This is a genomic window from Parabacteroides acidifaciens (assembly GCF_003363715.1).
GTDB lineage: Bacteria > Bacteroidota > Bacteroidia > Bacteroidales > Tannerellaceae > Parabacteroides > Parabacteroides acidifaciens.
Map to the genome: position 1 here is coordinate 1 of NZ_QREV01000001.1, position 57,671 is coordinate 57,671.

At 45.3% G+C, this 57,671-nt stretch carries 43 protein-coding genes and 3 tRNA genes; 17 read left to right on the top strand and 29 right to left on the bottom strand.

What is annotated here, in order from left to right:
- Positions 1-130: 130 nt before the first annotated feature.
- The 6 genes from DWU89_RS00005 to DWU89_RS00030 form a co-directional block, all read right to left on the bottom strand.
- Positions 131-204, bottom strand: a tRNA-Arg gene (locus DWU89_RS00005).
- Between the two features lie 33 nt (positions 205-237).
- A tRNA-Arg gene (locus tag DWU89_RS00010) sits at positions 238-314 on the bottom strand.
- A gap of 33 nt (positions 315-347) precedes the next feature.
- Positions 348-424 (bottom strand) — tRNA-Arg (locus DWU89_RS00015).
- A 75-nt stretch (positions 425-499) separates the two neighbouring features.
- Positions 500-2,815: a patatin-like phospholipase family protein gene (locus DWU89_RS00020; RefSeq protein WP_115497652.1), complete on the bottom strand. Its 2,316-nt coding sequence runs from the start codon at positions 2,813-2,815 to the stop codon at positions 500-502.
- 123 nt (positions 2,816-2,938) lie between these two features.
- On the bottom strand, positions 2,939-3,697 hold the full coding sequence (locus DWU89_RS00025) for a LytR/AlgR family response regulator transcription factor (protein WP_244205820.1): 759 nt from the start codon (positions 3,695-3,697) through the stop codon (positions 2,939-2,941).
- Positions 3,694-5,394 carry a tetratricopeptide repeat-containing sensor histidine kinase gene (locus DWU89_RS00030; protein ID WP_115497654.1) on the bottom strand — a complete coding sequence of 567 codons (1,701 nt, stop codon included), beginning with the start codon at positions 5,392-5,394 and terminating at the stop codon, positions 3,694-3,696. The genes DWU89_RS00025 and DWU89_RS00030 overlap by 4 nt, the downstream gene beginning before the upstream one ends.
- A 147-nt stretch (positions 5,395-5,541) precedes the next feature.
- Between DWU89_RS00030 and DWU89_RS00035 the strand changes: the two genes are divergently transcribed.
- Positions 5,542-6,675, top strand: a complete 1,134-nt coding sequence (locus DWU89_RS00035) for a vWA domain-containing protein (RefSeq protein WP_115497655.1) — start codon at positions 5,542-5,544, stop codon at positions 6,673-6,675.
- A gap of 65 nt (positions 6,676-6,740) precedes the next feature.
- Here the strand turns inward: DWU89_RS00035 and htpG are convergent, their stop codons facing one another.
- Together htpG and DWU89_RS00045 are read right to left on the bottom strand one after the other, a co-directional pair.
- Entirely contained in the window at positions 6,741-8,792 is a 2,052-nt protein-coding gene (gene htpG, locus DWU89_RS00040) for a molecular chaperone HtpG (protein ID WP_115497656.1), read from the bottom strand.
- A gap of 405 nt (positions 8,793-9,197) precedes the next feature.
- Positions 9,198-11,813: an ATP-dependent Clp protease ATP-binding subunit gene (locus tag DWU89_RS00045; RefSeq protein ID WP_115497801.1), complete on the bottom strand. Its 2,616-nt coding sequence runs from the start codon at positions 11,811-11,813 to the stop codon at positions 9,198-9,200.
- A gap of 204 nt (positions 11,814-12,017) precedes the next feature.
- Between DWU89_RS00045 and gyrA the strand changes: the two genes are divergently transcribed.
- The 3 genes from gyrA to aldA all read left to right on the top strand — a co-directional run bounded on the left by gyrA (position 12,018) and on the right by aldA (position 17,835).
- Positions 12,018-14,624 carry a DNA gyrase subunit A gene (gyrA, locus tag DWU89_RS00050; protein ID WP_115497657.1) on the top strand — a complete coding sequence of 869 codons (2,607 nt, stop codon included), beginning with the start codon at positions 12,018-12,020 and terminating at the stop codon, positions 14,622-14,624.
- 41 nt (positions 14,625-14,665) lie between these two features.
- Complete coding sequence (locus DWU89_RS00055) at positions 14,666-15,889, top strand: tetratricopeptide repeat protein (RefSeq protein WP_115497658.1); 1,224 nt, start codon at positions 14,666-14,668, stop codon at positions 15,887-15,889.
- A 509-nt stretch (positions 15,890-16,398) separates the two neighbouring features.
- Positions 16,399-17,835 carry an aldehyde dehydrogenase gene (gene aldA, locus DWU89_RS00060; protein ID WP_115497659.1) on the top strand — a complete coding sequence of 479 codons (1,437 nt, stop codon included), beginning with the start codon at positions 16,399-16,401 and terminating at the stop codon, positions 17,833-17,835.
- A gap of 108 nt (positions 17,836-17,943) precedes the next feature.
- On the opposite strand, the gene DWU89_RS00065 is transcribed toward aldA, so the two are convergent.
- The 18 genes from DWU89_RS00065 to hypF form a co-directional block, all read right to left on the bottom strand.
- Positions 17,944-18,435 (bottom strand): NADH-quinone oxidoreductase subunit NuoE family protein, encoded by a 492-nt coding sequence (locus DWU89_RS00065; RefSeq protein ID WP_115497660.1) that lies wholly within the window; start codon positions 18,433-18,435, stop codon positions 17,944-17,946.
- Between the two features lie 3 nt (positions 18,436-18,438).
- On the bottom strand, positions 18,439-20,229 hold the full coding sequence (locus DWU89_RS00070; protein ID WP_115497661.1) for an NADH-dependent [FeFe] hydrogenase, group A6: 1,791 nt from the start codon (positions 20,227-20,229) through the stop codon (positions 18,439-18,441).
- Positions 20,230-20,249: 20 nt separating this feature from the next.
- Entirely contained in the window at positions 20,250-22,043 is a 1,794-nt protein-coding gene (locus tag DWU89_RS00075; RefSeq protein WP_115497662.1) for an NADH-ubiquinone oxidoreductase-F iron-sulfur binding region domain-containing protein, read from the bottom strand.
- Positions 22,044-22,074: 31 nt separating this feature from the next.
- Positions 22,075-22,473, bottom strand: coding sequence for a (2Fe-2S) ferredoxin domain-containing protein (locus tag DWU89_RS00080; protein WP_115497663.1), 399 nt, complete (start codon positions 22,471-22,473; stop codon positions 22,075-22,077).
- A gap of 84 nt (positions 22,474-22,557) precedes the next feature.
- Complete coding sequence (locus DWU89_RS00085) at positions 22,558-23,445, bottom strand: serine O-acetyltransferase (RefSeq protein WP_115497664.1); 888 nt, start codon at positions 23,443-23,445, stop codon at positions 22,558-22,560.
- A gap of 7 nt (positions 23,446-23,452) precedes the next feature.
- Positions 23,453-25,651, bottom strand: coding sequence for a Kelch repeat-containing protein (locus tag DWU89_RS00090; RefSeq protein WP_115497665.1), 2,199 nt, complete (start codon positions 25,649-25,651; stop codon positions 23,453-23,455).
- Between the two features lie 11 nt (positions 25,652-25,662).
- The gene (locus tag DWU89_RS00095; protein ID WP_115497666.1) at positions 25,663-26,610 is read right to left on the bottom strand and encodes a hypothetical protein; all 948 of its coding nucleotides are present in this window, start codon (positions 26,608-26,610) and stop codon (positions 25,663-25,665) included.
- A 7-nt stretch (positions 26,611-26,617) separates the two neighbouring features.
- Positions 26,618-28,435 (bottom strand): serine/threonine-protein kinase, encoded by a 1,818-nt coding sequence (locus DWU89_RS00100; RefSeq protein ID WP_115497667.1) that lies wholly within the window; start codon positions 28,433-28,435, stop codon positions 26,618-26,620.
- Between the two features lie 43 nt (positions 28,436-28,478).
- Positions 28,479-29,282 carry a PP2C family protein-serine/threonine phosphatase gene (locus DWU89_RS00105; protein WP_115497668.1) on the bottom strand — a complete coding sequence of 268 codons (804 nt, stop codon included), beginning with the start codon at positions 29,280-29,282 and terminating at the stop codon, positions 28,479-28,481.
- 14 nt (positions 29,283-29,296) lie between these two features.
- Positions 29,297-29,812, bottom strand: a complete 516-nt coding sequence (locus DWU89_RS00110; RefSeq protein ID WP_115497669.1) for an FHA domain-containing protein — start codon at positions 29,810-29,812, stop codon at positions 29,297-29,299.
- Positions 29,809-30,048 (bottom strand): hypothetical protein, encoded by a 240-nt coding sequence (locus DWU89_RS00115; RefSeq protein ID WP_115497670.1) that lies wholly within the window; start codon positions 30,046-30,048, stop codon positions 29,809-29,811. Before DWU89_RS00115 ends, DWU89_RS00110 begins: the two co-directional genes overlap by 4 nt.
- Before the next feature lie 132 nt (positions 30,049-30,180).
- Positions 30,181-30,837: an FHA domain-containing protein gene (locus tag DWU89_RS00120; RefSeq protein WP_115497671.1), complete on the bottom strand. Its 657-nt coding sequence runs from the start codon at positions 30,835-30,837 to the stop codon at positions 30,181-30,183.
- Positions 30,834-31,226, bottom strand: a complete 393-nt coding sequence (locus DWU89_RS00125) for a LytTR family DNA-binding domain-containing protein (protein WP_115497672.1) — start codon at positions 31,224-31,226, stop codon at positions 30,834-30,836. Before DWU89_RS00125 ends, DWU89_RS00120 begins: the two co-directional genes overlap by 4 nt.
- A 227-nt stretch (positions 31,227-31,453) precedes the next feature.
- A complete protein-coding gene (gene ppdK, locus DWU89_RS00130; RefSeq protein WP_115497673.1) occupies positions 31,454-34,174 on the bottom strand; it encodes a pyruvate, phosphate dikinase in 2,721 nt (906 codons plus the stop codon).
- Between the two features lie 265 nt (positions 34,175-34,439).
- Complete coding sequence (locus tag DWU89_RS00135) at positions 34,440-36,500, bottom strand: acetate--CoA ligase family protein (RefSeq protein ID WP_115497674.1); 2,061 nt, start codon at positions 36,498-36,500, stop codon at positions 34,440-34,442.
- Between the two features lie 79 nt (positions 36,501-36,579).
- Positions 36,580-37,347: a hydrogenase nickel incorporation protein HypB gene (gene hypB / locus DWU89_RS00140; RefSeq protein ID WP_115497675.1), complete on the bottom strand. Its 768-nt coding sequence runs from the start codon at positions 37,345-37,347 to the stop codon at positions 36,580-36,582.
- Positions 37,348-37,358: 11 nt separating this feature from the next.
- On the bottom strand, positions 37,359-37,700 hold the full coding sequence (gene hypA / locus DWU89_RS00145) for a hydrogenase maturation nickel metallochaperone HypA (protein WP_115497802.1): 342 nt from the start codon (positions 37,698-37,700) through the stop codon (positions 37,359-37,361).
- A 34-nt stretch (positions 37,701-37,734) separates the two neighbouring features.
- A complete protein-coding gene (gene hypF, locus DWU89_RS00150) occupies positions 37,735-40,017 on the bottom strand; it encodes a carbamoyltransferase HypF (RefSeq protein WP_115497676.1) in 2,283 nt (760 codons plus the stop codon).
- 192 nt (positions 40,018-40,209) lie between these two features.
- On the opposite strand from hypF, the gene DWU89_RS00155 reads away from it, so the two are divergent.
- Genes DWU89_RS00155 through DWU89_RS00185 form a run of 7 tightly spaced genes read left to right on the top strand, consistent with a single transcriptional unit; the run spans position 40,210 to position 46,693 of the window.
- Positions 40,210-40,437: a HypC/HybG/HupF family hydrogenase formation chaperone gene (locus tag DWU89_RS00155; protein ID WP_115497677.1), complete on the top strand. Its 228-nt coding sequence runs from the start codon at positions 40,210-40,212 to the stop codon at positions 40,435-40,437.
- Entirely contained in the window at positions 40,434-41,537 is a 1,104-nt protein-coding gene (gene hypD, locus DWU89_RS00160; RefSeq protein ID WP_115497678.1) for a hydrogenase formation protein HypD, read from the top strand. The genes DWU89_RS00155 and hypD overlap by 4 nt, the downstream gene beginning before the upstream one ends.
- A gap of 11 nt (positions 41,538-41,548) precedes the next feature.
- Entirely contained in the window at positions 41,549-42,589 is a 1,041-nt protein-coding gene (gene hypE / locus DWU89_RS00165; RefSeq protein ID WP_115497679.1) for a hydrogenase expression/formation protein HypE, read from the top strand.
- A gap of 36 nt (positions 42,590-42,625) precedes the next feature.
- Positions 42,626-43,723, top strand: a complete 1,098-nt coding sequence (locus DWU89_RS00170; RefSeq protein ID WP_115497803.1) for a hydrogenase small subunit — start codon at positions 42,626-42,628, stop codon at positions 43,721-43,723.
- A gap of 47 nt (positions 43,724-43,770) precedes the next feature.
- Positions 43,771-45,492 (top strand): nickel-dependent hydrogenase large subunit, encoded by a 1,722-nt coding sequence (locus tag DWU89_RS00175; protein ID WP_115497680.1) that lies wholly within the window; start codon positions 43,771-43,773, stop codon positions 45,490-45,492.
- Positions 45,493-45,504: 12 nt separating this feature from the next.
- Entirely contained in the window at positions 45,505-46,245 is a 741-nt protein-coding gene (gene cybH, locus DWU89_RS00180) for a Ni/Fe-hydrogenase, b-type cytochrome subunit (RefSeq protein ID WP_115497681.1), read from the top strand.
- Positions 46,238-46,693: a HyaD/HybD family hydrogenase maturation endopeptidase gene (locus DWU89_RS00185; protein WP_115497682.1), complete on the top strand. Its 456-nt coding sequence runs from the start codon at positions 46,238-46,240 to the stop codon at positions 46,691-46,693. The genes cybH and DWU89_RS00185 overlap by 8 nt, the downstream gene beginning before the upstream one ends.
- Here DWU89_RS00185 and DWU89_RS00190 read toward each other — a convergent pair.
- The 3 genes from DWU89_RS00190 to DWU89_RS00200 form a co-directional block, all read right to left on the bottom strand.
- Complete coding sequence (locus DWU89_RS00190) at positions 46,665-47,903, bottom strand: serpin family protein (protein ID WP_115497683.1); 1,239 nt, start codon at positions 47,901-47,903, stop codon at positions 46,665-46,667. The genes DWU89_RS00185 and DWU89_RS00190 overlap by 29 nt on opposite strands.
- Before the next feature lie 152 nt (positions 47,904-48,055).
- Positions 48,056-49,306 carry an efflux RND transporter periplasmic adaptor subunit gene (locus tag DWU89_RS00195; RefSeq protein ID WP_115497684.1) on the bottom strand — a complete coding sequence of 417 codons (1,251 nt, stop codon included), beginning with the start codon at positions 49,304-49,306 and terminating at the stop codon, positions 48,056-48,058.
- 40 nt (positions 49,307-49,346) lie between these two features.
- Positions 49,347-50,684: a TolC family protein gene (locus tag DWU89_RS00200; protein WP_115497685.1), complete on the bottom strand. Its 1,338-nt coding sequence runs from the start codon at positions 50,682-50,684 to the stop codon at positions 49,347-49,349.
- A 938-nt stretch (positions 50,685-51,622) separates the two neighbouring features.
- Between DWU89_RS00200 and DWU89_RS00205 the strand changes: the two genes are divergently transcribed.
- The 6 genes from DWU89_RS00205 to DWU89_RS00230 all read left to right on the top strand — a co-directional run bounded on the left by DWU89_RS00205 (position 51,623) and on the right by DWU89_RS00230 (position 57,176).
- On the top strand, positions 51,623-52,213 hold the full coding sequence (locus DWU89_RS00205) for a nitroreductase family protein (RefSeq protein ID WP_115497686.1): 591 nt from the start codon (positions 51,623-51,625) through the stop codon (positions 52,211-52,213).
- A gap of 61 nt (positions 52,214-52,274) precedes the next feature.
- Complete coding sequence (locus DWU89_RS00210; protein WP_115497687.1) at positions 52,275-52,532, top strand: type II toxin-antitoxin system HicA family toxin; 258 nt, start codon at positions 52,275-52,277, stop codon at positions 52,530-52,532.
- A 15-nt stretch (positions 52,533-52,547) separates the two neighbouring features.
- The gene (locus DWU89_RS00215) at positions 52,548-52,886 is read left to right on the top strand and encodes a type II toxin-antitoxin system HicB family antitoxin (RefSeq protein ID WP_115497688.1); all 339 of its coding nucleotides are present in this window, start codon (positions 52,548-52,550) and stop codon (positions 52,884-52,886) included.
- Between the two features lie 25 nt (positions 52,887-52,911).
- The gene (locus DWU89_RS00220) at positions 52,912-54,267 is read left to right on the top strand and encodes a sigma-54-dependent transcriptional regulator (protein ID WP_115497689.1); all 1,356 of its coding nucleotides are present in this window, start codon (positions 52,912-52,914) and stop codon (positions 54,265-54,267) included.
- Entirely contained in the window at positions 54,267-55,583 is a 1,317-nt protein-coding gene (locus DWU89_RS00225) for a sensor histidine kinase (protein WP_115497690.1), read from the top strand. The genes DWU89_RS00220 and DWU89_RS00225 overlap by 1 nt, the downstream gene beginning before the upstream one ends.
- A 339-nt stretch (positions 55,584-55,922) precedes the next feature.
- The gene (locus DWU89_RS00230; RefSeq protein ID WP_115497691.1) at positions 55,923-57,176 is read left to right on the top strand and encodes an Nramp family divalent metal transporter; all 1,254 of its coding nucleotides are present in this window, start codon (positions 55,923-55,925) and stop codon (positions 57,174-57,176) included.
- Positions 57,177-57,671 lie beyond the last annotated feature (495 nt).

Genomic DNA, 57,671 nt, shown 5'->3' on the forward strand with positions numbered 1-57,671 from the left:
GTGAACAATATATCATACTTTTTATTTAGACTCAAAAATATATATGCATAGCTCCACTATTTTTCGGGGTGATCCCTCCTGATTTTCCACAAAAAAAGAGAATACTAATTAGATAGTATTCTCTTTTTTGTGACCGCGACAGGATTCAAACCTGTAACCGGCTGATCCGTAGTCAGCTACTCTATTCAGTTGAGCTACGCGGCCAATCTTTATATTTTTGTTTAAACTTCTTCTGAATGGTGACCGCGACAGGATTCAAACCTGTAACCGGCTGATCCGTAGTCAGCTACTCTATTCAGTTGAGCTACGCGGCCAATCTTCATTTTTGTTTAAACTTCATCTTGAAATGGTGACCGCGACAGGATTCAAACCTGTAACCGGCTGATCCGTAGTCAGCTACTCTATTCAGTTGAGCTACGCGGCCATTATTTCTTGATTGCGAGTGCAAAGGTAGTATTTTCTTTTTTATATGCAAACCTTTCCGTTGTCTTTTTTTTAACTAATCCAGCATCTTCGGGTTAAATATCAGATAACCAATATTCAAACCGAAATTGAAATTTTTCGATGGATAGCTATAGCCATTCGCATACAGGCTGATGTTGGCAAATGGCAGTTGCAAAACAAGGGCTGCCTCTCCCATATATTTGAACGAATGGAGAAATTTTCCATAATAGGGGATAGCAGAATAAGTATTGTTATTCCATATCTCTTCTTTCTTAATTTCATACAACGGGGCAAAACCATACATATCCAGACGAAAATGGAGCAATTTGCTGAACTTCCAGATAGGAGAGAGCCCGAACGCTACATACTGGTTGGCCCGGAAAGCCTCGTTAAAGACTATCTGGCTATGAGGAGTCGGTGTAAACGCCGGTGCCTGCAAAACAGAAGCCGTATAGTTGTTCATCAAATTCTTGCTGGAAATGACAAGCTCACTTGTAAAACCAAGATTAAAGTGTGAACTAAGTGTCCTATATTGTTCCCATTCGCCTTTCATCTGTAACCAGCTGTGTATTTTCCTGTCAAAAGCTCCCATATCGGTAAGAGGAGAAGGGCGGTAATTTTCCTTGCCTGTCACATATTGCGCAACAAGAAACTGCTTCCGGCCGGAAATAGGATATTGTTTGTAATCCAAGGAGTTTCGTTCGATGCTAAGGGAGCCGGCAAACAAATCATACCAACTGTGATCAGATGTTGCATTCGGGAAGGTCATATTGGATGTCTGGAAATAGTAATCATTGAGCCGCCCGTAGGCAAAACCGATCTCCGCCTTGGCGCGGTTCAGGAACGGAAAACCAAGTTTGACTTTCGTATATAACTCTTTCTGGCGGATAAAAGCCGGCAGAACATCTTCGTAGAACAATGACTGGCTTTCCGAATATTTTTTTTCCGAGAATACACCTTGCCAGTTCAGATAGGTCGGTATCCTTGTCTGTAAATAAATACGCCCGCTCAGCATCACTCCGCTAAAGGAGTTACCCACTTGGAAATTGGAATTAACATCAGCGGCAAACCGTCCTAAGTATTGGTATCCCAATCCTAAGAATAACTGGTTAGCCTGATAGGAAGATACGTTTCCTCCGAACCCGACTGTGATCTCTTCCTTCATCTTGACATCCAGATAAAGGTCAAACTTTTTCTCCTTCCGGTTATAAACGGCATGCGGCAATATCTCCTTAATTTTGGAGTAAGTCAGCATCTTGAAGTATGCACGCTTAAATTCTTCCATCGAAAACTCGTGGTTGATGTCGCGATGCAGTTGGGCTTCGATATATTTCCGTTGCGATTCGCTCACGCCTGTAACATATATATTCTGGAAGATTAAAGGAGGCAGACTTTGCTTGTAGGCCTCACGGCGTTTGTTCACTTCGTCCAGGTCAACCCGCCGGGAGACACGTGCCTTGATCGAATCCATCATCGCCATCGTCCGTTTATAGCCGATATCCATCAATTCCCGTGATTTCTGGAAATCAAGAAGAGAGACGGTCGGGAAGCTGAATTTGATCATCATGCCTTCTTCCTCGGGTACGTCGTATTCCGTTTTCTGCATAATCATCGTCTCAAGCTGGTTATAAGGATTGGAAGAAGGCTTGTTATTGCTGCCTGCCACTGTCGAGCCAAAGATAAATTCCGGATGAAACGCCTCTTTCATCGGGCCAACCGGGAAGTTATCGTATATACCGCCGTCGAAAATAGGCACACTGTCTTTCCATATCGGCTGGAAAAAGAACGGGAAAGTCATGGAAGCCCGGACAGCATCGCCCAAGTCCCCGTTTTTGAAGATAATGGCTTTTTTGCTGTAGATATCCGATGCTACGCAGCGGAAAGGCACAAAAAGGTTGTCAAAATTCCATCCGGCTTTAGCTGTCGCCTGCGAAAACAAAGCCATAAAAGCCTGGTTCATCTGGATCGGATTGATCAGGCTTTGAGGGAAAAAATTGGCTTTAACTTGTAATGAATCAGTCATGTCGATCGAGAAATGGCCGAATTCAGGTGTCGGGTCCGGACGTTTGAAATAGTATTTATATTCGTTTTCCACTGTCCCGGTCTGCCAGTAACTGAACTCTTCGGACAACATTAAATTAACCATCTCTTCCGGCGTATATCCCATTGCATAAAGGCTGCCGACAATTGCGCCGGCGGATGTTCCCGTTATATAATCGATCGGTATTCCATTTTCTTCCAGTGCCTTGATGACTCCGATGTGGGCAGCTCCTTTCGCACCGCCACCACTCAGAACCAATCCCACCTTCTGGGCGTATCCCATCTGTAAGGCCATAAATAACAAGGCTGTCAGTACAGCTATCTTTTTCATACTTGTAACTTCTCTACTTAATGATTTCAAAAGTAGTCGTTATTTCCCAGACTGCAAGAATTTGAGATGCATAAAATACAACATAAAATTGGTCTGTTTTGTTAATTGGTCACACAGGTAAGATCATTTGAACAGCTGTAGAAAGTTTTCCTTATAACTGGGAGAAACTTCTATTTCCGTTTCATCTTCCAGTACGACATATCCTCCCGAACCTTTATGGTAAGACTTGATACAATTAAAATTTATAATATGCGACTTATGTATGCGAACAAAAGGGAACGGCAATATTTCACTGAAATGTTTCAGGAAACGGCAGACCATCTTTTTACTTTTGTCCGTGAGATAAATATCTGTAAAATTACCATTTCCCTGCAAACGAACGATCTGTTCCATCTTGACAACCTCGAAACCTTCCAAAGTCGGCAGAATGACTTGCTGCTTTTCCGGTTTGGATTCCCGTAAGTTTTCTACCAGAATTTTATTGCGGTTGAAAACTTCGCGATTGGAGATGTGTTGCTGGACTTTGTTGACCGCCAATATAAGTTCCTCTATACTGACCGGTTTAAGCAGATAATAAGCCGCACTTTGATTCAACGCACGCAGTGAATATTCGGAATAAGCCGTAACGAAGATCGTCTCAAAATATATATCCCGGCATCCTTCCAGTACATCGAATGCATTTCCAAAAGGCATTTCGACATCCAGGAAAACCAGTTGCGGCTCCAGTTCATGTAGCAGAGGAATGGCCGACTTACAGTCAATGGCTTCTCCGACTACTTCCACGGAAGGACAATATTTAGCCAAATAATTTTTCAAAGCCTCGCGTGCGGCTTGTTCGTCTTCTACGATCACACTCTTTATCTTAGATAATGTCTCCATCATTTTTTATGTTGTATGGGAAAGTGAAAGGTGACGATTACTCCGCTTTCATTCCCGGTTTTTTCTGTTATGTCTATTGTTATGTGGCAATTATACAAACTGTTCAGTAAATGGATACGTTCGTATGTATTGGTAAGGCCACGCGAATGGTGCTCCCGCTGATGTTTGGTTTTCAACTCCCGGCTTTTGGTCAGCCCGATGCCGTTATCTTCTATGACAACGGATAGGGAAGAAGCCTTCTTTCGGATTGTCAAAGTGAGCAGTCCGGAATTTTCCTTGTAACGGAGTCCGTGCCAGATCGCATTTTCCAATTGTGGCTGGATAAGCATATTGGGAATAAGGATTGCCTCCATGTCGAACGATTCGTCAATCTGAATCTGATAGGTGAATTTATCCTGAAAACGCATATGTTCCAGTTCTAAATACTCCTTTAGTTGCTCAAGCTCGGTTGCAAGCGGAGTAAAGTCCTTGTTGGAGTTTTCCAATGTGTTGCGCATCAGGCGGGAATAGGAAGAGAGGTATTTATTGGCTGCCAGTTCGTCATTCCGGGCAATAAACTGATTCACGCTGTTCAGACTGTTAAATATGAAATGCGGATTCATCTCACGCCGTAACGACTGTAATGCGATCTTTTTATTCTTGCGCCTGATAGAATACCAAGCCCGAAGAATAAAGGCCATGCATATCAGGATCAAAACGATCGAGCCCAAGAGGAAGCTATTGAATTTATTCTGTTTCCGGATCAGTTCATCCTTCAATACGCGCTCTTTTTCCAACTGGGCAATGCGTTTCTCGTGCACTTCAAAAAAACGGGAATCGATCAACGTACTGTCTGCCTTAACCATCGGTTCCAGCTGACTCATAAAATCTTTATATAGATCCAGGGCCTTCTGGGGCTTATTCATTTTCTGATATTGCGCGGCAAGCTGTTCCAGGCTTTTCTTCGCTTCAATCGTGTGCCCTTCCTTCAAAGCCAATTCGTATGACTGGAGAAGTGACGCGGCAGCAGCCTCCATTTTCTTGTCGGCGGCATAAGCAGTAGCGATTTCCCGTTTGACTTTAATCGTTTCGACCGGCTTGTCTTTTACATCTTCCAATGCGGATTCCAAATTGGAAATGGCAGCTTGCTGATTATTCATCTTCATATTTACTTCCGCCATCTGCTGATAGGCGACAGCCCGTTCCTCCTTGTCTTCGTCAGCATTCAGGATATCGATATTCCGTTGTATATAAGTTGCCTGTACGACAGGGTTCGATTTATTCTTCAGACGTTTAACGTCATTTATATTCAGTTCTTGCACCTGTTTGTTCTGTGACAGCTTTACTGCTTCACTATAATTCGAGATTGCGTCGCGCAGTTTGTTTTGTGCTTCCTTCACTTTGGCAAGTTCCCGATTTACGTAGGCCAATTGTTCTTTGTCGTTCAGCTTCTGATAGAGTTTGGAGGCGTTGTTCAGATACAACTCCGCTTTTACATATTCGCCTTGTTTCATTAACTCCTTCGCCAAAATCAGATAATCGAATGCGATTTTCCTGTCGGAACTGTCTTTCTCTAAAGAGGTCGACAGTTTCATGGCTGCGCTCCGGGTATTACCGGAATACTTTATAGTCGGAATCGTATCTTCCTGCGACCAGGCAATTGTCGCCGGCAGTAACATGAATATAAGAAGGGACAAGTATTTCATCGCTTTTTCCGTCATATGTTTTTACATGTGTAAAGTAAATGCTTCTAATACATTTATCTGTTATGTTTCACCAAGTCAAATTCCCCGTTCACCCATTCTGGCAAAAACTTTAATATTTAACATTCTATATTTGAACCATAAACCTATAAAAAATATCCGAATATGAAAAGAATTATCCTATTTAGCTTCCTGTTTGCAGCCATCTTTGCTACTGCAATGGGCAACATGGTGTCTGAAACGGCAAAGAAAGAGAACCAGACGAAAATACAAGTCGCCATCCTTCTCGATACATCGGGCAGCATGCAGGGATTGATCGAACAGGCAAAGTCCCGGCTCTGGAATATCGTCAATACGCTGACAACGCTCAAATATAACGGAAAAACGCCGAAAATAGAGATTTCCCTCTATGAATACGGCAGTTACTATCGTTATAAAGGAGATTATATCCGGCAGATCACTCCTTTGACCACCGACCTGGACCGAATCTCGCAGGAACTTTTCGCCCTGACAACCGGAGGCAGCGAAGAGTATTGCGGAACCGTTATCCACAAAGCAGCCGACGAGCTGGAATGGGGAAACAACGAGGCTGATATGAAGTTGATTTACATTGCCGGAAACGAGATATTCGACCAAGGGGAAATCCGGTACAAAGATGCCATTGCAGATGCTGTCAAAAAAGGGATTTCCGTCAACACCATCCATTGCGGCGACAGGACAACAGGAATACATGATTACTGGCAAGATGCGGCAGTAAGGGGAAACGGCAAGTTTTTCAATATCGACTCGGACGAACGTATCCGTTATATCGAAACACCTTTCGACGCCCAAATCGTTCTTTGTAATGACCGGTTGAACAGAACATATGTCGGTTATGGACATGCCGGCACTGCACGCAAAGCCAATCAAGTAATGCAGGATCAGAACGCCATGTCCATTTCTTCTGCCAACTATGCAGAACGGGCTGTCAGTAAGACAAAGGAAGTCTATGACAACACCTCATGGGACTTGGTAGATCGCCTGAAACAAGATAAAGATGCGCTCGCCAAAATCTCCCGGAATGATTTGCCGGCCGATTTGCAGCAATTATCTCATGACCGATTACAGGCATATGCAGACAGTCTGGCCAAAGAGCGGGCTGCCATTCAAAGAGAAATAGCCAGGTTGGATGCTAAACGCAAACAATATATGGAGGAACAGGCCAAAGAAGGAACCGGAGAGAAGAAAGAGGATTTGGGAAAAGCCATAACTTCCTCTATCCTGGAATTTGCAAAAGCAAAAGGGTACACGGTTGAATAAATAAAAAAGGCTTTAGTCAAACCTCCTTGACTAAAGCCTTTCCAATATATTATTTATCTGCCTTATTATCCGATCATCTGAACACTGCGCTTGATGAACTGGCTCAACGCTTCACCTTTCAGCATACCGTTTGCTAACAGTGCGAGGTCGATCAGCTGGCTGACCAGCTTGTTGCCGGCGGCGTATTCGGACAGAATGCCGTTGCGCTGTGCAACCAGTTCGTCTATCTTTTTGTTCGTGTTCGTCATATCTTCTTTCTCTTCGGAAGTGATTTCTTCTTCCTTCTTTTTGTTTTGGGCTTCACGTAAATCGCTTTGACGCGCCTGCCAGCCTTTCAGGTCGGCAAGGATCGGGTTCAGCTTTTCCGCGCAGGCCGTTTCTTCATCGGAAAGAACTTTCTTTACTAACTCGTGGTCTGTGTTCAACACCAGGTTGTAGCTGTCGGGCAATTCGCCGTAGAACGACATACCGGGCTGCATGGCAGACATTTCACGCATACGGCGTATATACTCGCTCTGTGTCAGCATGACCGGATTGGAGTTTTCACCCAATGCTTCGAAAGTAACGATGAAATCGGTCTTTTCGATCTTCGGAAGCTGGCTCTTGAACATTTCCTGCAAAGCGTTCTTCTGGTTTTCATCCAGCGTAACTTTGCCGGCGTCTTCCTTGCGGATCAGGTTGTCGACCGTATCGCTGTCCACACGGACGAAACGAGTCTTCTCGAACTTCTGTTCCAACTGGCTGATCGCGTGTACATCCAACTGGCCGTCCATAATCAACACACTGTATGCCTTGTCCTTAGCAGCCTGGATATAGCTGTACTGGTCATTGACATTGGTCGTGTAGAGATAGATCAGATTGCCCTCCTTGTCTGTCTGGTTAGCTTCTGTCAGAGCCTTGTATTCTTCAAACGTATAATATTTGCCGTCCACATCCTTCAGCAGGGCGAATTTAGCCGCACGGTCGTAGAACTTCTCTTCGCTCAGCATACCGTATTGGATGAAGAGTTTCAGGCTGTCCCACTTTTCCTCGAATTGAGGGCGGTCGTTCTTGAACATTTCTTCCAGGCGGTCTGCCACCTTCTTGGTGATATGGTTGGAGATCTTCTTTACATTCTGGTCGCTCTGCAGATAAGAACGGGAAACGTTCAACGGGATATCCGGTGAATCCAGTACGCCATGCAACAATGTCAGGAATTCAGGTACTATACCTTCAACCGAGTCGGTAACGAATACCTGGTTGCTATACAGCTGTATCTTGTTGCGATGCAGGTCGATATTGCTCTTGATGCGAGGGAAATACAAGATACCTGTCAAGTGGAACGGATAATCCACGTTCAGATGAATCCAGAACAAAGGTTCGTCCGACATCGGATACAAGTCCTGGTAGAACTTCTTGTAGTCTTCGTCCGTCATATCGCTCGGCTTGCGGACCCACGCCGGCTGAATGTCATTGATGATATTGTCCTGGTCCGTATCGACATACTTACCGTCTTTCCATTCCTGCTTTTTACCGAAAGCGATAGGCACCGGCAAGTAGCGGCAATATTTGGTCAACAGGCTGTTAATCTTATCTTTATTCAGAAAATCTTTGTTTTCGTCATCGATATACAGGATGATATCCGTACCGCGATCCTCTTTTTCTGTTTCTTCCAGTGTGTATTCGGGCGTGCCGTCGCAGCTCCATTTCATAGGAACGGCTCCTTCCTTATACGATTTGGTTACGATTTCCACCTTCTTGGAAACCATGAAGGAAGAGTAGAAGCCAAGTCCGAAATGACCGATGATGGCGGCTGCGTCGTTCTTATATTTTTCAACAAACTCTTCGGCTCCGGAGAATGCGATCTGGTTGATGTATTTGTCGATCTCTTCGGCTGTCATACCGATACCGCGATCGGATATCTTGATCGTATCGTTGTCGAAGCTGACATGGATAGTCAAGTCACCCAGTTCACCCTTAAACTCGCCGACCGAAGCCAGCGTTTTCAACTTCTGCGTCGCATCAACCGCGTTAGACACTAACTCACGAAGGAAGATTTCGTGGTCACTATACAAAAACTTCTTGATGATAGGGAAGATGTTCTCACTTGTAACACCTATGTTTCCTTGTTTTGCCATAATACGATATATATTTTAATATTATACTTATTGTTTCTGCTTTATAACCATAATTGCTTACGTGATGTTTATTAACAAAAACAATGCCAATGTACAAAATGGCATTTCAGACTGACAAGTTATCAGAGATGGCAAGCGGCAGAAGTTTCCAAGTGGTGAAACTTTTGTTCCATGCCGAGGAAACTTTAGTTTCTTGCAGGAGAAACTTTTGTTCCATGGGCATGAAACTTTAGTTTCAAGCATTGAAACAGGTGAAACTATTTAAGACTTTTTAAAGAAATAGGAGAGGAAAGGTGAAATAGTGGTAGCAGCGGTATCACTAAAAGATGCTGCCACCACTTCTATAGGACTTATAAATCAAAGCGCTATAGCCAGTGGTGGCAGCAATATGAAATAAAACAATTATCAGATAGATGTCTCAGGAAGAGACTCGCCTGTTGTCGGCTCGCTCTTTTTTACGCTTGTAACGATCTCCTGCTTGTCTTTGTCGAAGTCGACCACAATCGTGTCGCCTTCGCCGACAGAAGCACGGATAATCATTTCTGCCATCTCGTCTTCCAGATATTTCTGTATAGCACGTTTCAATGGGCGGGCGCCAAACTGCACATCGTAACCTTTGCCTGCGATAAAGTCTTTGGCGGCATCTGTCAGTTCCAGGGAGTAACCTAAGCTGGCAACTCGTTTGTAAAGACCTTGCAGTTCGATGTCGATGATCTTGTGGATCGCTTCTTTATCCAACTGGTCAAACATGATAATGTCGTCCACACGGTTCAGGAATTCCGGGGCAAACGCTTTATTCAGCGCTTTCTGAATGACGCTGCGGGAGAAATCCTTGTCCGGTTCACCGGCTACTTGCGTATTGAAGCCGACGCCACGGCCGAAGTCCTTCAATTGGCGCGTACCGATATTGGATGTCATGATCAGAATCGTGTTCTTAAAGTCAATCCGTCTGCCAAGACTATCCGTCAGACGACCTTCATCCAAGACCTGCAACAAAAGGTTGAATACGTCCGGATGCGCTTTCTCGATCTCATCTAACAAGACAACGGAGTAGGGCTTACGGCGAACCTTTTCCGTCAACTGACCGCCTTCTTCATAACCGACGTATCCCGGAGGCGCACCGATCAGGCGGGACACCGCAAACTTCTCGAGATATTCACTCATATCGATGCGAACCAGTGAATCTGCCGAGTCGAACAGGTATTCCGCCAACTTCTTAGCCAAATGGGTTTTACCTACACCAGTCGGACCGAGGAACATAAATGTTCCGATCGGCTTATTCGGGTCTTTCAGACCGACACGGTTACGTTGGATTGCTTTTACAATCTTCTGGACGGCGTCGTCCTGGCCAACAACTTTCTTCTTCAGATTCTCTGCCATTTCGAGCAGTTTCAGATTCTCTGCCTTGGCAATACGCTGAACGGGGACACCGGACATCATGGCAACAACTTCTGCCACTTTATCTTCGTCTACCGTTTCGCGGTGTTCCTGTAACTCCTGTTCCCACTTGGCTTTAGCAGCTTCCAGTTGGAGCAGGTACTGACGTTCTTTGTCACGGAAGCTGGCAGCTAACTCGAAATTCTGTGACTTAACGGCAGCCAGTTTCTCAGCTTTAGTCGCCTCGATTTTGGCTTCTAACTCTTCGATGCTCTTCGGGACAGTGATGTTAGATATATGTACGCGAGAGCCGGCTTCGTCCAATGCGTCGATTGCTTTATCCGGGAAGTTACGGTCGCTGATATAACGTTCTGTCAGTTTTACGCAGGCTTGCAATGCTTCCGGCGTATAAATTACATTGTGATGTTCCTCGTAGCGGGCCTTGATGTTTTGCAGGATCTGCAAAGTCTCTTCGGCTGTTGTCGGGTCGACGATCACTTTCTGGAAACGGCGTTCCAAGGCTCCGTCTTTCTCGATGTTCTTACGATATTCGTCGAGCGTCGTAGCACCGATACATTGTATCTCGCCACGTGCCAAAGCCGGTTTCAACATATTGGCCGCATCCATCGATCCGGAGGCCGAACCTGCACCGACAATCGTATGGATCTCATCGATAAACAGGATGATATTCGGGTTCTTCGACAATTCGTTCAGAATCGCTTTGATACGTTCCTCAAACTGGCCGCGATATTTCGTCCCGGCCACAATGGAAGCCATGTCCAGGCTGATCACACGTTTGTCAAACAGGATACGGGATACTTTACGTTGGATGATACGAAGGGCCAGACCTTCCACGATCGCTGATTTACCGACACCCGGTTCGCCGATCAGGACAGGATTGTTCTTCTTACGACGGCTCAGGATCTGTGCCAAGCGTTCGATCTCTTTTTCACGTCCTACGATCGGATCGAGGCGGTTCTCGGCTGCCGCACGTGTCATGTCCGTACCGAAATTATCCAATACGGGAGTGTCGTTCGGTGACTTCGGCTGTGCTGAACCGGTTCCTGAACCGGAGGAGCGGGGAGATTCCCTGCGGGAAGAGAAATCGTCTTCATCGTCTTCGTCATCGTCGGTATAACCGTCGCTGATTTCATCGAAATGTTCGAGGTCGTCTTCTGCATCGGCAAAATCGTCCATGCGTTTCAAGCCTGTTCCGCTTACCAGATAATTGTACACACTACGGTAGGTTATACCTGCCTCGTTCAGCACTTTAGCGGCCACGTTAAACTCTTCTTTCAGAATGGCCAGGAGCAGATGTTCCGTACCTGTTTCTTCTTTCTTGAACAGACGCGATTCGAGCATACTCATACGCAGTACGCGTTCGGTTGTTTTACTGATGGCGATGTCATGCTGGACAGTTTCTTCGGCGTCAAATGTATTCTTGATTTCTTGTTCGATCTTCTTCTTAATACCCCATTCGTCGACATTCAGTTCGCGCAGTGCCTGCACGGCCTTCCCTTCGCCGTCACGGATAATACCAAGCATTAAGTGTTCCGGCCCGATATAACTGTTCTGAAGCCTTGTCGCCTCTTCACGGCTATATTCAATAATGTCCATTAATCTCTTTGAATAGTTATTTTTCATATTATAATAATGTACTGTGACAATGCAAAAATAATAAACTCTCTCCATATACCTAACAAATTCCATGCCATTATTCCTTAATAAAAAAGGAAAAGGACAAAGACTTAAAATTTCGGGCTAAAAACTTTCGTGATAAACGGAAAAGCCTTACCTTAGTGCACTTTTTGAAAGGTGAGATATTGAGTGTAATAAATATAAAACTAAATGGTTGATCAAGACAGAATTATTAAGATTAACATCGAGGAGGAAATGAAATCGGCATACATTGACTATTCAATGTCTGTCATTGTTTCGCGCGCCCTTCCGGATGTTAGGGATGGTTTTAAACCGGTTCATCGCCGTATTTTATTTGGAATGAATGAATTGGGAAATACATCCGACAAACCTTATAAAAAATCTGCGAGAATTGTTGGTGAAGTTTTAGGTAAATATCATCCACACGGCGACTCGTCCGTTTATTTCGCAATGGTTCGTATGGCACAGACATGGTCTATGCGTTATACGTTAGTGGATGGACAGGGAAACTTCGGTTCGGTGGACGGCGACAGTCCTGCCGCAATGCGTTATACGGAAGCAAGGTTAAGCAAGCTTGCCGAAGAAATGCTTCGCGATATCGATAAAGATACAGTTGATTTCCAACTGAACTTTGACGATACGTTGAAAGAACCGACTGTATTGCCGACTCGTATTCCGAATTTGCTGGTTAATGGAGGCTCGGGTATTGCCGTGGGTATGGCAACGAATATGCCGACTCATAACCTGAGCGAGGTATTGGATGGCTGTATGGCTTTCATCGATGCCCGCGGCGAGATGGAAGTAGCAGATTTAATGCAATATATCAAAGCTCCGGACTTCCCGACCGGCGCCACTATCTACGGATATGCCGGCGTGAAAGATGCTTTTGAAACGGGTAGGGGACGTATCATTCTGCGTGGTAAGGCTGAAATAGAAACAGACAGCAACCACGAGAAGATTATCATCACGGAAATTCCATACCTTGTTAATAAGGCGGAACTGATTAAGTATATCGCCGACCTGGTTAATGAAAAACGTATTGACGGTATATCTAATGTAAACGATGAGTCCGACCGTAGCGGTATGCGTATCGTTGTTGATGTCAAAAGAGATGCCAATTCGAGCGTCGTGCTGAACAAGCTGTATAAACTGACCGCTTTGCAGTCTTCTTTCAGTGTCAACAATATTGCATTGGTAAACGGACGCCCGCGTCAGCTTAACCTGAAAGACCTGATCAAGGCATTTGTCGATCACCGTCATGAAGTGGTGATCCGCCGTACAAAATACGATCTGCGCAAAGCAGAAGAACGTGCCCATATCCTGGAAGGCTTGATTATTGCTTCCGACAACATCGACGAAGTAATCGCTATCATCAAATCTTCCAAGAGCCCGAATGAGGCAATCGAGCGTTTGATGGAGCGTTTCTCTCTGTCAGATGTACAGGCTCGTGCTATTGTCGAGATGAGACTTCGCCAGTTGACAGGACTGGAGCAGGATAAACTTCGTGCAGAGTATGAAGAAATCGAAAAATTAATCGCATATTTGAAGGAAATTCTGGAAAATGACGATCTTTGCATGAAAGTAATCAAAGACGAGCTGCAGGAGATTAAGGACAAGTACGGAGACGAACGTAAAACAGATATCGTTTATGCTTCCGAAGAACTTAATCCTGAAGACTTCTATGCAGACGACGAGATGATTATCACGATCTCGCACATGGGTTACATCAAACGTACTCCGTTGAGCGAATTCCGTGCGCAGGGACGTGGTGGAGTAGGAGCTAAAGGTTCTGAAACACGTGATGAAGACTTTGTGGAATATATCTATCCGGCTTCTATGCATGCCACCTTGCTGATATTTACGGCTAAAGGTAAGTGCTACTGGCTGAAAGTGTTTGAAATTCCGGAAGGAGCGAAGAACTCGAAGGGTAGAGCAATCCAGAACTTGCTGAACATTGAGCCGGATGATAAGGTAAACGCTTTTATCCGTGTGAAGAAACTGACAACAGATACGGAATTTATCAATTCTCATTACCTGTTGTTCTGTACGAAGAAAGGTGTGATCAAGAAGACGTTGCTGGAAGCTTATTCCCGTCCTCGCCAGAATGGTGTGAATGCGATTACGCTGCGTGAAGACGATGGTCTGATCGAAGTTTGTATGACAAATGGTAATAATGAAGTCCTGATTGCAAACCGTAACGGGCGTGCGATACGTTTCCATGAAAGTGCCGTGCGTGTTATGGGTCGTACCGCTTCCGGCGTTAGAGGTATGACACTTGACGGCGATAACGACGAAGTAGTCGGAATGGTTTGCATAAAAGACAAAGAAAAGGAAACAGTACTGGTTGTGTCCGAACAAGGCTACGGTAAACGTTCTGATATTGAAGATTACCGTATTACGAATCGTGGGGGTAAAGGTGTCAAAACCATCAACATTACGGAGAAGACCGGTAAATTGGTTGCTATCAAGAATGTTACGGAAGAAAATGATATCATGATCATCAATAAGTCTGGTATCACGATCCGTATGAAGGTATCTGATCTGAATGTCATCGGACGTGCAACGCAAGGCGTACGCTTGATTAATTTGGAGAAACGTAATGACGAAATCGCCTCTGTATGTAAAGTTCTGTCACAGACTGAAGAAGAGATAGCTGAAGAAAAAGCTCAGCGCGAAGCTTTGGAAGGTGCTGCTGTTCATGAACATCCAATAGAGAATACCGATTTCGAAGATGTCTCTGATGATGTCGAAAACAAGGAAAATGTGGACGACACTGAAGAAACAACTGAGGAATAATTTAAACAAATAGAAATATTAATCTCAAATCACTATCACAAATGAAACGAGTATTATTTACAGTTGCACTATGTGTTGCAGCATCTACCTCTTTCGCACAGAAAAAAGCTGTAGGAGAGGCACAAAGTATTGCGAAAAGCAATAATGCAGATTTTGGAGAGGCCAGAACCTTGATCAAAGGTGCATTGGAAAATCCGGAAACTAAGGATGACGCTAAAACTTGGTATGTAGCAGGTTTTATTGAAGATCAGCAGTTTAACGCTGAAAGAACAAAGCAGATTCTGGGACAGCAGCCGAACGAACCGGTTATGTATGAAGCTCTGTATGGTATTTTACCTTATTTCCAGAAAGCATACGAACTGGATCAACAGCCGAACGAAAAAGGTAAAGTGAAACCTCGGTTCACAAAAGATATTAAGAGTATCTTGAGTGCAAATCATATCTATCTTTTCAATGGTGGTGCATACTATTTCGACCAGAAAGATTATAAAAAAGCTTATGATTTCTTCAATCAATACGTTGAAATCTCTGAACTGCCGATGTTTGCAGGAACTCAGACTGCAGAGAAGGACTCTACATTCATGACTGTACAGTTCTATGCAGCTGTTGCAGCTACTCAATTAGGCGACTCTAAAATAGCAATTGCTGCTTTAGATCGTGCTAAGAACACTGAATATCGTCAGAGTGACATTTATCAGTATCTCTGCTACGAATATGGAGAAGTTCTTAGAGATTCTGTTAATCTGGAAAAGACATTGGAAGAAGGACTTGTTAAATTCCCGGAAGATCCATATTACCTGATGAGCTTGATCAATATTTATATTTATTCTAACAGAAACGAAAAAGCATTGGAATATTTGAATATTGCTATCCAGAAAAATCCGGATGATGCAACCCTTTACAATGCAATAGGTCGTGTATACGAAACCGGCTTCAAGGATTATGACAACGCAGAAAAATACCTTAAGTTGGCTTTGGAAAAAGATCCGAATCTAACAGACGCTCTTTCCAGCTTAGGTCGTTTATATTACAATCAAGCTGTAAACAAACAGAGTGAAGCTAACATGATCAATGATAGCAAGAAATATCAGGAAGAATTAAATGTCGCCAAAGAATTATTCAAGAAAGCTCTTCCGTATTTCAAGAAAGCTCACGAAGCAGAACCAGATAAAAAGGATAATTTGATCGGATTGAGAGGTATTTACTACAATCTGAACATGGGTCCGGAATTGGAGGCCATCGAAGCAGAAATGAATCAGCAATAAGAATCAAATAATATTTAGAAAAGGAGTTTTCGGTAACGAGAACTCCTTTTTTGTTTTTATGAAACGTAAAAAGGGTGCAATGTTGGAGGATTTAAGAGAGTCAAATAATCCTATTAAACATAATCGTGATTATCTGGCAAACATATAACAACCAAAATCGGTTACTATAAAAGCATAAAAAAAGCCCGTATCCAACTTCACAGTTACATACGGACCAAACAAATAACAAACTCTACTTATATGAAAAAACAAATACTACTAACTTAATCATTTTAGGAATACCTTTATGGTATATAATTCCTAATTCATTTTATCATATAACAGCACAAAAAACAATTTGGTTCAGAATTTGTAGGAAAAAATATTCCAGACTTTTCATATTATAGTTATATCAGCCTGTATTCCAGAAATATATCATTTATGAAATAACTAATATCATTTTTAAAACATCATCATATTTTCTTTCTCGTACATTTAAATTCAAATTTCAACCTAAAAAGATAATTACCATGAAGGAATTGAAAATGTTTATTAATGGCAGATTCATAGAGAATGAATCTGGGAAATGGATTAAAGTATTAAATCCTTCTACTGAAGAAGTTATCTCACTTATGCCGGACGGTACGGTAGACGATGCGAAAAAAGCGATCGATGCTGCGGAAAAGGCTCAGGATCAATGGGAAAAAACTCCTTCTATAGAAAGAGCAGCCTATTTGACTAAAATTGCAGCAGGAATTCGTAAAAGAGAGAAAGAACTGACCGACATAATCGTACGCGAAGGTGGTAAAACACAGGGACTTGCAAATGTAGAAGTACTATTTACTGCTGATTATATCGATTATATGGCAGGATGGGCACGTCGATATGAAGGTGAGATTATTCCCAGTGATCGTCCACGAGAAAGTATCTTCCTGTTTAAGAAGGCAATTGGTGTTACAACGGGTATTCTCCCTTGGAATTTTCCGTTCTTCCTTGTTGCTCGTAAGGCTGCTCCTGCTTTGATTACAGGAAACACGATAGTTGTAAAACCAAGTCAGCTGACACCTGAAAACGCATATGTTTTTGCACAAATCGTAGAAGAAGTCGGTTTGCCTGCTGGAGTATTCAATTTGGTGAATGGACGCGGTTCTGTTATTGGCCATGAATTAGCGGCCAATCCTAAAGTCGGTATGGTCAGTCTGACAGGAAGTGTTGGTGCCGGACAACAGACAATGGCTGCTGCGGCTCCTAATATCACGAAAGTTTCATTGGAATTGGGTGGAAAAGCACCTGCTATTGTGATGGCTGATGCGGATATTGATCTGGCTGTTAAATCGATTATCGCTTCACGTGTGATTAATACGGGACAGGTCTGTAACTGCGCGGAACGGGTTTATGTAGATAAAAAGATCAAAAATGTCTTCATGGAAAAACTTGTTGCCGGCATGCAACAGGTGAAAGTTGGTGATCCGAATGAAATTGCAGATCTGGATATGGGACCGCTGATCGAAGCTAATGCGTTGGCTGCGATGGAGAAAAAAGTGGCAAGAGCAATTGAACAAGGCGCTAAACTATTGTGCGGTGGTCACCGGATCGGAACAAAGGGATATTTCTTTGAGCCAACGGTATTGGATTGTGCCACTCAGAAAATGGATATAATACAGGAAGAAACCTTTGGTCCTATCCTACCCGTTGTCGAATACACAGATATCAATGATGCCATAGCTTGGGCAAATGATTGTGAATACGGACTGACTTCTTCCGTCTATACACAAAATTTAGATAATGCATTCAAGTTGATGCGTTCCCTGAAATTTGGTGAAACCTATATCAATCGTGAAAATTTTGAAGCAATGCAAGGTTTCCATGCCGGCTGGCGTAAGTCTGGAATTGGTGGAGCCGACGGCAAACACGGGCTTGAGGAATATTTACAGACACACGTTGTTTATATAGAAACAAAGGAGTAAAAGCCTTGTGCCATCAGGTTGGCACAGTTATGCCACTTAGATGGCACAGCTGTGCCAAGGCGATGGCAAGACTGTGCCAACTAAGTGGCATAAGAAATATAATACGAACTATACTTGTTCCAACAGGTAGTATTCGGAAAGAATGTCCCGCACCTTTTCCGGAGACAAACGTCCATAGACTTTTCCGGCAATGGTGACAACCGGAGCAAGTCCGCAAGCGCCTACACAGCGCAGGCAGTCCAATGAAAACAGACCGTCAGGCGTAGTCTCCCCGACTTTTATCTCCAACTGACGCTGGAACTCATCCAATACTTTTTCAGCTCCACGGACATAGCAAGCAGTACCCAGGCAGACAGAAATAGGATATTTCCCTTTCGGAGTCATTGTAAAGAAAGAGTAGAAGGTGACAACACCATATACTCGCGAGACAGGAATATTTAATCGGTCTGCAATAACTTCCTGTACTTCGCGGGGCAAGTAACCGAATATTCCCTGCGCGGCATGCAAGATGTTGATCAGTTCTCCCGCATCGTTGTGGTGTTCATTGCAAACAGCTTCCAACTCCTTTAGCTTTATCTTAAGCAAATGTATCTTTTCCATACTCTATTTCTCCTGATTTTCTTGAATAAACATATTAACAGCTTCCTTCCGATCAAAATAGTGCGTGTGCAACAACTTATGGGCTCGCGGTCCGCAGGGTTCTCCCAGATAATTGGCATAAAGCTCCTGTATATAAGGATTCTCATGACTTTTACGAAGCGTCTTGTTTTTATCCTCCTGATAGAGAGCGGCAGCACGTTTGCGCAGAACCTCCATCCTGCCCTGATGGAACGGTTGACCACCTCCACCGATGCATCCTCCCGGACATGCCATTATTTCAATAGCATGATAAGGAGATGTTCCGTTCTTCACTTCTTCTACTAATTTGCGGGCGTTTCCCAAACCATGGGCAATACCGATCTTAACAGGCGTTCCATCAAAATCGATCGTTGCACTACGGATTCCTTCCAGTCCGCGAAGTTCTTCAAACTCAAGTTTAGGAAGTGGTTTCTTCGTGTACAGTTCGTAGGCTGTACGACAGGCAGCTTCTATTACTCCTCCGGTAGTACCGAAGATTACACCGGCGCCGGTAGATTCACCCAGCGGACGATCGAAATCGCTGTCCGGCAAGTCTGTAAAGTTGATATTGGCATAACGAATCAGACGTGCCAACTCACGTGTATAAATCGAAATATCGACATCTGGATTACCTTCGACGGCAAACTCCGGCCGGCTGGCTTCGTACTTCTTTGCCAGGCAAGGCATAATAGAGACGACTACAATCCGTTTCCTATCCACTCCTAACCTTTCAGCAAAATAGCTTTTAGCGATTGCGCCGAACATTTGTTGCGGACTTTTTGCGGTAGAAAGATTATCCCTTAGTTCTGGGAAATGCTGTTCGACAAAGCTGACCCAACCCGGGCAGCAGCTGGTCATCAACGGCATTTTTACCTTTTTATCTCCATTGAGATATTTACCGATTCGTTGCAACAGCTCCGTTCCTTCCTCCATGATGGTCAGGTCAGCAGCAAAATCGGTATCAAATACATAATCGAAGCCTAACTGCCGGAGAGCCGATACCATTTTTCCTGTTACCAATGTGCCCGGTTCGAAACCGAAGTCACGGCCAAGTGCTGTACGGACAGCCGGTGCAGTTTGAGCTATTACGATCTTGTCCGGATCGGCAATTGCATCCAGAACGGGCTGTTGTGTGTTTCTTCCGCTCAAGGCATTTACCGGACAAACGGATACGCATTGACCGCAATAGGAACAAGTACTGCCGGCAATATCCCGCTCAAATGCGGTAGAAACGGCTGCATTAAAACCGCGATTGACAGCTGTCAATGCACCAACGGTTTGGATATTGTTACACATCGTTTCGCAACGGCGACACATGATGCATTTATTCATATTCCGTACGATAGACGGTGAACGGTCTATCTGGAACGTAGACATTTCACCTTTATAACGAATTTCGCGTATGCCAAGATCATGAGCGATTGTCTGCAGTTCGCAATATCCGTTGCTACTGCAAGTCAGGCATTCTGCCGGATGGTTGGATAGAATCAATTCCATCACAGTCTTGCGAGCATTCATCACCCGGGGACTATGTGTCCGTACAACCATACCTTCGGTACATTCGGTCTTGCACGATGGAGCCAGGTTACGGCGACCTTCTATTTCAACCACGCAGATACGACAGGCTCCCGGATTGTTTTCATAATGCAGATCTTCTAATTTCATGTAGCAAAGAGTCGGGATACGTATGCCCATTCCTTTTGCAGCGTCCAGGATAGTAGTCCCTTTGGGAACTTCTACCGGTCTTCTATCTATAATAAGTTTTACTGTTTCCATTTTTGTCTGTTATCCATTTATTAATGTACATAAATAGCTCCGAACTTACACTTCTCAATACATGAACCGCAGCGGATACAAGTTTGCGGATCGATAACGTGCGGAACTTTCCGGTCTCCTGTAATTGCGTTCACCGGACATATCCGGGCACAAAGTGTACAGCCTTTACATTTTTCCGGATTGATAAAGTATTGTGTCAATTCTCGGCACTGATGAGACGGACAGCGTTGTTCTTCTACATGAGCCAGATATTCATCATAAAAGTTATCCATTGTAGATAGAACCGGGTTTGGAGAGGTCTGTCCCAATCCACATAGAGCTGTATCTTTAATGACTCCGGCCAGATTACGCAGCATATTCAGGTCTTCAATCGTACCGTTACCGGAAGTTATCTTTTGCAGAATCTCATGCAACCGCTTATTGCCAATCCGGCAAGGGGCACATTTGCCGCATGATTCTTCTACAGTAAAGTCCAGGTAAAATTTAGCCATTGCAACCATGCAATCGTCTTCATCCATTACAATCATACCGCCTGAACCCATCATAGAACCGGCAGCCAACAGATTATCATAATCAATCGGCAGATCAAGATGCTTTGCAGTCAGGCAGCCTCCGGAAGGTCCTCCTGTCTGTACGGCCTTGAACTTCTTGCCATCTTTAATACCGCCACCGATACCGAAAATAACTTCACGCAACGTTGTTCCCATCGGAACTTCTATCAGCCCGACATTATTCACTTTTCCCGCCAAGGCAAAAACCTTTGTCCCTTTGCTTTTCTCTGTTCCTATGCTACTAAACCACTTTGCTCCTCTCAGAAGGATAACCGGCACATTTGCATAGGTTTCCACATTATTCACATTCGTAGGACAACCTTTGTAGCCATGCTCGCTGGGAAAAGGAGGCTTGACTGTCGCCTCTCCGCGGAGTCCTTCCATACTGTGGATCAATGCGGTTTCTTCACCACAGACAAAAGCTCCGGCACCATAACGTATATTGATATCAAAAGAGAAATCTGTTCCAAAGATATTCTCTCCTAACAAACCGTATTCTTTTGCCTGCCGGATTGCAATTCTCAATCGTTCTACAGCCAAAGGATATTCAGCGCGAATATATACCAAGCCTTTATTGGCTCCTGTACAATATCCGTTAATTGCCATCGCCTCTACTATAGAATGTGGATCACCTTCCAATATGGAACGGTCCATAAATGCTCCCGGATCACCTTCGTCTGCATTACAAACCACATATTTCTGAGGAGCCTGGACCTTGCGTGTTATCTGCCATTTCAACCCGGTCGGGAATCCGCCACCTCCTCTGCCGCGCAAGCCACTATCCATGATTTCCTTAATCACTGACTCCGGTGTCATTTCCGTCAGTGCTTTACCTAAGGCTACATAACCGTCACGTGCAATATATTCATCAATATTTTCAGGATTGATAAAACCGCAATTCCGCAAGGCTATACGAAGTTGCTTTTTATAGAAGTCAATGTGTTTGGAGTCCGGAACCTGCTCATTCGTCTCGGGGTCGACATAAAGCAAGCGTTCCACCTTCCTTCCTTTGATCAAATGTTCCAGAACTATCTCTTCGGCATCTGATGGTTTTACCTGTACATAGAAGGTATTATCAGGAACCATCTTTACAACCGGTCCTTTCTCGCAAAAGCCAAAACAGCCTGTACGGATCACTTGGACTGTATCCTGTAATCCGTGTTGTTCTACGGCCTCTTTCAGATTTTCAAGTATAAGTTCACTCTGTGATGCACGGCAGCCGGTACCACCACACACCAGTATATAACTACTGTATTGTGCCATTATGTAAGTATTTATTGTTTAAGGAAGTTCGTTACTCTGGTTTAATCGCAGTGTAAGTGACAGGGATAATATCATCCAATAGTTCTCCCTGCCGGATATAACGATTGATTATTTCATCCACCTTTTCTTTATTGACATGACCGAATACAATAGGTTCTTTACCGGGCACAGCCACTTCGATAGTCGGTTCAGCATAGCAATAGCCCATGCAGCCGGTCTGTGTCACTAATGCATCAACTTTCTCACGGTCTAGTGCTTCTATGAAATAATTCATAATCTCTTTGGCTCCGGCTGCAATACCGCAGGTTGCCATCGAAACCCGAATCTGCACCATTTGTTCGGGATGATTGCTTTTTTCTCTTATATCCAAGGTCGTGCGTAAGGTTTCACGCATCTTTCGGAGGTCATCCAATGTTTTCACTTTATTCATGGTTCACACTATTTTAAGGTATAATACGCTCTAAGAGGTATGTCACAAACATACGTATTTTTCTTTAAAATAGCATCTCTTTTTCTATTTATCTTCAACAGCGCGCGTCTGTAAGATTTTCGAATTAGGAGGAACACTATGTGTGAGCCAGATATTACCTCCTATAATCGAACCTTTACCTATTGTGATTCTTCCGAGAATCGAAGCATTTGAATAAATAGTGACATAATCTTCAATAATCGGATGACGGGGAACATCCAACGGCAAACCATCTTCATCCAAAGTGAAATTTTTAGCACCCAATGTTACTCCTTGGTATAATCGGACATGATTCCCAATAATGGTTGTCTGTCCAATAACGACACCTGTTCCATGATCGATACTGAAGTATTCTCCTATTTGTGCTCCCGGATGAATATCTATACCCGTATCCGAATGGGCCATTTCTGTTATAATCCTGGGTATTACGGGAACATCGAGTTTTAATAGCTCATGTGCTACCCGCTGATAGAGAATCGCCTGGATTGCTGGATAACAGAAAATAATTTCGCTGGGACTTTTTGCCGCCGGATCGCCATCCAAAATAGCTTTCACATCAGTAGACAGCAAATATTTAATATGGGGAATCTTATTAATAAAAGCAATCGCTATTCTGGAAGCACGGTCTTTGGAATCACAACAGCGTTCCACTTCAAAACACAAACCGTTATAAATCTGTTCCTGCAATAAGTCATAGATCTGTTCCAAATATACTCCTGTATAATATTGTATAGAATCAGTTTGTGCCTCCTGTTCCGTACCGAAAAAACCCGGAAAAATCACTTTACGGAGTAAACACATGACTTCCTGCAATGCTGTTACTGACGGCGATGGCTTTTGATGCAGCGGAATATACTTATACTCCGGCAAATCCGGTGTCGACAACATTTCTACATTCTTTTGAATGTCTTCTAATATGCTTGCTCTATTCATTATTTAATCATTTCCCGGGATCCCAGACCGGATCATACATCACAAAGAAGTTATTTTCAAAGCGATCTTGTCCCAAAATATAAATCTTATCATTCAGTATAAACATATGATAGTTATTCATACGTTGAAGAGTTGTAGGATGTTCAATCCACTTACCGGACAAATTATATTCCCATATTTTACCATTGTTGTCAACCATAAAGAAACTGTCCCACTGATCGTTCTTGTAATATACTGCAGAAGAAACGACTCCAATATTACTTGGTAATGATCCCGGAGCATTTACCCATGCTGTTAAACTGTCGGAAGCCATCCAGAAACCTCTTTTTAAGCCGATGCTACTACCCAAACCGGCATAAACTTTATCATTGGCAACCAAGGCTATACCTTTTTGCTGGGAAACAGGAAATTGATCTGTTTTCATCACCCAAGCATCTCCGGTAAATTTCCAGAGTTCCTGTGAGTTTTCATTATCATTCACTCCACCTAAGACATAGATTGAATCCCGATAAACAAAACTAACCGCATCATAGCGTCCTTCTCCATCTGGTAACGAAGGCATTGTCGCCCAAGTGTTAGAAGATGGCATATAAATCTGGACATCTGTAGCAAATATAGAATTGTCAGTTCCTCCTATAATATATGCATTACCATCTTTGATACAGGCTGTCATTTGTGAATAGGCATTACTATATGGTGCAGACGGACTCCATTCATCCATATCTGCATTATAATTATATGACTCATTCGTTCGTTCATTACCTAAATCACCTCCAACAATAAAGGCCTGTCCATCGACTGCAAAAGCTGCAGAGAAAGAGCGTTTGACTCCTTGGTAAATACTTTTGGGTGTCAGAATGAGAGGAGTCGTAAACGATTGGACTTCTCCATATTGAATACCATTTTCATTGGCTGCATAAGCATTCACATAATACGTAGTTGCTCCTGTCAGATTAGTCAATACATACGTAAATACATTATTCTCATCTAATTCTTCCAACGGGATTTCTTTATAGAAACAATTCTTTTCCGATATCCTCGGATTCTTATTTGTAGTGGACCAACAGAGACCTATTGTCGTAACAGCGGACATTCCTTCGTTCTGCAATTCTCCACTTACAATTGCAGAACCATTCACGATCGTTTCCCCTGCAACAGGTATGCTAACAACTGTCGGCAATTGGCTTTTCGGGAAGAAATCTTTTATGTTGGTACTATATACTGTTCCGAATGCATTTGTAGCATAAGCCCGGACATAGTATTTCCTATTTGATTCCAGGCTATGTATTCTTCCGCTAAACTTACCTTCTATTATTTCTGAACAAAGAATCGTATCTGCATTTTCGATAGTAGGTTCCTCCATCGCTCCCCAGCAAAAACCAAATTTAGTTAGGGATGAATCACCCTCGTCAATGAGCTGAGCTGACAGATCTGCTGTTGTAAAACTTGTGCTATCCAAAGATAGAGTTCCCAATTTGGGTTTACCATCTGTTGTTTTAAATGAATCTACATTAAAAGAAAATTCCCCAAAGGAGTTGGTTGCAAATGCACGTACATAATACAGCGTGCTCGGTTTCAGATTTGTAATAGAACAGCTAAAAGAATCTGTCGACATATAATCTCCCGTATAGGCAATGACCGAATCATTTTTTGACGGCGGATTGTTTTTATCCGACAAATAGAAACCTATATTCTCTATGCCTTCTCCCCGACTTTTAATCTTGCCGCTAACCAGTACAGAAGTCGCTTTCACGTTAACACTATCTATAGCTACTGTCTTTACTTCACCAACACCGATTTCTGTTGTATAGGTTCCCGACGAAGAAAAAGCGGTATCGGTCTCATTAATCGCATAAGCATAAATATAATAGTTGGTTTTATCATGAAGGTCTGATATCGTCACTTCAAACTCTCCATTCTCCATTTTTGATGTTTTCTTATATCTCCCTTCATACATATTGGTCTTGGGGGAGTTTTCAAATATATCACTCCAACATACGCCGCATTCAAGTATTTGCGAACCGTTCTCTTTCAAAATACTTGCTTTCAATGTCATTGTTGAAGCCGAAATATCTACTCTCGATGTTTCGGACACTTCCGGAGCAATCCCATTCTGAAGATGAGTATCCATTTCCGGATCATCTACACAACCGACAAGTAAGCATAAAGATGCAAAGAATGATAATAACAGATATATATGTTTCATAATATCAACGATTAGAAAAATACACCAAGACCTGCATTCAGATCTATATATTTAAAGTTTAATGTATTACATCCGGCACTGACAAAGACAGGACCAAACTTCACCATAAAATCCAAATCGGCAGCCAGACCATTATAAGAATGGTCAAGATTTTTACTCCAATATAATTTCTCGATCCTGTGGTCTGTAGCATCAATGGTTTTATATTCGCACAGCAATTCGCGATTTCCATATCCTAAACCGACAGAAGTATAGAGCCAAGACGTACATTTTACGACAATACCAGCAGTTCCGGCATAAGAGTTTACTTTTTGATTATTGGTAAAACGAATAAAAGGACCGCCGGGAACAGAACCGACCATTTGCCCATTTCCCCTGCACTCGCTGTCATTATCCTTAAAACTAAAATTCGTTCTGAAACGTACAAACCAACCCAGGCGGGATTTTACTCCTCCAACAGTTAAGCCATAAGGCGCTTCTACAGAGTAAGCATAACCAACAAAAAACTTCATTGGCTCTTTGGGCTTATCTGGTTTTGTTTGGTTGGAAGTATAATGGACAGGTTCTACTGGTTTACGAAGCGTCTCCAGACGTTCCTGCCAAGATTTTGCCAATGTCTCATTCTTGGGTGTTCCTATGCCCTCGGTATAATAAGTAATCAACTGCGATATGGCGGTTGTATCCTTATTATTTGCCATCACTTCCAGGCAATTCCGGCATTTATTCATCAAACTATGCATGGATGGACGCATCCGCTGGTTAACCAACCAAATCGAAGTAAGTTGCCCAATACTATAGGGGTCACATTGTACAACTCCTTCTTCATACCACATCCTTGCATCACTGTAATCAAGACGTTTCATCGCCTCGTCCCCTTTTCTGTTATATTCAGTTTTTTGTTGAGCGGCCAAACACATTGGCAGAACAACAAAGAAAATCAAAATCCAAAGTCTTTTCATAAACACGTTAATAATACGTTGATCCTTCATTTACCAATACACCATTAGCATCATAAATGTCAAACAAACCATCTTTACGCTCGAAAGCACGACCATTCTCAGCAATTCCAACATTCAGATATTTACATGGAATACGTTCATTCGCATTTACATCGATTGCGCCATATAATTTCGTCGATTTCTTTCGTACGATAGTATAATTTCCGAAAGTCTTCTTTACCTCATATTGGTCTTTTTTATCAGCCAGAAGTTTTGCCGCTTCCTTTTCATCACAAGAGATCAGGAGGCGTACGACTTCTTCCGTTAACTTGGTTTCTTTCGCTTTAGTAAAGTCTTTTTTTGCATTTGTAAAATCAGCTTTTCCCATTTTATCCTTACCGGAAGCAATCAAAGCGTCGTATTCCGCATTAATTTCTTCAACAGAAGGTTGTACAGGTTGTATTGTTATTTTTTTCTCTTCAGCTAAGACCTGTTTTGTCTCCGGTTGCTTTTCCGGTACAACTGTTGTTGGTGTGAGCTTTTCAGGTTGTTGCTTTACGATTTCTGTTTCCTTTTTTTCAACGGAAGGAAGTGCATCTTTTTCTACGTCTGGCTTTGTCTCCTGAATCGCTTGAGTTGAATCTTCCTTTTCTTCGATCGGATTAATCAATTCCGTTGTACCCGGATTTATCGTCGCTTTATTTCCTTGAACCAAAAGAGCAACAGCAGATCCTATGCAGGCAAATATAGCAATAATCACGGATATTAGTACCCCTTTTCTTCTTTTCTTATGCTTCTGAGGACTAATTTCTTCTTCATTTAGAATCGTACGATCTTCGTCATTCTCGTTCAGCAATTGTTGGTCATTCTGGCTCAGAACAGTTGTTTCTTCATTATCTTCTTGTCCGTCAGTCTCCTGAAGGCTATTCGTCTGTTCTTCCTCTTCCGGGGGAAAATCCAATGCAGCCATCATCTCGGACACTGTCTGAAAACGATCAGCCGGAATAATCTGCATAGCTTTGATTATAGCCGCTTCTGTTTTGGGTGATATATCTTTATTCAACTCCGAAGGGTTTTGTAAAGAACGTGTCGCACGCAAAATAGATTCCGTCGGAATTTTTCCGGTCAGCAGATTATACATCGTCGCTCCCAACGAATAAATATCCGGACATGGGGAAAAGCTCTGTGTGCCTTCGTTATCATATTGTTCGATCGAAGCAAAACCTTTTGATAAAGTCAGCATGGTCGTGCTGGTTTCCTGCTGCTCGATATCATATCTCTTACTCACACCGAAGTCTATCAGGCGGGCTTTTCCCGATGAATCGATCAAGATATTGCTGGGTTTTATATCCAAGTGGAGAATATTCTTTTCGTGGACAAACTGAAGGGCTTCTCCTATTTCATGAACATATCTGAGGACTTTTGCCTCCGGCAACACACCTTCTCTGTCCATCATATATTTGAGGGAACAACCGGAAATGTATTCCATAGCGATATAGGCCGTGTCGTTTTCTTCGAAAACTTCCAGCACATTCACAATATGAGGGTGATGAACCTCAGATAGTATTTTAGCTTCTTTAATAAGCTTCTCCTTGAATTTATCGAAAAGCACTCTTCCTGTCTCAGAATGAACTCTGACGGCAAAAGATGCTGTATCTCTGTAACAATAGTCTTTAAAGAAGTATTCTTTAATACAAATAGGAACTTCTGTTTGCACTGTACCTAACGCACCCTTTACTTCCGTATACCAGACGCCTTTATAAGTTATACCAAAGCCGCCCTGACCAATTACATGAGTGATCCGATATTTTCTATTCTGAAGAACATGTCCGTTTGGCAAATTCATAACTACTATGCGCAATTCTATTAATCTGCCAAAATTACGTTATTTATATAAAAGAATAAAGGAAAGAAAGAATATTTTGCTTAATTCCTGTAGAATCTAACACATTTTGTATAGGTATGATGTAAAAAGAGAAGTTATCACGCGTTTTACCACTGCAAGCAGACATAATTGCATTTTTAATTCCTTCCGGACCTCCGGATTGCTTAAATATTAAAGAGAGATCTTCATTGGTAAGACGTTCAAGCACGCCATCCGAACACATAAACAGATAATCGCCCGCCTGAATATCGTTTAGGAGGACAACATCTGCCTCTGTCGGGCGACTTGTTCCCTGGATTGCCCGCACAATCACATTCCGCTGCGGATGATTTACGGCTTCCTCACGGCTGATCTTTCCTAATTTCACCAGTGAATTTACCAGCGAATGATCTTCGGTTTGGTATAAAATATTCCCTTGTCTGAAATGATAAATCCGGCTATCACCAACATGAGCCAGTGTTATGCCAGCTGTTCCGACAAAGGCCATAGTCAAAGTGGTTGCCATTCCTTTGGCTTCCGGATGAATTGCGGTATAGTCGTCAAAGCGTGCTTCTGTATAGCGAATTGCTTTATTAATGAAATCAGAGCTTGGCTCACCTTCCCGGAAGGTTGAAAAGAAAGTTTGGAAAGAATCACAGGCCAGCGAACTGGCGATCTCTCCTTTTTCAGCTCCACCGACACCATCACACACCAAAAATAACTTCTGATTGGATTTAGCCGCTTCCGGCAGAGGATAGATGGAATCTTCATTATTCAATCTGCCTCCTTTTTCACTGACTGCCCAAGGTTTGCCGATCGTTATATTCATAGCATAGACTATTTTTATTCATTAAAACGGAGTACTGTGTGTCCGATAATAATCTCATCATTATTCTTCAGTACAACAATCTCTCCATCTTCTAAGTAATTGCTATTATATAACGTATGATTTTTACTATTATTGTCAGAAAGATAATGTTTATATCCACCTTTTGCATCTTTTTTTACTTCTATCCGGATATGTTCACGACTCATAGATTTATCAGTCGTTACAATACCGATAGTAGCGTTCGAGGCATTGGATTTTCTTCCGATCGTATATGAGCCTTCTTGAAGAGGAAAGGTCTGTTCCGGCGTATCGTCATTTGCAATTACAGAAAGATGTCCGGTTGTCATGCGAAGCGGCTGTATCAGAACCGTTTCCGATTCGGATGTACGATCTCCTTTCTTTTGAGACAGTAAAGAAACGGGAATCAGTTGTTTGCATTTCGGGCATTTAAAAGAGGTGATATCGAGGGGAATTTTCCCCTCGTCTACCTTTAACCCTACATGGCAATGTGGACATTTAACGGAAATCATAAAATAAATGATATGTCAGCCCCGTCAATATCGGTTGAATATGTATCCAGCATATCTGCATCGGACAACATAATTGTATCATCAGACAAGGTAATAAAATCAGAAGCATCGATACTTTCATCAATCATTACAGCATCCGACAAGTCGTTTCCACCGTCCACATCCACGATAACAGCGTCAGCCAACATAAAGTCGTCGCTGTCTAAAGTCACGAATGTGTAATCCTCTTCTTGCATAATGTTATAATTAAATTTTCTGGAAACAAAAGTAAGGAAACGAATTGACATCCAAATACAAAATAGTTCCTTATAATCAAATGTTTGGGTTTACTGTACGAAAGTATTACTTTTAGTATATAAAACGGAAAACTATTCACTCACCCATTTTGCTTTACAGGAAGATACCGGACACTGTTTTCTGTTGCGCAATGACTCCCAGGGTATTTCACCTAAAAACGTTCCACATTTGGGGCAAACATAATCTATTTTGAACTGATTGGTCAAATCCTGCAATAACTGTGGTGTCTTTGCCGATTGTTTCGCACCTAAATATATACCGACAGTCGGAGCACAAACCGTAATAAACAGACTCACTCCAAACAATTCCGGACTTCCCTTTCCTAAGAAACCTATCACAACACCGACTATACCGGGTATTGCAAAAGGTAAAGATTGGAACAATCTGGTTTTAAATTGATTAGACGACTGAATCTTAACTTTTGCTTGAATATAATTATCATATACTTGCTTCAAAGTCGCAAACTCTTCGCTATAATCATTATTAAATTTTAGCGCTTCTGAAATGTTCAGTACATAATTATCCCCTAATTTGATAGTATCGCTGGGTGTCACACGCTTTTTGACGATCTGAGCACCATTTACAAACGTTCCGTTTGTCGAGTCCAAATCTTCAAGCAGCCAACATCCTCCCTCTTCTTCGCGTATCAGTCTCGCATGATACCGGCTGACATGAGGATCGTTTACTACAAAGTCATTATCATTCGCTTTTCCGATTTTTATAATCATTCTGTAACAGCTTTTGGTTCTTCAGGCTTCCCCATTTCCTTCTCAAGCGTATCTTTCAACACTTTTAATGGATCTTTGGATATCACCAGTTCCCTTGGTTTCCCATCTTGTGTTAGCAATAACAATTTCTGTTTGGGAAGATTTATCTGCAGGATATGATTTTTATTGATGATATGGCTTTTGCCTACACGCATTAAGATTGCATTACAGCCAGCCACCTGTTTTTCCAATATTTCTTCTATTTTCCCTATATTAATTGCGAATGTGAATTGGATCCCGTTGGATAATAGTAATTTGGTGTAATTTCTATCAGCTTCAAAATAGAGGATCTGCCCTATCTTAATACGCAACAATTCATCTCTCGTCTTAATTATTAAATACCGCTCCATACGTAGATATTGTTTATTCGTTCATCATCAGGAAACAAATATACATGATTTTATCTTTATTCCTGCACTTTTTGTCAATAAAAAGTTTTCTACGGAACGCCAACTCGCAGCACCTTAGGATAAAAAAATTCATCCGCACGAAAAAATAGTTCCATGCGGATGAAAATTTAGTTTCATGCCCATGAAACTAAATTTTCATGGGCATCGAACTTTCATCGACTGTCGTTTTATTCTTCTATAGCTGCCTGAGCTGCCGCAATGCGTGCGATCGGCACGCGGAACGGAGAGCAGGAAACATAGTTCAAGCCAACCTTATGACAGAACTTGACAGAAGAGGGTTCGCCGCCATGTTCGCCACAGATACCGCATTTCAGGTCCGGACGGATAGCGCGACCTTTTTCTGTAGCCATACGAACCAGCTGTCCTACTCCATTCTGGTCAAGAACCTGGAACGGATCGACTTTCAGAATCTTCTTTTCCAGGTAAACCGGAAGGAAGGAAGCGATATCGTCACGAGAGTAACCGAAGGTCATCTGTGTCAGGTCGTTTGTTCCGAACGAGAAGAATTCGGCAGAAGAAGCGATACGGTCAGCTGTCAATGCTGCACGCGGGATCTCGATCATTGTACCGACTTTGAAGTCGATGCTGTCTCCCACTTCCTTAAACAGTTGTGCGGCAGCTTCACGAATAACCTTCTCCTGTTCCTTGAATTCGTATAAAATACCAGTCAGCGGAACCATGATTTCCGGTTTAGCCTCGATACCTTCTTTTTTCAATTCCAAAGCAGCCCCCAAGATTGCGCGCGTCTGCATTTCCGTAATTTCGGGATACGTATTTCCTAAACGGCAGCCACGATGTCCAAGCATCGGGTTATGTTCACAAAGTGATTCTACACGCTTCTGGATTTCTTTTACCGACACACCCATCGCTGTTGCCATTTCTTCCTGTCCCTTCAGATCGTGAGGAACAAATTCGTGCAAAGGAGGATCGAGCAGACGAACAGTAACCGGACAACCGGCCATTGCCTTGAAGATACCTTTGAAGTCTTCTTTTTGGTAAGGCAGAATCTTAGCCAATGCATTCTTACGGCCTTCAGCATCTTCAGCCAGGATCATTTCACGCATAGCCTTGATCTTTTCACCATCGAAGAACATATGTTCCGTGCGGCACAGACCAATACCAACGGCACCGAAATTACGGGCAATAATAGCATCATGCGGAGTATCGGCATTTGTACGAACCTGTAATTTCGTATATTTATCTGCCAATGTCATTAATTCGGCAAAATCACCGGACAGTTCGGCTGCTTTTGTCTCAACCTTTCCGACATAAACAGTTCCGGTCGTACCGTTGATAGATATATAATCTCCTTCTTTTAACTTAACGCCGTCTACTTCAACTGTTTTATTCTTATAATCGATTTCCAAAGCGCCAGCGCCGGATACGCAACATTTACCCATACCACGAGCCACAACAGCTGCGTGAGAAGTCATACCACCGCGAGCCGTCAGGATACCTTCGGCAACAGCCATACCAGCCAAGTCTTCGGGAGATGTTTCGATACGGACCATTACGACTTTCTTTCCATCGGCATGCCATTTGGCAGCATCGTCAGCAAAGAAAACGATCTGTCCGGTAGCTGCACCCGGTGATGCAGGCAAACCTTTCACCCATACTTTAGCTTGTTTTTCAGCCACTTTATCGAATACCGGGTGAAGCAATTCATCCAGTTTATTCGGTTCGATACGGGCCAAAGCCGTCTTTTCATCTATCATTCCCTGATGCAACAAGTCGATTGCGATCTTGACCATTGCAGCACCGGTACGTTTGCCGTTACGAGTTTGCAAGAACCACAGTTTGCCTTCCTGTACAGTAAATTCCATATCTTGCATATCACGATAATGGTTTTCCAGCTTTGTTTGCAGCTCATCCAACTGTTTGTAGATTTCCGGCATTGCTTCTTCCATAGAAGGATATTTAGCTATGCGGTCTTCTTCTGAAATGCCGGCACGTTCAGCCCAACGCTGTGAACCGATCTTCGTGATCTGCTGTGGCGTACGGATACCGGCTACCACGTCTTCGCCCTGGGCATTAATCAGATATTCACCATTGAATAGATCTTCGCCATTACCGGCATCACGGGAGAAACATACGCCTGTTGCAGAAGTTTCGCCCATATTACCGAACACCATTGCCTGTACGCTGACAGCAGTTCCCCATTCAGCAGGAATACCTTCCATCTTACGATACAGGATAGCGCGTTCATTCATCCAGCTGTCAAATACAGCACAGATAGCACCCCAAAGCTGTTCATACGCAGAAGTTGGGAAATCTTTGCCTGTCTGAGCTTTAACAGCAGCCTTGAATTTAGCAACCAGTGTTTTCAGGTCTTCTACATCCAACTCGTTGTCCAGCTTAACACCTTTTGCTTCCTTCACTTCTTCGATGATTGCTTCAAATGGGTCGATATCTTCCTTATTAGTCGGTTTCATCCCCAATACGACGTCACCGTACATCTGCACGAAACGGCGGTATGAATCCCAGGCGAAACGAGGATTGTTCGTTTTACGGCTCATACCTTCCACCACTTCGTCATTTAAACCCAGATTCAGGATCGTGTCCATCATACCCGGCATAGATGCGCGTGCACCGGAACGTACAGATACCAACAACGGATTGGCAACATCACCAAACTTTGAATTCATCAGCGTCTCGATGTTAGCAATAGCCTTCTCAACGTCTGCTTTCAACAGTTCGACCACTTTATCCTTGCCTAAATCATAATATTCAGAACAAACATCCGTGGTAATAGTAAATCCCGGAGGAACCGGAACACCAATCAGATTCATTTCGGCAAGGTTAGCACCTTTGCCCCCAAGCAGATTTCTCATGTCTGCTTTACCTTCGGCTTTTCCATTTCCGAATGTGTAAACTCTTTTTCTTTCCATATTCGACAGTATATTAATTTAGATTTTAGTTTTGCTATCTCCAGATTGCAATGATGCAAATATATGCTATTTAAAGGTTGCACAGCTATAAATAGTTAATTAATTTTAGATGTTTTACAACTATTTTTTACTATCCATATCTGGTAAATAACTACATTTGCGTGCGGGAATTTTTAAAGCCTAAAAGAAATAACCTGTATTCCAAAAGTTTCAAATCCAACTTTCGGAATACAGGTTGTTTAATTTCAAGACTTTAACAATGTATTTATTTCTCAATCCGTATGCGCGCATCCACTGCAAACAGCCCGCGTTCCGTCGCTACAAGCGGATTAATATCCATTTCCTTGATCTCGGAAGCAAAGCGGAGCAGTGTAGACAAGCGGACGATGATATCGGCATATTGCTGTTCGTCGATGCCACGCTGACCTCTCGTACCTTTTATAATAGGATAACCTCGTAAGGAACGTATCATTGAATACGTCTCATCATACGACAAAGGAGCCAAACCATACGATACGTCTTTCAATACTTCTACAAAGATTCCTCCCAGGCCGCACAACACGACATGTCCGAAACGGTCTTCATATTTGGCTCCTAAGAACAGCTCCTGCCCTTTCAACATCGGTTGCACCATAATGGCGGTCACATCCGGCAGACGCATCATACGTTCATATTCGAATATCAGATGTTCCTCACTACGAATATTCAAAGCGACGCCACCGATATCACTCTTATGCACAGGACCGACTACTTTGGCGACAACCGGGAATTTCACTTTCTTGGCAAAAGCAACCAGTTCGTCGCGGTCGGTCGATGTAAACTCTTCCACTACCGGGATCTGGGCTGCTTTCAACAGCGTACGGACTTCTTCAGGACTCAGATAACCGCTGCCTGGCAAACGATCTATAATACGGCGAACTTCAGGAACATCGACTCCATATAGCTGGATATCCGTGCTCATCGGCTTTGGCGTGTTGATCACGCGTGAAAGAGCTGTACCAAGCGTTACCTCGTCGGAGAAGTTTACATGTCCCTTCTTTACGAAACTTTTCACTTCCGGACCAGCCGTCACGATAGAAGGCAATACAGGGAAGATCGGTTTCTTGCATTCTTCCATTTTCTTATGGAGAACTTCGTAGGTATCATAGAGCTTAACCAAGCCCGGACTGCCGAATATAACCATCATCAGGTCGATGTCCTCAAAACGGTTTTCACAGAAGTCAATGGCTGTAGCCAGATGTTCAGGCGTGCCCGTCCCGATTATGTCGATCGGATTGCCTACGGCTGCACCCGGATATAGTTTGGATTTCAATTCCGCTGCAACCGGACCATCCAGTTTCGGGACATTCAGGCGTCCTTTCTCCAATGCATCCGCCAACATAACGGCCGGACCGCCGGCATGCGTGATAATCGCACAGTTCTTCCCTCTAACTTCTTTCAATGTAAAGATGCTGGCAACAGTTGTCAACTCCTCACGGCTGAAACAACGCACGATACCTGCTTTACGGAACAAGGCTTCTACGGCAGAGTCCGAATTGGCTATCGCTCCGGTATGGGAAGAAGCTGCACGCTTGCCCACATCGGTGCTTCCCGCCTTAATGGCTGCAATATGGCAGCCTTTGCGAATTAAAGAAGCAGCATGGTACAGGAGTTTATCGGGATTCTTAATCTGTTCGATATAAAGCATCTTTATCTTAGAGTCGAGGACAGGATCGAAGTTTCGGTCCATATATTCAATGACATCTTCCACACCGATCTGTTTGGAGTTGCCGACAGACCAAACGGAAGAGAAACGAAGTCCCTTTGTCAGTGCCGATTCAATGATGAAGAGCGCCGTACCGCCGGAACTGGAAACAAAGTCCACACCGTCTGCATGAAACTCCGGGATCGGTTGGGTAAAGACACCGTGATAATTTATATTCATCAGCCCGATACAGTTCGGACCGATCATCGAAGCCCCGGCATCATTAATGCTCTTCAGCATCTGGTCTTCCAAAATGCCGCCTTCATGCGTTTCCTCTCCGAAACCGGCAGACACGACGATAAAAGCCTTGACATTTTTCTCCTTGGCAAGCACTTCCACAGCTTCGGGACACGACGGGCCTGGTATAGAGATGATTGCCAATTCCGTATCCGGAATATCGTGCACGGAGTGATACGATTTTACTCCCTGCACATCGTCTTCCTTTGCATTTACGACATACAGTTCGCCTTTGTACTTTCCGTCCAGCAAGTTCCGCACCAAGCGGCCGCCCGGTTTATGTACATTATTGGATCCTCCCACCACTACGATGCTTTGAGGATTAATTAATTCTCGGTTAATCATAACATTTTGATCAATTTGGTTCAATGAATGGGAACAAATATAGTCTTTTTATCCGTTTATTCATTAAATCAAGGGTGATTTATTTACATTTTGTACATTCAGCCACTAACCAGTCGCACCAAACATCCATTCCTGTCCCTTTGGTGGCCGATACTTCGAACAACTGCAGGTGATGATTCACCTTCAGGGCGTTGCTGCGCAATGTTTCCACATCTGTCTCCAGATAAGGAGCCAAGTCGATCTTGTTGATGATACAGATATCTGCTTCCAGGAAGATATGAGGATATTTCAGAGGCTTGTCGTCTCCTTCGGTAGTGCTGACGATAACCACTTTCTTCGCCTCTCCGAGATCGAACATGGCGGGGCAAACCAAATTGCCAACATTCTCCACAAACAAGATAGAGCCGTCGGAAGGGTTCAAATGCTTAATGGCATGATTGACCATATCGGCCTCTAAATGACAGCCAGTTCCGGTATTAACCTGAAAAACAGGAACGTTAAGTGCAGCTATACGGTCGGCATCGTTCGAAGTTTGCTGGTCGCCTTCGATCACATATATCTGCGAAGACTGTCCGGAAGCAGCTCCGGCGGTCAAACGCCGTATCGTCTCTTCCAGCAGGGTCGTCTTGCCGGAGCCCGGCGAACTCATCAGGTTCAGGCAGAAAATATGCTTAGCTTCAAAATAGCCCCGATTGCGTTCTGCCAACAGATTATTGCGCTGAAGGATATCCTGTTCGAGTGTTATGACTTTCCCTTCATCGTGATGGTGAGGGTGATGATGTTCATGTCCGTGTTCATGATCATGATCGTGATGATGATGCTCTCCGCATCCGCAAGTTCCACACATAAGCGTTTGTTTTATTTTATAACAATTGATTTGATCCTTAGTTCCCGCCCTTTTGTGATATTAACCAGATAAGAACCGCAATTCGGGCAGGGTGAAAATAAGTTTCCGACCGGAAAGACCGTCTCGCAATCGGAACACTGTCCTTCCCCGTCTATATAATGACGAATGATCTTTGCCTTCTCAAGCAAGGTTCCCTTCACCGCACTTTCCATCGCAAACTCGAGCGTCTGCAATTCGACTCCTGCAAGCCTGCCGATCTCGAGTTCCACCTCTTCTATCTGTGAAGAATGGTGTTCACGGGCTTGTTGTTCGGATAATTGGACTATACTTTGAGCAATTGATAATTCGTGCATGGCAACGATAGATGTTTTCTGTTTTAAATCAATACTACTTTCCTTCATATAGAGAAGCTGCAATTGCCAGTTGTCCGACAGCTATTCCTCCATCATTGCAGGGAATACGTCCCGGGACATATAAGGGGATGTTTTCCTTGGCAAACATACGCTGCAACTGCTCCGTCAAACGTTTGTTCTGAAAGCAACCGCCGGAAATCACAACCTTCTCCACTCCCGTCTGCAACCTGTACAGCTTCGCTTTCTCCAACAACAACCATGACAGCGTATTATGGAAACGGGCAGACAAATCTCCTGCCGAGACACCTGCGTTCAGATCCTCTAAGATTCCTTTCAGCACCGGACGCATGGAAATAACCTCTTCTTCTATTAGAACAGAATAACGGCTTTGATGTTCATCCGATGCTAATTGTTCCAACTTGACAGGCGCTTCTGCTTGATGCGTGGAAACATCGCAAACACCCAATAACGAGGCGACAGCATCGAACAGTCTGCCTGCACTGGACGTATAAGGCGTATTAATGCCTTTCTCCATCATCTTCAGAAGCATTTGTATTTTAGCCTCTCCGATTCGCTGCACAAAGCCGGACGGGAAAGGCAGTTCTTCCCCGAAATAATGCCACAGGCAGGCAACCGCCATGCGCCAAGGCTCTGTCGATGCTTTGTCACCTCCCGGAAGCGGCACATATTCCAGATGCGAAAGCCGCTTATAGCTCCTGCGGTCGCAAAGAAATATTTCGCCGCCCCACGCTTTGCCGTCGTCACCTAAGCCCGTTCCGTCCAACACGAGTGCGATCACTGGCTCATCGAGGCCATATTCCAACATACAAGCTGCCGCATGTGCATGATGATGCTGTACGTGCAGCAAAGGGAGATGCAGGTCCGAAGAGAGACGCTCCGCTTCACGCGAGGAAAGATAGTCCGGATGCAGATCGCACACCAGACGAGACGGCCGGAAACGGAAAAGATGACGGAAACGTTCGAGCGACTCCGTGTAAAACTGGTATGTTTCCCAATTCTTCAGGTCGCCGATATACTGGCTTTGCAGGATCGTCTCTCCTTTTCCCAATGCAAAAGTGTTCACCTTTTCGGCACCGAAAGCCAAAATACCTTCCACCGGCATATCGGCAAAGAAAGGCTCCGGCACGTATCCACGCGAACGGCGCATCAGGCAAGGCTGTCCGCCGCAAACCTGCAGGACGGAATCGTCCACCCGGTTATGGATATCCCGATTATGATGAAGCAAAAGCGGCACTTTTCCCGCCAGTTGCCTTTCGGCTTCTCCGGGCGTGATGGCAATCGGGCAATCGCTGAGATTACCGCTCGTCATTACTAACACAGGCGTGTCCAACCGTTCGAACCAATCCTCATGGATCGGCATATAAGGAAGCATACACCCTAATGTCTGCATCCCCGGATTGACAGAGGCAGCCAGCGGACGACGTTGTTTCAGCAACACGATCGGACGGCGCCACGAAAGGAGACATTCCTCTTCCACCTCGTTCAACCATGCAAACTGCCGGACCTGTTCCGGATTGCGGAACATCACGGCAAAGGGCTTCCCGTCGCGCTGCTTGATCTCCCGGAGGCGGGCGACAGCCTGCTCGTTCGTCGCGTCGCAGACCAGATGATAACCGCCGATCCCTTTTGCCGCGATCACCTCTCCTTCCCCAAGCAAGCGGGACGAGAGGGCGAGCAGCTCCGGATAGTCCGTCAGTGTTTCCCTGTTATATAATGTGTAGTAAGAAGGCCCGCAATGGTTACAGGCAACCGGTTCGGCATGAAAGCGGCGATCGCTGACGGTCGTATATTCCTTCCGGCATTCGGAGCACATCGGAAAAGCCGACATAGTCGTCTGCCGCCTGTCGTAAGGCAGATCGCAGATAATGGAAAAGCGCGGCCCGCAAAGGGTACAGTTGATAAAAGGATATTGCAGGCGGTGCGGTTGCGCCTTCCTGTCGCGCAGACATTCAGGACAGACGGCAATATCGGGAGCTACCTGCGTCACTTCGTCCGAATCCGAACGACTGGGAGTAATACGAAAATCCGTATAGGGGTTTTCTTTCATCACTATTTCCGAAACCGAGATACGATGGATGGAAGCCACGACCGGATGTTCGCGCCGGATGCGCCCGATAAGCTGTTCACGCTGCAAGGCTGTCAAGGCGGCACGGATGCAGACCCCGTTGTTCCGGTTGTCCACCTCTCCGCTAATTCCCATCTCACTGGCTATGCGATAAATAAACGGGCGGAAGCCTACTCCCTGTACTAAACCCTGAATGGTCAGAACTGATATGACAACACCCGTCTTTTTCATCTTTTCAATTTACGTTTTGACAAATGTAACCCCTTTCCTAAGAATAAACAAACATGCCGAATGGCTATTTTCTATAACCCTTATAAATTATATCTATCCGGGAGATAAACAGAAATGTGTGATATGATACATTTCTTCTGAACATATTGCCTACTTTTGGAGTTAGATAAATATAACAAAGATTATACTACTATGTGTCTTGCTATACCTGGAAAAATACTGAGCGTCGACGATTCTATTCCTGAGCTTAAAATGGCTAAAGTAGATTTTAGCGGGATTGTGAAAAACATCTGCATCCAATGGGTCGATGCAGGTGAAGGCGATTATGTCCTGGCACATGCCGGGATGGCGATTGCCGTTGTCGATGCCGAACAGGCTTGCGAAACGCTGGAAGATCTGAAGAAACTGACAATCGAATGAAATACATCGATGAATACCGGGATACGGAACAGGTCCGGTCACTTGTGCGGGCTATCCGGAAGGTGGTGACGAAACCCTGGCATATCATGGAGATATGCGGAGGACAAACGCATGCCATTGCCCGATATCGCCTGGAAGAGATGCTGCCGGAAAAGGTCAGGCTACTTCACGGGCCGGGCTGTCCGGTCTGCGTGACACCTGTCGGGATTATCGATCGGGCGCTCGGACTGGCGAAACGGCAGGATGTCATACTGGCCTCTTTCGGCGATATGATGCGCGTGCCGGGAAGCCGGGAAGACCTGCTCCGGGCGAAGGCGCACGGGGCGGATGTCCGAATGTTATACTCGCCGTTGGACGCCGTAGACCTGGCTGTCCGCTATCCGGATAAGCAAATTGTATTTTTCGCGATAGGGTTTGAGACGACTGCCCCTGTGCACATGATGGCCCTGAAAGAGGCGATACGCCGGAAACTGGATAACTTCTCATTGCTCACTTCCCTGTTCATGGTTCCACCGGCCATAGAGGCGATCTTGACAGACGCCGGGTCACGCGTGGACGGTTTCCTGACAGCCGGTCATGTCTGTGCTATCACCGGGAACGGTGACTATCACCACCTGGCCGCCCGCTATAAAACACCGATGGTTGTCACCGGGTTCGAACCGGCCGACCTGCTCTATGGCATTTACCGCTGCCTGCTTCAGCTGGAAGCGGGTATATATAAGGTTGAAAATGCCTATAAACGGGCTGTTCCCGAAGAGGGAAATCCGGCAGCCCGCGCCCTGATGGCAGAGATGCTTGAAAGCTGTGACCAGGAATGGCGGGGGATCGGAATAATTCCACAAAGCGGGATGCGTCTGAAAGAAGCGTTTGCACGATACGATACCGCCCGGCGTTTTCCTTTGCCGGCTGACGAGCAGCCTCTTTGCGATTCCGCGCCGAGCGTGGGAAGGGAGCGGTGCATCGCCGGCGACATCATGCGGGGAATCAAACAAACCAAAGACTGCCCCTTCTTCGGAACCTACTGTACTCCGGAACATCCGGCCGGCGCACCGATGGTTTCATCGGAAGGTGTATGTGCAGCTTATTATAAATACAAATAAGACAACGAGATATGATAACAACCAATTGTCCCCTCCCTTTTACCGACTCCGACTGCGTGCTGCTGGCACATGGCGGCGGGGGACGGCTGACGCACGAACTGATCAGCGGCATTTTCTACCCTGCCTTCCGCAACCCGTTGTTGGAACAGGACCACGACGGATGCGTCTTTCCAGTGGAAGCCAGGCGGATGGCCTGCTCGACCGATTCCTTCGTAGTAGACCCGATCTTCTTTCCCGGCGGTGATATCGGCGATCTGGCCGTGAACGGGACAGTGAATGACCTTGCCTGCTGTGGCGCCCGTCCGCTTTACCTGACAGCTGGGTTTATACTGGAAGAAGGGCTTCCGCTGTCTGACCTCCGACGCATCGTCGGGTCGATGAAAGCTGCTGCCGAACGGGCTGGCGTGCAGATCGTGGCTGGCGATACGAAAGTGGTGGAACGGGGCAAATGCGACAAACTGTTCATCAATACAAGCGGCATCGGTGTCGTACGCGAAGGTGTCCGCATCTCCCCCGACAGAGCACAACCCGGCGACGTGGTGATATGCAGCGGACCGATCGGCCCTCACGGCATCACCATCCTCTCCGCCCGCGAAAGCCTCGGGTTCGAGACAAACCTGAAAAGCGACACGGTTTCGCTGAACAATATGATTGCCGGCTTGTTGGATTCTATAGAGGACGTCCATGTCCTGCGCGACCCCACACGGGGAGGCGTGAGCGGGACACTGAACGAGATCGCACAGGCTGCCGGCGTGGAGATCATCCTGGACGAGGCTTCGCTGCCCATCCCGGATGCTGTGCGCGGAGCTTCGGAGATATTGGGCCTCGATCCGCTTTATGTGGCCAACGAGGGCCTGGTGCTGGCAATCCTGCCGGAAGAGAAGGCGGACAAAGCGCTCGCTATCATGCGAAACTGTCCCGAAGGGAAAGGAGCTGCCATTATTGGCCATATCGCCATGAAAGGCAAACCGTTGGTGAAGATGAAAACGTTGTATGGCAACTACCGGATCGTCGATATGCTCAGCGGGGAACAGTTGCCGAGGATATGCTGATTTAGGGAGAAGAAAGAAACACAAATGACTAAGGATATGGATAATAAAAGACCGTCTATCTACGAAGAATGCCTGGAGAGAGGCATCTCGCGCCGGGATTTCCTGAAATTCTGTACCACCGTTGCCGCCCTTATCGGACTCGAATCGAGCGGTGTGGCACAAGTAGTAAAAGCACTCGAAACGAAGCCCCGACTGCCTGTCATCTGGCTCCACCTGCAGGAATGCACCTGCTGTAGCGAATCGTTCATCCGCTCCTATCATCCTACGGTGGGGAACCTGCTGTTCGATAACATCTCGCTCGACTACACCGAGACGCTGATGGCTGCCTCCGGTTTCCAGGCTGAAGCCTGCAAAGAGGAGACCATGAAGAAATATTGGGGAGAATATCTCCTGATGATCGAAGGCTCCATCCCTACCCGCGATGAAGCCTACTGCTGTGTCGGCGGAAAGAGCGCGATGCAGATCGTCGAAGAATGCGCCGAAGGGGCGAAAGCGATCATCGCATGGGGTAATTGCGCATCGGCCGGCTGCGTACAAGCCGCCAATCCTAATCCGACAGGAGCGAAAGCCATCCACAAACTGATCAAAGGCAAACCGCTGATGAATGTGCAGGGTTGCCCTCCTATCGCTGACGTGATGACGGGCGTTATCGTCTATATGCTGACCTACGACCGCATGCCGCAGCTCGACGCATTAGGACGTCCGAAGATGTTCTACAACCGCCGCGTACATGACACCTGCTACCGCCGCGCCAACTTCGACGCCGGCCTCTTTGTCGAGAGTTTTGACGACGAGAATGCCAAACGCGGTTACTGCCTTTACAAGGTGGGCTGCAAAGGGCCGAACACCTATAACTCCTGCGGTATCATTAAATGGAACGAGAGCACCAGCTACCCGATCCAGAGCGGGCATCCTTGCTTAGGGTGCAGCGAAGCAGGGTTCTGGGACATGAGCCCCTTCTATAAACGATTGCCCGACGTGCATGGCTTCGGTATCGAGGCAACTGCCGACCAGATCGGCCTGGCAGTTGGCGCCGCGACAGTTGCCGGTATTGCCGTACACGCCGTAGCCACTAACATACGCAAGAAGGAACTCATCGACAACGATGAGCCCGAAAGCAAATCCACCATCTAACCTCCATTTCTTAATTCTTAATTATCAATTATTAATTCAAAAGAGTCATGTCAGAAAGAATAGTAGTAGACCCGCTTACCCGCATAGAAGGCCATCTTCGTGTAGAGGCCGAAATAGAGAATGGTAAGATCAAGGACGCATATAGCTCCGGTACGATGGTGCGCGGAATCGAGACAATCGTGAAAGACCGCGACCCGCGCGATGCCTGGGTATTCGTAGGACGTGTCTGCGGGGTTTGCACCTCCATCCACTCCCTTTGTTCTGTCAGGGCGGTTGAGAATGCGTTCGATATCGTGATACCTCCCAATGCCCAATTGGTGCGCAACATCATGGAGGCAGTTTTATATATGCACGACCATGTCGTCCATTTTTACCAATTGCATGCGCTCGACTGGGTAGACGTCGTTTCCGCCCTCAAAGCTGATCCCGCCCAGGCTTCAGTGCTTGCCCAACAACTCTCGCCCTGGCCGAAAAGTTCTGTCGGCTATTTCACGGCACTGAAAGAACGGCTCACGAAGTTTGTCGGCAGCGGACAGCTCGGCATCTTCGCCAACGGCTACTGGGGACATCCGGCCTATAAACTGACACCCGAACAGAACCTGATTGCCGTAGCCCACTATCTCGAAGCCCTCGAATGGCAGAAGGAAGTGGTGAAAGTGCATGCCGTTTTCGGTGGCAAGAACCCGCATCCGAACTACTTAGTGGGCGGTATGCCGTGCAGCATCGACCTGAACGAGGCCAACGCCGTCAACACCGAGCGTCTGGACCTGGTCAAACAAAAGCTACAAGAGGCAAAGACCTTTATCGATCAGGTTTATGTGCCCGACCTGCTGATGATCGCGAATGTCTATAAGGACGAATGGAGCAAAATCGGCGGCGGTGTCAGGAATTATCTTTCCTACGGTGATTTCCCGATGTTCGAATATGGGGATACGGACAGCTTCAAGATGCCGCGCGGGATCGTCCTGAACCGCGACCTGAGCCGGGTGCATCCCGTCGATGCCAACTCGTCCGAAGAGATCAAGGAATATATCTACCATTCCTGGTACACCTATACGCAAGGCGACAAAGCCGGCCTGCATCCGTACGAAGGCGAAACGAACCTGAACTACACCGGCCCCCGTCCGCCCTACACACACCTGGATGTGACAGACAAATACAGTTGGATCAAGACGCCGCGCTGGAAGGAAGAACCGATGGAAGTCGGTCCGCTGGCCCGTATGATCGTGGCGTATGCCGCCGGCAAGGAACCGCAAAAGACCTTGATCGACGACACCCTGAAACAGCTCGACCTGCCGGCCGAAGCCCTCTTCTCGACTCTCGGACGCACGGCTGCCCGCGGACTGGAAAGCAAATTAGCTGCCGACTGGGCATTGGAGTTCTACGACCGCCTGATCAAGAACCTGGAGAACGGCGATTCCCGCATGGTCAACCATTATATGTGGGAAAAGGAAACCTGGCCCAAACAGGCACAAGGTGTCGGCCTGACCGAAGCGCCGCGCGGAGCCCTCGCCCACTTCATCGTAATAGAGGACAAGAAGATAAAAAACTACCAGATGGTTGTCCCGACTACCTGGAACGCCTCTCCGCGTGACGAAAAGGGCATCCTTTCCGCCTACGAATCGGCCCTGATCGGTACGCCGGTCTACGACTCGAAGCAGCCGTTGGAGATTCTCCGTACCATCCACTCGTTCGACCCCTGCTTAGCTTGTGCCGTGCACCTGTACGACGAAGAGGGGAAATATGTGCATCAAATGGATATGTTTTAATCATGCAGTTCAATGAAAAGTCGTAAGAAACGTTTAAGAGAAGTATATGTGTGGGAGCTTCCCGTGCGCATCTATCACTGGTTGAATGCACTCTGTATCGTGATACTCTGCATCACCGGTTTCATCATAGCCGATCCGCCCGCCATCATGACAGAAACGGAGGCTAACTTCAGTTATTGGTTCGGGACGGTGCGCTTCATCCATTTTGTGGCGGCGTTCGTGTTCTTCTTCAACTTCGTTTTCCGCCTGTATTGGGGATTCGTCGGGAACCGGTATGCGCGCTGGAATAACTTCATCCCGCTGAAGAAGTCGCAATGGAAAGAGATTGTCGAAGTGATAAAAGTGGATATCCTGATGATCAAGAACAAGCCGGTAGACAGTATCGGGCATAACGCGTTGGCGAGTGTGATCTATTTCGGCATCTTCTGGGCCTTCCTGCTGCAATCCATAACCGGATTCGGCCTGTATGCCAAGATGAGCGAGTCCATATTTCCGCAACTCTTCGCCTGGACAGTCCCATTGATGGGCGGCGATCTGGTGGCACGCGAGATTCATCATTTCCTGATGTGGTTCTTCATCCTTTTCGCGATCGTGCACATTTACCTGGTGTTCTACCATGATTATATCGAGCAACGTGGCGAAACGTCCTCCATCATCGGCGGCTGGAAGTTTATCGAAGAAGAGATTGCCGATAAGGAAGAAGTCACGGAGACAGCCGAAACAATCACCAAATCAGCCCGCAAAAATGAATGAGAAGATATTGATCCTGGGTGTCGGCAACCTGCTGTTGAAAGACGAAGGTGTCGGCATCCACGTAATCCGCGCCCTGGAAAACGAGGAACTGCCTCCCAACGTCTCCCTGATGGACGGCGGGACAGGCGGATTGCACCTGATCGCCTGGATACAGGATTACGACCGTATTATCATGGTCGACGCCACGCTCGACGATAATCTGCCGGGCACCATCCGCCTGATCCGTCCGCGCTATGCAACAGACTTCCCTCCGCTTATGAGTGCGCACGAGATCGGTCTCCGAGACATGATCGAGGCAATGATATTGACTGGGAAACTGCCGGATATCCAACTGATCGTTATCTCCGCAGCGGATATCAGCGAGGTGGGAATGGAACTGACGCCTGTTGTGGAAGCGGCAGTTCCGAAGGTGGTAGAGCTTATTCGATCCTGTTTATCTCACCAATGAAATAGATCGCGCCCGTACTGTATTCGCTGATCAGATAAATAAACGGGCGGTTCACGAAGAAATCCATCTTCTGCATCTCCGGTCTCGGGCCCGGCGAAGAGACCCAGCCCTCTCCCATTGTGACGGTTTCGGCTTTCGTCCCTTCCTCGTCTACCTCTATGCGGGCTTTCTGCAAGGCGCGCGACAAAAAGATCCGTTCCCGGCTCAGTTTGGAGAAGTCTGCATCCGCAGCGGAAAATGCCGATGTGATGCCTAATGCCTGCAAGACATCATTCAGTTCGATATCGTATGAAGTCGAGAAACGGGGCAACTTCAAATGAATCTGATAACCATTACGGTTCTCGGGAAGCAGCCTCCACGATTCACCCGTCAACGAGGCGATCACTTCGGCATTCGTCACACCTTCGTCCGGCAACAGGATCGACATGGAAAACGCGCCGTTGCCGTATGAGCGTGACAACATACGATACTTCTCATGCTCGCAAACAACGCCGGAAAAAGAGGCATTCATCATCTGCACCTCCTGCTCACGTCCCTGTGCATCGGTAAAGAGATCCTTCTTCGTATTGCTTGTCTCGAAAGGCGTGCTCCATTCGCCCCGGAAAGCAATTGCATTCAGTAAATAGATGCACGCATTCGGATTGATCTCATCCAATATCTTCGGAATCCGGCCATCCGTATTCTTGGAAGTCCAGTCGTTGATCTGTTTCAAGGCATCCGATTTGGAGAAATCCAGATTACGCACAGTAGCTTTATAATAGGACTCATTCGCCTCCCGGAAAGCCGGCAACACGTTAAGTCCGTTTCTTACCCAAATGGAGTTTGCCGTATGAACCGTTACCTGCGGGTCGATGTCGGCAGAGGCGACAAGCATCTTCTGGTTATACGCATTTATCTCATCAGGCTGCGCTCCCTCAAAGCCCAATGTCCAGGCGATCTCTTCCTCAGTCTTTCCGGCCGCTCCGTTATTAAGCATGGACATCATGTAGTTGACACTGATCGGCGACAGGATAATATTAGCCGGCTGTGCATGGCTGCTGCTGACCTGGCGGAACAGGGAAAAGGCGAAATCGTTGCCTGCATCGGCAAGGGCTTGTTCGGACTTGGTCAACGGAATATCCGTGCGGTCTTTTTTACGCGGAACATCGTCGCCATTATCACAAGAGGCGAACGCACAAAGTACAAATAAGGCAAAAACAAGTTTCTTCATGATTCTTTTCGTTTTATAATTAGTTTATATACAATAAATGCAAGGCGAAAAGAAACCTTGCATCATCTTCGGATAAAATTTACCGGACGCAGATAGCACAGAAGATTGTCTGCGTTATTCTGCGTCCTCTGCGCTATCTGCGTCCAGTAATATTATTCCAATACTAAAACTTCGTTGTCCTTATAGCTTTCGTAGCTGGAAACGATAACTTTCTCGCCTGCTTCCAGACCGTCGATCACTTCATAGTACTGCGGGTTCTGACGGCCGATCTTGATCTTGCGGCGATAAGCCTTCTTGCCGTCTTTGTCGAGTACGAAAATCCAGCTGCCGCCCGTGCTCTGGAAGAATGTTCCACGCGGGATGATGATGCTTTCTGTCGGCTTACCAAGTTCCAGGCTGATATAATAAGTCTGTCCGCTGCGGATATTATCGGGACGTTCGCCTGTGAAAACGAAATCCGTACGGAACTTGCCGTCACGTACTTCCGGATAAACCTTGCGTACGCTCAATGCGAAGTTTGCGCCCTGGCGTTCGAAAGTTGCTGATAATCCCTGCTTCACGCGGTCGATATAATGTTCGTCGATCATGACTTCGATCTTATAATCCGAGAGGTCGTTGATCTGTCCGATCTTCTGTCCGGCAGAAACATTCTGGCCTAAAACAACATCCAACAAACCCAACTCTCCGTCGATCTGTGAACGGACATTCAGGTGTTCTTTCCGTTCGTGTACCAATGCGATATTTTTACGCATATTAGCCAAACTGGTTTCCATTTCTTCCATCTGGATTGTACGGGAGATGGAATCCTGACGCAAACGTTCTACAACCAAATTATATTTCTTGCTTGCCAGTTCATAGTCTTCTTGCGCTTTCAGAAACTCTTCCTTGGCAATCAGGTTTTCTTCATACAGCTTCTTCTGTTGGTTGTACGCACGGCGAAAGCGTGTGATATCCACATCTAATTGAGCCTTTTCCAACTGGTTATTCAGCTTATCCTGTTCCATTGCCACCTGTGTGTTACGCAGGAAGTTCTGCTTTTCCGCCAACTGGGCTTCCGCATCCAGAATCTGCAGGTCGAGGCCGGAGTTGGAAAGACGGACAATAACATCCCCTTTCTTCACCTGTGCACCTTCTTCCACTACTTTTTCCTGCACGATACCGCCTTCTTCCGGGCTGAGCTGCACAACTGTGATCGGTTGCACCTGTCCGTCCACGCGAACGAAGTCGTTGAACTGTTCTCTTGTCACATTCCCGATGTTAATACCGCGGGCATCCACCTTCAATGTCGAAGCATGATCACCGAAAATGATCCATCCTACCAAAACCAGGAAGAAAGCACCACCTGCCACATAAGGAATATGCTTCTTCTGAAGACCTTTCTTTTTTTCTAACTGTATATCCATGATTGTATGTTTTTATTTCTTATTTTTCAGTTCTAAATTCTCAATTCTCATTTATAAGCGGCTGGCCCTTATAGTAATCGACTTGCCTGCATTTCATCAGATATAATAGACGTCTCTGTAAAAGATCGGCTTTTGAGTTCAGTAAAGTCGTTGCATTTGTCTGTACATCGAGCGGGCTCATCAATCCTTCTTCAAATTTACGAAGTGTAACCTGATATGCCAAATCATCAGCTTTTACTTTCTTTTCCATCTGAATCGTTTCCTTTGCATAACCTTCTCTGTCGAGGACAGCCAATTCTACATCTTTCTGCAGCTGACGAAGTGTCTCCGTTTGCTTTTCGTAAGCGATCCGGACATTATTGCGGGCCCGGCGCAGATTGGTTATACGTGATAAGCCATCGAACAATGGAAAACTAAAACTGAAATAAATATATTCCCCGCGGTTATTCTTAAACTGGCTTTTGAAAGAAGATGCAGCAGTTTCAGACTTTAAATTCTCAAAATAGCTGGTCGAAATACCGGCTTCGACAGAGAGAGACGGAAGCAATTTCCCTTTTGTTATTAAATAATTCATTTTACTGGTTTTCAACTGAAACTCGGCCTGCAAGGCGGTCGGGTTATTTGCCATGGCATAATCCTGTATCGCACTGATAGACTCTTCGGCCCGTATGCTTTCTACCTGTGGTACAGCCGTATCGACTTCCAGTTCCAAATCGGAAGGATAGTTCATCGCATTCTTCAATGTCATCATCGCCGTATTGTAGAGATTCTGCTGATGCGTCAGATTATAGTCGTCACCGGCAGCCTGCGACTCGATCTGGGCAACATCCGCCTTACCTTTAAGCCCTAATTCTTCCTGACGTTGGGTTTTATATAAAAGGCGCTTACTATCTTCCAACTTATCGGCACACATTTTTACCAGTCCCTGGTAATACACGACGGTAATATAGGCATCCATAATACTGATTGCCAAATCATCTTTTTGTTTCTGCAAATCATTTCTACCCATATGGCGGTTCACATTGGCCAGACGCCATTGGTTAATCAACTGTCCCCCTCTGAAAAGCGGCAATGAAGCATAAGCACCATAGCCATTATTAAAGGTTGACGTATTTACATAAGTATTAGTCCCCGGGTCAACAGAACGACCGAACCTGTATTGAGCATCGACCTGTGTACTGATAGTAGGTAAAAAAGAGGCTACAGCCGATTGTTGCTCGGCTTGATATGTATTATTTGTATAGGCCTGTTGTTTCACCTTCGGACTGTTTTCCACCGCATACCGCATGCAATCGTCCAAACTCCAGATTTTATCCTGCGCCAACATCGGGGCAAGCAGGCTAAACGAAAGAACTGTTGTAATTATTATCTTTTTCATTGCTGTATTATTTTCTACCTGATAAAATGCAAAGAGCGTGCCAAAATAGTCAATCCATTATAATACAAAGCATTAATAATATATTCATTTTGAACGAGTGTCAAAAAATTGGACAGTGCTGTAAAAGAATTAGACAATGGCAAAAGCCTTTTTTATTCGGGGATTCGTTTTTTTGCAGATGTGAATCAAACAGACCTCGTAGGGGCGGTTCGCGAACCGCCCTTCGTGTCAACAAAAGTTTCCATCCGTCGCTATTGGGCAGTTCGCGAACTGCCCCTACGAAGCCTGCTCTTATGGTTCACTTTTTCTTAAATATGATCCCTTCTAACTTTCAACTTTCAACTCTTAACTTTCAACTATCCGGGGGGCTTATTGTATAAAACGCATTTTTCAGGTTTAAGAGAGACTCGAAATCTAATAAATGTTAATCTGCTTTTTGGGCGTCAAAATGGGACTTTTTCCTCTTTTTTGAGTGTTTTCAGCCATTACGACCGTCCTAATCTCTATTACGACCGTGCTAATAGGTAGTGCACTCGGCACCTCGCGAAGATTAGGACGGTCGTAATGGCGATTTGGACGGTCGTAATTGAAAAGAGAACCGTTTTCATGGCAAAAAAGCACCTGAATTTCCTTGCGATATTTGGGACGCCGTCCGTTTTATTTTCAAATATTCGATTCTCCGGGAGTTAAGGTTTATCACATTGTCGGCGTTTCCATCTTTCGGTAATCAAATTGCACGCTTTTTGGAATGGGCTCGGCACTTCATTTTCTCTGTTGTCATCCGCAAAGGCTAAAACCATGAAAAGAGTCAATCCAAAACCGATCAGAATTTCGGACGAAATAGAAAAACGGACAAAAAGAGGGTTATTGTAAATTTTGTCGAATAATTGGTTATATTCGCACAATCATAAACGAGTTACATCATATATTATAGAAATATGAAATGGATATACTTTCTTGCCGTATCATCACTCATGATGATTGCCTGTAATGATAGCAAGACAACAAAAGAGAACGAAAGCGTCAACCAGACATTGCAAACTATTTTCAACCGCAAAAGCGTACGGAAATATACGGAACGGCCGGTTGAAAAAGAAAAATTAGAAATGCTTGTCCGTGCAGGCATGGCTGCACCTTCTTCGCGCGATCGCCGCCCTTGGGAATTTGTGATTGTGACGGACCGCGATCTTTTGGACACAATGGGAGACAGCTTGCCTTTGGCACGTATGCTGAAAGATACCAAACAGGCTATTATCGTATGCGGAGATACGCTTAAGTCGAATAATGCCTGGATGCTCGACTGTTCGACGGCCGCCCAAAACATACTGCTTGCCGCCGAATCAATGGGCCTGGGAGCCGTATGGACAGCCGCCTATCCTTATCCCGAACGGATGCAGGTCGTGCGGGACGCCTTGCAACTCCCGGAACATATCATTCCCCTGACCGTAATTCCGCTCGGCTATCCGGCAGGTCAGGAAAAGCCTAAAAATAAATTCAACGAACAGCAGATACATTATAACAAATGGTGAGAATAAATTGTTGGATTGTAACTATATTGTAGTTACATTTGCAAAAACTTTAAATATATAAATGGGAACAAAAGAAAAGCTTATCGAACGTTTCAAGTCGTTGCCTACCAATTTCACATTTGAGGAAATGGAACGTTTGTTATCCATATTTGGTTATGAAAAATCAAATAAAGGCAAAACGTCCGGTTCGAGAGTTATCTTTAAAAATGGAGATAAACGTCCTATTATGATCCATAAACCTCACCCAGGTAATATCATCAAAGGTTATGCAATAAGGCAAGTATTAAATGATTTGACAAATGAAGGTTTTATTAAATGAAGAAAGGATATACTTATGAACACATTAAAATATAAAGGTTTTATTGGTTCTGTCAACTTCAGTGAAGAAGACAGCGTTTTCTTCGGTAAAATAGAAGGAATTAATGGAATGGTCAATTTTGAAGGACAAAGCGTTCAAGAACTAACAGAAGCTTTTCATGAGGCTGTCAATGATTATATTGCATTTTGCGAAGAAGAAGGGATACAGCCGCATAAGAGTTATTCGGGATTATTGAATGTTCGCTTGACCCCGGAAATACACAGTCGTGTAGCTATGCTGGCAAAACGCACCGGTATCTCCATCAATGCATTCATCAAGCAAGCATTGGAAAAACAAATTATGACTATGCTATAGGAATTTAATAACGTATAAACCATACATGACAAAACAAGGCACCATACTGGTTGTAGACGATAACAAAGGAATCCTTACCGCAGTACAGATGCTGTTGGGCACTTGCTTCGAGAAGGTGATTACCATTTCTACTCCGAATAAGATAAAATCCACATTGCACGATGAGAATATAGATGTTGTTCTGTTGGATATGAATTTCAGCGCCGGCATCAATACCGGCAACGAAGGGCTGTTCTGGCTCTCGGAAATAAAGAAGGAAGATGCATCGATACAGGTCGTTCTTTTTACGGCATACGCGGATATCGACCTTGCCGTACGGGGAATCAAGGAAGGAGCGACCGACTTTGTCGTCAAGCCCTGGGACAACGCCAAGCTGCTGGAAACGTTGCGGACCGCCTATAACATACGGATAGCCAACCGCAAAGGCATCGCACTTGCCGACAACAAGCTGGTCGTCTCCAAAGAAAGCGGCATGTTCTGGGGAGAAAGCAGCGCCATGCAACAACTCCGCTCCCTGATCGAAAAGGTCGCCCGGACGGATGCCAACATCCTGGTTACCGGTGAGAACGGAACAGGTAAGGAAATGCTTGCCCGCGAAATACATATGCTTTCCAACCGGAAGAAAGAGACATTGGTCCCGGTCGATATGGGAGCCATCACGGAAACGCTTTTTGAAAGCGAACTGTTCGGCCACGTCAAAGGAGCTTTTACCGATGCGCGGGCAGACCGGCCGGGAAAATTCGAGGTTGCCAACAACGGCACGCTCTTCCTGGATGAGATCGGGAACCTCTCCTATCACCTGCAAGCCAAGCTGTTGACCGTCCTGCAACGCCGCAGCATCGTCCGCGTAGGAAGCAACACGCCCATTCCGGTCAATATCCGCCTGATCTGCGCGACAAACCGCGACTTGCAGGAAATGGTCGAAAAAGGCGATTTCCGCGAAGACCTGCTCTATCGCATCAATACGATCCATGTAGAGATTCCGCCCCTTCGCGAACGGCCGGAAGACATCGTTCCCCTTACCGAAATATTCCTGTCCAAATATGCCAATATCTATGGAAAAACAACCATGCACCTCAGTCCGGATGCCAAAGAGAAACTGAGTGCACAGCCCTGGTTCGGAAACATCCGGGAACTGGAACACACCATCGAAAAGGCGGTTATCATTGCCGAAGGAAACGTGTTGGAGGGAAACGATTTCGATTTTCCGCGTGCCAAAAAGGAATCGGCGACAAAAGAAGCGACGACTTTGGAAGAAATGGAATACAACATGATAAAGAGCGCCATGGACAAATACAGCGGAAACCTGTCGCTCGTTGCCAGCCAGTTGGGAATCTCCCGGCAGACGCTGTATAACAAGATCAAACGATACGAACTGTAATGCTGAAAGGGATTTTCCATAATTTCTATCTCCGTCTGGCAGTATTTATCATACTGACGGTAGCAGAGACCTGGTTTGCTCTCCAAAAGGAGTGGATATGGTTCATCCCGCTTATGGGCGTATGGCTTTTTATACTCCGGCAAATCCTGTTGTCGGACAAACGGAATGCCCAGAAAGTCGCGTTTATGTTCGATGCGATCGACAACAGCGACTATGCATTCCAATATGCAACACGCGGCCGTTCGTCCAACGATAAGCTGGTCAGCGAGTCGTTAAACCGCATTACCCAGATTCTTTTCCAGGCAAAGGCAGACGCTGCGCAGAAAGAGAAATATTACGAGCTGATCATGAACTCGGTCAACACCGGTATCATCGTGCTCGACGACAATGGCGTGATCTTCCAGACCAACAACGAAGCCTTGCGACTGTTGGGAATGTCGGTCTTCACCAATGTCCGCCAACTCGGGCGTATCGACGAAAATCTGGAAAACACCGTGCGGAACATCCAGCCGGGCGACAAACATCAGATATCGTTTACCAACGAACGCGGCAACGTACACTTGTCCATCCGCGTTTCCGAAATGACCTTGCAGGAAAAGCACGTGCGCATCCTGGCAATCAACGATATCAACAGCGAGCTGGATGAGAAGGAAATCGACTCCTGGATACGCCTGACACGCGTCCTGACGCACGAGATCATGAACTCCGTCACGCCTATCACTTCACTTAGCGACACGCTCCTCTCCCTCCATGAAAATGCGGACGACGACATACGCAGCGGCTTAGAAGTGATCAGTACGACGGGAAAAAGCCTGATTTCGTTTGTAGAGTCTTACCGGAAATTCACGCATATCCCGACGCCTGAACCTTCCCTCTTCTACGTCCAGAAGTTCGTAGAACGTATGGTGAAGCTCGCCCGCCATCACAACAACTTCCCGAACATCACGATCAACGTCAGCGTCGAGCCGTCCGACCTGATTGTCTATGCCGACGAGAACCTGATTTCGCAGGTTGTCCTGAATCTGCTGAAAAACGCCATGCAGGCAATCGGAAGCGAGCAGGAAGACGGCCTGATCGAAGTAAAAGCCTATTGTAACGAAGAGGAAGCCGTCCTGATAGAAGTCAGCAACAACGGCCCTGTCATTCCGCAGGAAGAGGCCGAACATATTTTCGTGCCATTCTTCACGACCAAAGAGGGCGGCAGCGGCATCGGGCTGTCCATCTCCCGCCAGATCATGCGCCTGTCCGGAGGAAGCATCGCCCTCAAGAGCGCTCCGGCAGCCAAACGGACAACGTTTATTCTGACGTTCCCTTGATGAAGGGATAAAAAATATCAATTATCATAAACATTTCAAACGCCAAATGTTTTATATCTTTGAGCCGTAAATGATAATTTAGCGGTGAGGTAACCGTGGGGGGCAGTACAAAAAGTCCCTTGTCCCCGCGCTTGACGCGGGGCCGCAAAAGAACAGGCCTTATCAATCAGTTGTTTATACGGTCGGTTTTAATGCGATCCCGCGTCAAGCGCGGGAACAGGACAGTTTTAACACACCCACACACACCGACAAATAACGGTTTGTACGTATTAGATGCACAGCCGTGCATCTCTACACCCCGTTAAATCATCATTTATATAATAACATAAAATCACAATAATGAACATATTAGACAAACTCAAAATCAATCACCGTCCAAGCGCGGGAGCTTTGGATCTTCTGAAATATATCGGTCCGGGACTGTTAGTAACTGTAGGGTTTATCGATCCGGGGAACTGGGCGACTAATTTAGCGGCAGGTTCGGAATTTGGATATGCGCTGCTTTGGGTGGTTACGTTTTCTTCTATCATGCTGATTATTATCCAACATAACGTTGCTCACTTAGGAATTGTAACCGGGCTTTGCCTGTCGGAAGCGACAAATAAATACATGCCGCGTACGTTGAGCCGCCCGATCCTGATTTCGGCGATGCTCGCCAGTGTTTCCACCTCATTAGCGGAGATTTTAGGTGGAGCCATTGCCCTTCGGATGCTGTTCGGGATGCCGATTAAGGTCGGGGCTGTGATCGTGACCATTGCCTGCTTAGGCATGTTGATGACCAACACATACAGTAAGATCGAACGCTGGATCATCATGTTCGTTTCGATCATCGGACTGTCTTTCCTCTATGAACTGGCGCTGGTCGACGTGCAATGGGGAGCCGCCATCGAAGGCTGGATAAAACCGACTTTCCCGGAAAACTCCATGCTGATAATCATGAGTGTGCTGGGCGCTGTCGTAATGCCGCACAACCTGTTCCTGCACTCGGAAGTCATTCAGAGCCGCGAATGGAACCTGGAAGATGAACCGGTTATTAAAAAGCAGTTGAAATATGAGTTTTACGACACATTGCTGTCAATGGTTATCGGTTGGGCAATCAACTCGGCGATGATTATCCTGGCTGCATCTGCTTTCTTTAAACACAATGTAATGGTGGACGAACTGGACCAGGCCCAACAACTGTTGGTCCCGTTGGTAGGAAGCAATGCGGGAGCTATCTTTGCCGGGGCGCTTCTGCTGGCAGGTATTTCATCCACGATCACATCCGGAATTGCCGGAGCCTCAATTTTTGCAGGCTTCTATGGCGAGGCATACAACCATAAAGACCTACATTCCAAATTGGGAGTCCTGCTGTCGTTCGTCCCTGCCCTGCTCATTATCTTCATTGTCGGCGATCCGTTCAAGGGGCTGATCTATTCGCAGATGTTGTTAAGCGTACAACTCCCGATCACTGTTTTTACACAAGTCTACCTGACATCCAGTAAAAAAGTCATGGGCAAATTCGTTAATACACGTTCCACGACGATCCTGTTGATTGCTTTAGGGACGCTTGTAACGGTTTTGAACGTCGCACTTCTGATAAGTTTAATATAATACAATAACCCCCTGTTAAAATCCGGGCGGATATGGAGGCAAATGCACCTCCTTCCGCATCCGCCTGAAATCTTGTCTGCAGGCGTCTTTATTTTCATGCAAGTGTAACCGAAGTTCCATGCCTATGGAATCGAAATTCTATGCCCATGAAATTTTATTTTCATGCAGACTAATTAAAAAAGACATTTTGACAAAATTTGGAAGAGGTAAATATTCTTTGAAAAAACATAGATAATTGCCTTGAAGTTTTACAAGAAATATACAATAAGCCTCAGAATCGGATTGGAATTAATGGTGCAATAACTCCCATTAATGAGGTGAAAACCCCCATTAATGGGACAATAACTCCCCCAAAAAGCATGTTAAGTACACAAAGTAAAGTAAAGGAAAGAAAAGGAAAATAAAGGAAAGGAAAATAAATCTTATTATTATCATCATCATCATCGTGTGTGCGCGAGAGAGGTCGTGGTCGTGGATGAAAAGATTTTTCGATTA

What these genes read in the sequence shown, in the direction of transcription:
- DWU89_RS00045 (WP_115497801.1), bottom strand. Translation starts at nt 11,813, where the DNA reads ATGAAAAATAACTATTCAAAGAGATTAATGGACATTATTGAATATAGC.
- DWU89_RS00225 (WP_115497690.1), top strand. Translation starts at nt 54,267, where the DNA reads ATGCTGAAAGGGATTTTCCATAATTTCTATCTCCGTCTGGCAGTATTT.
- DWU89_RS00210 (WP_115497687.1), top strand. Translation starts at nt 52,275, where the DNA reads ATGGGAACAAAAGAAAAGCTTATCGAACGTTTCAAGTCGTTGCCTACC.
- DWU89_RS00090 (WP_115497665.1), bottom strand. Translation starts at nt 25,651, where the DNA reads ATGAAACATATATATCTGTTATTATCATTCTTTGCATCTTTATGCTTA.
- hypA (WP_115497802.1), bottom strand. Translation starts at nt 37,700, where the DNA reads ATGCACGAATTATCAATTGCTCAAAGTATAGTCCAATTATCCGAACAA.
- DWU89_RS00030 (WP_115497654.1), bottom strand. Translation starts at nt 5,394, where the DNA reads ATGACGGAAAAAGCGATGAAATACTTGTCCCTTCTTATATTCATGTTA.
- ppdK (WP_115497673.1), bottom strand. Translation starts at nt 34,174, where the DNA reads ATGGAAAGAAAAAGAGTTTACACATTCGGAAATGGAAAAGCCGAAGGT.
- DWU89_RS00085 (WP_115497664.1), bottom strand. Translation starts at nt 23,445, where the DNA reads ATGAATAGAGCAAGCATATTAGAAGACATTCAAAAGAATGTAGAAATG.
- DWU89_RS00110 (WP_115497669.1), bottom strand. Translation starts at nt 29,812, where the DNA reads ATGATTTCCGTTAAATGTCCACATTGCCATGTAGGGTTAAAGGTAGAC.
- DWU89_RS00185 (WP_115497682.1), top strand. Translation starts at nt 46,238, where the DNA reads ATGAATGAGAAGATATTGATCCTGGGTGTCGGCAACCTGCTGTTGAAA.
- DWU89_RS00065 (WP_115497660.1), bottom strand. Translation starts at nt 18,435, where the DNA reads ATGGAAAAGATACATTTGCTTAAGATAAAGCTAAAGGAGTTGGAAGCT.
- DWU89_RS00095 (WP_115497666.1), bottom strand. Translation starts at nt 26,610, where the DNA reads ATGAAAAGACTTTGGATTTTGATTTTCTTTGTTGTTCTGCCAATGTGT.
- DWU89_RS00080 (WP_115497663.1), bottom strand. Translation starts at nt 22,473, where the DNA reads ATGAATAAAGTGAAAACATTGGATGACCTCCGAAAGATGCGTGAAACC.
- hypF (WP_115497676.1), bottom strand. Translation starts at nt 40,017, where the DNA reads ATGAAAAAGACGGGTGTTGTCATATCAGTTCTGACCATTCAGGGTTTA.
- DWU89_RS00100 (WP_115497667.1), bottom strand. Translation starts at nt 28,435, where the DNA reads ATGAATTTGCCAAACGGACATGTTCTTCAGAATAGAAAATATCGGATC.
- DWU89_RS00175 (WP_115497680.1), top strand. Translation starts at nt 43,771, where the DNA reads ATGTCAGAAAGAATAGTAGTAGACCCGCTTACCCGCATAGAAGGCCAT.
- hypB (WP_115497675.1), bottom strand. Translation starts at nt 37,347, where the DNA reads ATGTGTGGAACTTGCGGATGCGGAGAGCATCATCATCACGATCATGAT.
- DWU89_RS00070 (WP_115497661.1), bottom strand. Translation starts at nt 20,229, where the DNA reads ATGGAAACAGTAAAACTTATTATAGATAGAAGACCGGTAGAAGTTCCC.
- DWU89_RS00020 (WP_115497652.1), bottom strand. Translation starts at nt 2,815, where the DNA reads ATGAAAAAGATAGCTGTACTGACAGCCTTGTTATTTATGGCCTTACAG.
- DWU89_RS00125 (WP_115497672.1), bottom strand. Translation starts at nt 31,226, where the DNA reads ATGGAGCGGTATTTAATAATTAAGACGAGAGATGAATTGTTGCGTATT.
- DWU89_RS00230 (WP_115497691.1), top strand. Translation starts at nt 55,923, where the DNA reads ATGAACATATTAGACAAACTCAAAATCAATCACCGTCCAAGCGCGGGA.
- gyrA (WP_115497657.1), top strand. Translation starts at nt 12,018, where the DNA reads ATGGTTGATCAAGACAGAATTATTAAGATTAACATCGAGGAGGAAATG.
- cybH (WP_115497681.1), top strand. Translation starts at nt 45,505, where the DNA reads ATGAAAAGTCGTAAGAAACGTTTAAGAGAAGTATATGTGTGGGAGCTT.
- DWU89_RS00205 (WP_115497686.1), top strand. Translation starts at nt 51,623, where the DNA reads ATGAAATGGATATACTTTCTTGCCGTATCATCACTCATGATGATTGCC.
- DWU89_RS00170 (WP_115497803.1), top strand. Translation starts at nt 42,626, where the DNA reads ATGGATAATAAAAGACCGTCTATCTACGAAGAATGCCTGGAGAGAGGC.
- DWU89_RS00200 (WP_115497685.1), bottom strand. Translation starts at nt 50,684, where the DNA reads ATGAAAAAGATAATAATTACAACAGTTCTTTCGTTTAGCCTGCTTGCC.
- DWU89_RS00135 (WP_115497674.1), bottom strand. Translation starts at nt 36,500, where the DNA reads ATGATTAACCGAGAATTAATTAATCCTCAAAGCATCGTAGTGGTGGGA.
- DWU89_RS00035 (WP_115497655.1), top strand. Translation starts at nt 5,542, where the DNA reads ATGAAAAGAATTATCCTATTTAGCTTCCTGTTTGCAGCCATCTTTGCT.
- DWU89_RS00105 (WP_115497668.1), bottom strand. Translation starts at nt 29,282, where the DNA reads ATGAATATAACGATCGGCAAACCTTGGGCAGTCAGTGAAAAAGGAGGC.
- hypD (WP_115497678.1), top strand. Translation starts at nt 40,434, where the DNA reads ATGAAATACATCGATGAATACCGGGATACGGAACAGGTCCGGTCACTT.
- hypE (WP_115497679.1), top strand. Translation starts at nt 41,549, where the DNA reads ATGATAACAACCAATTGTCCCCTCCCTTTTACCGACTCCGACTGCGTG.
- aldA (WP_115497659.1), top strand. Translation starts at nt 16,399, where the DNA reads ATGAAGGAATTGAAAATGTTTATTAATGGCAGATTCATAGAGAATGAA.
- DWU89_RS00075 (WP_115497662.1), bottom strand. Translation starts at nt 22,043, where the DNA reads ATGGCACAATACAGTAGTTATATACTGGTGTGTGGTGGTACCGGCTGC.
- DWU89_RS00025 (WP_244205820.1), bottom strand. Translation starts at nt 3,697, where the DNA reads ATGATGGAGACATTATCTAAGATAAAGAGTGTGATCGTAGAAGACGAA.
- DWU89_RS00155 (WP_115497677.1), top strand. Translation starts at nt 40,210, where the DNA reads ATGTGTCTTGCTATACCTGGAAAAATACTGAGCGTCGACGATTCTATT.
- DWU89_RS00120 (WP_115497671.1), bottom strand. Translation starts at nt 30,837, where the DNA reads ATGATTATAAAAATCGGAAAAGCGAATGATAATGACTTTGTAGTAAAC.
- DWU89_RS00055 (WP_115497658.1), top strand. Translation starts at nt 14,666, where the DNA reads ATGAAACGAGTATTATTTACAGTTGCACTATGTGTTGCAGCATCTACC.
- DWU89_RS00215 (WP_115497688.1), top strand. Translation starts at nt 52,548, where the DNA reads ATGAACACATTAAAATATAAAGGTTTTATTGGTTCTGTCAACTTCAGT.
- DWU89_RS00115 (WP_115497670.1), bottom strand. Translation starts at nt 30,048, where the DNA reads ATGCAAGAAGAGGATTACACATTCGTGACTTTAGACAGCGACGACTTT.
- DWU89_RS00195 (WP_115497684.1), bottom strand. Translation starts at nt 49,306, where the DNA reads ATGGATATACAGTTAGAAAAAAAGAAAGGTCTTCAGAAGAAGCATATT.
- DWU89_RS00190 (WP_115497683.1), bottom strand. Translation starts at nt 47,903, where the DNA reads ATGAAGAAACTTGTTTTTGCCTTATTTGTACTTTGTGCGTTCGCCTCT.
- htpG (WP_115497656.1), bottom strand. Translation starts at nt 8,792, where the DNA reads ATGGCAAAACAAGGAAACATAGGTGTTACAAGTGAGAACATCTTCCCT.
- DWU89_RS00220 (WP_115497689.1), top strand. Translation starts at nt 52,912, where the DNA reads ATGACAAAACAAGGCACCATACTGGTTGTAGACGATAACAAAGGAATC.